The organism is Pseudomonas sp. 22490 (assembly GCF_052044465.1).
In the GTDB taxonomy this organism is placed as follows: Bacteria; Pseudomonadota; Gammaproteobacteria; order Pseudomonadales; family Pseudomonadaceae; genus Pseudomonas; species Pseudomonas aeruginosa.
Genome location: NZ_JBQENS010000049.1, coordinates 1 through 42,680, shown reverse-complemented (window position 1 = coordinate 42,680; position 42,680 = coordinate 1). Strand labels below are relative to the sequence as shown.

The 42,680-nt window shown below is 59.5% G+C and carries 35 protein-coding genes, 2 tRNA genes, 2 rRNA genes and 3 pseudogenes; 19 read left to right on the top strand and 23 right to left on the bottom strand.

The window, feature by feature from the left end:
- Positions 1–20 precede the first annotated feature (20 nt).
- The 11 genes from ACTJJX_RS32580 to ACTJJX_RS32530 form a co-directional block, all read right to left on the bottom strand.
- Positions 21–2,911: ribosomal RNA gene (locus tag ACTJJX_RS32580) — 23S ribosomal RNA — on the bottom strand.
- 226 nt (positions 2,912–3,137) lie between these two features.
- A tRNA-Ala gene (locus ACTJJX_RS32575) sits at positions 3,138–3,213 on the bottom strand.
- Positions 3,214–3,241: 28 nt separating this feature from the next.
- Positions 3,242–3,318, bottom strand: a tRNA-Ile gene (locus ACTJJX_RS32570).
- Positions 3,319–3,382: 64 nt separating this feature from the next.
- Positions 3,383–4,918, bottom strand: a 16S ribosomal RNA gene (locus tag ACTJJX_RS32565).
- Together the 16S and 23S rRNA genes with 2 tRNA genes alongside form the textbook arrangement of a ribosomal RNA operon.
- A 542-nt stretch (positions 4,919–5,460) precedes the next feature.
- A complete protein-coding gene (msrQ, locus tag ACTJJX_RS32560) occupies positions 5,461–6,069 on the bottom strand; it encodes a protein-methionine-sulfoxide reductase heme-binding subunit MsrQ (protein WP_016852158.1) in 609 nt (202 codons plus the stop codon).
- Entirely contained in the window at positions 6,069–7,082 is a 1,014-nt protein-coding gene (gene msrP / locus ACTJJX_RS32555; RefSeq protein ID WP_016562371.1) for a protein-methionine-sulfoxide reductase catalytic subunit MsrP, read from the bottom strand. Before msrP ends, msrQ begins: the two co-directional genes overlap by 1 nt.
- A gap of 60 nt (positions 7,083–7,142) precedes the next feature.
- Complete coding sequence (pssA, locus tag ACTJJX_RS32550; protein WP_003095061.1) at positions 7,143–7,958, bottom strand: CDP-diacylglycerol--serine O-phosphatidyltransferase; 816 nt, start codon at positions 7,956–7,958, stop codon at positions 7,143–7,145.
- 154 nt (positions 7,959–8,112) lie between these two features.
- Positions 8,113–9,129: a ketol-acid reductoisomerase gene (gene ilvC, locus ACTJJX_RS32545; protein WP_003095066.1), complete on the bottom strand. Its 1,017-nt coding sequence runs from the start codon at positions 9,127–9,129 to the stop codon at positions 8,113–8,115.
- A 42-nt stretch (positions 9,130–9,171) separates the two neighbouring features.
- The gene (gene ilvN, locus ACTJJX_RS32540; protein ID WP_003095069.1) at positions 9,172–9,663 is read right to left on the bottom strand and encodes an acetolactate synthase small subunit; all 492 of its coding nucleotides are present in this window, start codon (positions 9,661–9,663) and stop codon (positions 9,172–9,174) included.
- Between the two features lie 2 nt (positions 9,664–9,665).
- Positions 9,666–11,390 carry an acetolactate synthase 3 large subunit gene (locus tag ACTJJX_RS32535; RefSeq protein WP_003095071.1) on the bottom strand — a complete coding sequence of 575 codons (1,725 nt, stop codon included), beginning with the start codon at positions 11,388–11,390 and terminating at the stop codon, positions 9,666–9,668.
- Positions 11,391–11,638: 248 nt separating this feature from the next.
- Positions 11,639–11,950 carry a hypothetical protein gene (locus ACTJJX_RS32530; RefSeq protein WP_153274550.1) on the bottom strand — a complete coding sequence of 104 codons (312 nt, stop codon included), beginning with the start codon at positions 11,948–11,950 and terminating at the stop codon, positions 11,639–11,641.
- Between ACTJJX_RS32530 and ACTJJX_RS32525 the strand changes: the two genes are divergently transcribed.
- Positions 11,940–12,392 (top strand): DUF4124 domain-containing protein, encoded by a 453-nt coding sequence (locus tag ACTJJX_RS32525; protein ID WP_003095076.1) that lies wholly within the window; start codon positions 11,940–11,942, stop codon positions 12,390–12,392. The genes ACTJJX_RS32530 and ACTJJX_RS32525 overlap by 11 nt on opposite strands.
- A 107-nt stretch (positions 12,393–12,499) precedes the next feature.
- On the opposite strand, the gene ACTJJX_RS32520 is transcribed toward ACTJJX_RS32525, so the two are convergent.
- The 3 genes from ACTJJX_RS32520 to mrcB are packed head-to-tail and all read right to left on the bottom strand — an operon-like array spanning position 12,500 to position 15,949.
- Positions 12,500–12,829 (bottom strand): YqcC family protein, encoded by a 330-nt coding sequence (locus tag ACTJJX_RS32520; protein ID WP_003123490.1) that lies wholly within the window; start codon positions 12,827–12,829, stop codon positions 12,500–12,502.
- Positions 12,829–13,608, bottom strand: a complete 780-nt coding sequence (gene lpoP / locus ACTJJX_RS32515) for a penicillin-binding protein activator LpoP (protein ID WP_016852159.1) — start codon at positions 13,606–13,608, stop codon at positions 12,829–12,831. Before lpoP ends, ACTJJX_RS32520 begins: the two co-directional genes overlap by 1 nt.
- A 16-nt stretch (positions 13,609–13,624) precedes the next feature.
- Entirely contained in the window at positions 13,625–15,949 is a 2,325-nt protein-coding gene (mrcB, locus tag ACTJJX_RS32510) for a penicillin-binding protein 1B (protein WP_004352653.1), read from the bottom strand.
- Positions 15,950–16,161: 212 nt separating this feature from the next.
- Here mrcB and ACTJJX_RS32505 point away from each other — a divergent pair, with 212 nt between their 5' ends.
- From ACTJJX_RS32505 to ACTJJX_RS32470, 8 genes are all read left to right on the top strand, one after another.
- Positions 16,162–17,724: a bifunctional aminoglycoside phosphotransferase/ATP-binding protein gene (locus ACTJJX_RS32505; RefSeq protein ID WP_003095088.1), complete on the top strand. Its 1,563-nt coding sequence runs from the start codon at positions 16,162–16,164 to the stop codon at positions 17,722–17,724.
- A 91-nt stretch (positions 17,725–17,815) separates the two neighbouring features.
- Complete coding sequence (locus ACTJJX_RS32500) at positions 17,816–18,163, top strand: pentapeptide repeat-containing protein (protein WP_003095090.1); 348 nt, start codon at positions 17,816–17,818, stop codon at positions 18,161–18,163.
- Between the two features lie 225 nt (positions 18,164–18,388).
- Positions 18,389–18,661 (top strand): TfoX/Sxy family protein, encoded by a 273-nt coding sequence (locus ACTJJX_RS32495; protein ID WP_003095094.1) that lies wholly within the window; start codon positions 18,389–18,391, stop codon positions 18,659–18,661.
- 104 nt (positions 18,662–18,765) lie between these two features.
- The gene (gene cbpA, locus ACTJJX_RS32490; protein WP_003095096.1) at positions 18,766–19,563 is read left to right on the top strand and encodes a cAMP-binding protein CbpA; all 798 of its coding nucleotides are present in this window, start codon (positions 18,766–18,768) and stop codon (positions 19,561–19,563) included.
- A 346-nt stretch (positions 19,564–19,909) separates the two neighbouring features.
- A complete protein-coding gene (locus ACTJJX_RS32485) occupies positions 19,910–21,100 on the top strand; it encodes a tyrosine-type recombinase/integrase (RefSeq protein WP_023442562.1) in 1,191 nt (396 codons plus the stop codon).
- Between the two features lie 6 nt (positions 21,101–21,106).
- Positions 21,107–21,580, top strand: a complete 474-nt coding sequence (locus ACTJJX_RS32480; RefSeq protein WP_003148665.1) for a helix-turn-helix domain-containing protein — start codon at positions 21,107–21,109, stop codon at positions 21,578–21,580.
- The gene (locus ACTJJX_RS32475; RefSeq protein ID WP_145991811.1) at positions 21,555–22,889 is read left to right on the top strand and encodes a hypothetical protein; all 1,335 of its coding nucleotides are present in this window, start codon (positions 21,555–21,557) and stop codon (positions 22,887–22,889) included. Before ACTJJX_RS32480 ends, ACTJJX_RS32475 begins: the two co-directional genes overlap by 26 nt.
- The gene (locus ACTJJX_RS32470; protein ID WP_071567699.1) at positions 22,882–23,187 is read left to right on the top strand and encodes a GIY-YIG nuclease family protein; all 306 of its coding nucleotides are present in this window, start codon (positions 22,882–22,884) and stop codon (positions 23,185–23,187) included. The genes ACTJJX_RS32475 and ACTJJX_RS32470 overlap by 8 nt, the downstream gene beginning before the upstream one ends.
- Here ACTJJX_RS32470 and ACTJJX_RS32465 read toward each other — a convergent pair.
- The 7 genes from ACTJJX_RS32465 to ACTJJX_RS32435 form a co-directional block, all read right to left on the bottom strand.
- The gene (locus ACTJJX_RS32465; protein ID WP_042855636.1) at positions 23,134–23,925 is read right to left on the bottom strand and encodes a hypothetical protein; all 792 of its coding nucleotides are present in this window, start codon (positions 23,923–23,925) and stop codon (positions 23,134–23,136) included. The genes ACTJJX_RS32470 and ACTJJX_RS32465 overlap by 54 nt on opposite strands.
- Positions 23,926–23,930: 5 nt before the next feature.
- Complete coding sequence (locus tag ACTJJX_RS32460) at positions 23,931–27,047, bottom strand: type I restriction endonuclease subunit R (protein WP_395549475.1); 3,117 nt, start codon at positions 27,045–27,047, stop codon at positions 23,931–23,933.
- 95 nt (positions 27,048–27,142) lie between these two features.
- Positions 27,143–28,078, bottom strand: coding sequence for a hypothetical protein (locus ACTJJX_RS32455; RefSeq protein WP_003148682.1), 936 nt, complete (start codon positions 28,076–28,078; stop codon positions 27,143–27,145).
- Positions 28,071–29,408 (bottom strand): restriction endonuclease subunit S, encoded by a 1,338-nt coding sequence (locus ACTJJX_RS32450; RefSeq protein ID WP_395549474.1) that lies wholly within the window; start codon positions 29,406–29,408, stop codon positions 28,071–28,073. Before ACTJJX_RS32450 ends, ACTJJX_RS32455 begins: the two co-directional genes overlap by 8 nt.
- Entirely contained in the window at positions 29,398–30,999 is a 1,602-nt protein-coding gene (locus ACTJJX_RS32445) for a type I restriction-modification system subunit M (protein ID WP_003148685.1), read from the bottom strand. Before ACTJJX_RS32445 ends, ACTJJX_RS32450 begins: the two co-directional genes overlap by 11 nt.
- A complete protein-coding gene (locus ACTJJX_RS32440) occupies positions 30,989–31,630 on the bottom strand; it encodes a recombinase family protein (RefSeq protein WP_003148687.1) in 642 nt (213 codons plus the stop codon). Before ACTJJX_RS32440 ends, ACTJJX_RS32445 begins: the two co-directional genes overlap by 11 nt.
- 230 nt (positions 31,631–31,860) lie before the next feature.
- On the bottom strand, positions 31,861–32,748 hold the full coding sequence (locus ACTJJX_RS32435; RefSeq protein WP_232776335.1) for an MBL fold metallo-hydrolase: 888 nt from the start codon (positions 32,746–32,748) through the stop codon (positions 31,861–31,863).
- Between the two features lie 115 nt (positions 32,749–32,863).
- On the opposite strand from ACTJJX_RS32435, the gene ACTJJX_RS32430 reads away from it, so the two are divergent.
- Positions 32,864–33,820, top strand: a complete 957-nt coding sequence (locus tag ACTJJX_RS32430) for a GlxA family transcriptional regulator (protein ID WP_034367474.1) — start codon at positions 32,864–32,866, stop codon at positions 33,818–33,820.
- A gap of 216 nt (positions 33,821–34,036) precedes the next feature.
- Here the strand turns inward: ACTJJX_RS32430 and ACTJJX_RS32425 are convergent, their stop codons facing one another.
- Complete coding sequence (locus ACTJJX_RS32425) at positions 34,037–34,879, bottom strand: helix-turn-helix transcriptional regulator (protein ID WP_003830784.1); 843 nt, start codon at positions 34,877–34,879, stop codon at positions 34,037–34,039.
- Positions 34,880–34,954: 75 nt separating this feature from the next.
- Between ACTJJX_RS32425 and ACTJJX_RS32420 the strand changes: the two genes are divergently transcribed.
- The 4 genes and pseudogenes from ACTJJX_RS32420 (at position 34,955) to ACTJJX_RS32405 (ending at position 36,647) form a co-directional block, all read left to right on the top strand.
- Positions 34,955–35,530, top strand: a complete 576-nt coding sequence (locus ACTJJX_RS32420) for a carboxymuconolactone decarboxylase family protein (protein ID WP_023596203.1) — start codon at positions 34,955–34,957, stop codon at positions 35,528–35,530.
- Between the two features lie 116 nt (positions 35,531–35,646).
- Positions 35,647–35,973: pseudogene (locus ACTJJX_RS32415) on the top strand (cytochrome P460 family protein); the annotation flags it as partial.
- 28 nt (positions 35,974–36,001) lie between these two features.
- Positions 36,002–36,322 (top strand): annotated as a pseudogene (locus ACTJJX_RS32410) (uracil-DNA glycosylase family protein); the annotation flags it as partial.
- Between the two features lie 61 nt (positions 36,323–36,383).
- Positions 36,384–36,647 (top strand): uracil-DNA glycosylase family protein, encoded by a 264-nt coding sequence (locus ACTJJX_RS32405; RefSeq protein ID WP_003830781.1) that lies wholly within the window; start codon positions 36,384–36,386, stop codon positions 36,645–36,647.
- Positions 36,648–36,830: 183 nt separating this feature from the next.
- Here ACTJJX_RS32405 and ACTJJX_RS32400 read toward each other — a convergent pair whose 3' ends face one another.
- Positions 36,831–37,715, bottom strand: coding sequence for a LysR family transcriptional regulator (locus tag ACTJJX_RS32400; RefSeq protein WP_003465017.1), 885 nt, complete (start codon positions 37,713–37,715; stop codon positions 36,831–36,833).
- A 114-nt stretch (positions 37,716–37,829) separates the two neighbouring features.
- On the opposite strand from ACTJJX_RS32400, the gene argC reads away from it, so the two are divergent.
- The 5 genes and pseudogenes from argC to ACTJJX_RS32375 all read left to right on the top strand — a co-directional run bounded on the left by argC (position 37,830) and on the right by ACTJJX_RS32375 (position 42,490).
- Positions 37,830–38,759 (top strand): N-acetyl-gamma-glutamyl-phosphate reductase, encoded by a 930-nt coding sequence (gene argC, locus ACTJJX_RS32395; protein WP_003465021.1) that lies wholly within the window; start codon positions 37,830–37,832, stop codon positions 38,757–38,759.
- 413 nt (positions 38,760–39,172) lie between these two features.
- Positions 39,173–39,328: pseudogene (locus tag ACTJJX_RS32390) on the top strand (OmpA family protein); the annotation flags it as partial.
- Between the two features lie 414 nt (positions 39,329–39,742).
- Positions 39,743–40,369 carry a DNA methyltransferase gene (locus ACTJJX_RS32385; protein WP_003465024.1) on the top strand — a complete coding sequence of 209 codons (627 nt, stop codon included), beginning with the start codon at positions 39,743–39,745 and terminating at the stop codon, positions 40,367–40,369.
- Positions 40,370–40,393: 24 nt separating this feature from the next.
- A complete protein-coding gene (locus tag ACTJJX_RS32380) occupies positions 40,394–41,422 on the top strand; it encodes an IS30 family transposase (RefSeq protein WP_043157031.1) in 1,029 nt (342 codons plus the stop codon).
- A gap of 36 nt (positions 41,423–41,458) precedes the next feature.
- Positions 41,459–42,490 (top strand): methyl-accepting chemotaxis protein, encoded by a 1,032-nt coding sequence (locus ACTJJX_RS32375; RefSeq protein WP_074183340.1) that lies wholly within the window; start codon positions 41,459–41,461, stop codon positions 42,488–42,490.
- Positions 42,491–42,680: the final 190 nt, after the last annotated feature.

Here is a 42,680-nt window from a genome sequence, read left to right as displayed (position 1 = left end):
TCAGATTGTTTGGGTGTTATATGGTCAAGCCTCACGGGCAATTAGTACTGGTTAGCTCAACGCCTCACAACGCTTACACACCCAGCCTATCAACGTCGTAGTCTTCGACGGCCCTTCAGGGGAATCAAGTTCCCAGTGAGATCTCATCTTGAGGCAAGTTTCCCGCTTAGATGCTTTCAGCGGTTATCTTTTCCGAACATAGCTACCCGGCAATGCCACTGGCGTGACAACCGGAACACCAGAGGTTCGTCCACTCCGGTCCTCTCGTACTAGGAGCAGCCCCTCTCAAATCTCAAACGTCCACGGCAGATAGGGACCGAACTGTCTCACGACGTTCTAAACCCAGCTCGCGTACCACTTTAAATGGCGAACAGCCATACCCTTGGGACCGGCTTCAGCCCCAGGATGTGATGAGCCGACATCGAGGTGCCAAACACCGCCGTCGATATGAACTCTTGGGCGGTATCAGCCTGTTATCCCCGGAGTACCTTTTATCCGTTGAGCGATGGCCCTTCCATACAGAACCACCGGATCACTAAGACCTACTTTCGTACCTGCTCGACGTGTCTGTCTCGCAGTCAAGCGCGCTTTTGCCTTTATACTCTGCGACCGATTTCCGACCGGTCTGAGCGCACCTTCGTACTCCTCCGTTACTCTTTAGGAGGAGACCGCCCCAGTCAAACTGCCCACCATACACTGTCCTCGATCCGGATCACGGACCAGAGTTAGAACCTCAAGCATGCCAGGGTGGTATTTCAAGGATGGCTCCACGCGAACTGGCGTCCACGCTTCAAAGCCTCCCACCTATCCTACACAAGCAGGCTCAAAGTCCAGTGCAAAGCTACAGTAAAGGTTCACGGGGTCTTTCCGTCTAGCCGCGGATACACTGCATCTTCACAGCGATTTCAATTTCACTGAGTCTCGGGTGGAGACAGCGCCGCCATCGTTACGCCATTCGTGCAGGTCGGAACTTACCCGACAAGGAATTTCGCTACCTTAGGACCGTTATAGTTACGGCCGCCGTTTACCGGGGCTTCGATCAAGAGCTTCGCTTGCGCTAACCCCATCAATTAACCTTCCGGCACCGGGCAGGCGTCACACCCTATACGTCCACTTTCGTGTTTGCAGAGTGCTGTGTTTTTAATAAACAGTCGCAGCGGCCTGGTATCTTCGACCAGCCAGAGCTTACGGAGTAAATCCTTCACCCTAGCCGGCGCACCTTCTCCCGAAGTTACGGTGCCATTTTGCCTAGTTCCTTCACCCGAGTTCTCTCAAGCGCCTTGGTATTCTCTACCCGACCACCTGTGTCGGTTTGGGGTACGGTTCCTGGTTACCTGAAGCTTAGAAGCTTTTCTTGGAAGCATGGCATCAACCACTTCGTCATCTAAAAGACGACTCGTCATCAGCTCTCGGCCTTGAAACCCCGGATTTACCTAAGATTTCAGCCTACCACCTTAAACTTGGACAACCAACGCCAAGCTGGCCTAGCCTTCTCCGTCCCTCCATCGCAGTAACCAGAAGTACAGGAATATTAACCTGTTTCCCATCGACTACGCTTTTCAGCCTCGCCTTAGGAACCGACTAACCCTGCGTCGATTAACGTTGCGCAGGAACCCTTGGTCTTTCGGCGTGGGTGTTTTTCACACCCATTGTCGTTACTCATGTCAGCATTCGCACTTCTGATACCTCCAGCAAGCTTCTCAACTCACCTTCACAGGCTTACAGAACGCTCCTCTACCGCGTCACTTGCGTGACACCCGCAGCTTCGGTGTGTGGTTTGAGCCCCGTTACATCTTCCGCGCAGGCCGACTCGACTAGTGAGCTATTACGCTTTCTTTAAAGGATGGCTGCTTCTAAGCCAACCTCCTAGCTGTCTAAGCCTTCCCACATCGTTTACCACTTAACCACAACTTTGGGACCTTAGCTGGCGGTCTGGGTTGTTTCCCTTTTCACGACGGACGTTAGCACCCGCCGTGTGTCTCCCATGCTCGGCACTTCTGGGTATTCGGAGTTTGCATCGGTTTGGTAAGTCGGGATGACCCCCTAGCCGAAACAGTGCTCTACCCCCCAGAGTGATACATGAGGCGCTACCTAAATAGCTTTCGAGGAGAACCAGCTATCTCCGAGCTTGATTAGCCTTTCACTCCGATCCACAAGTCATCCCCTACCTTTTCAACGGGAGTGGGTTCGGTCCTCCAGTCAGTGTTACCTAACCTTCAACCTGCTCATGGATAGATCGCCCGGTTTCGGGTCTATACCCAGCGACTAAACGCCCTATTAAGACTCGCTTTCGCTACGCCTACCCTATACGGTTAAGCTTGCCACTGAATATAAGTCGCTGACCCATTATACAAAAGGTACGCAGTCACCTAACAAGTAGGCTCCCACTGCTTGTACGCATACGGTTTCAGGTTCTATTTCACTCCCCTCTCCGGGGTTCTTTTCGCCTTTCCCTCACGGTACTGGTTCACTATCGGTCAGTCAGTAGTATTTAGCCTTGGAGGATGGTCCCCCCATGTTCAGACAAAGTTTCTCGTGCTCCGTCCTACTCGATTTCACTTCAAAGATCCTTTCGCGTACGGGGCTATCACCCACTATGGCCGCACTTTCCAGAGCGTTCCGCTAAAATCAATGAAGCTTAAGGGCTAATCCCCGTTCGCTCGCCACTACTAAGGGAATCTCGGTTGATTTCTTTTCCTCAGGGTACTTAGATGTTTCAGTTCCCCTGGTTCGCCTCTTGCACCTATGGATTCAGTACAAGATACCTAGGTTATCCTAGGTGGGTTCCCCCATTCAGAGATCTCCGGATCAAAGTCTGTTTGCCGACTCCCCGAAGCTTTTCGCAGGCTACCACGTCTTTCATCGCCTCTGACTGCCAAGGCATCCACCGTATGCGCTTCTTCACTTGACCATATAACCCCAAGCAATCTGGTTATACTGTGAAGACGACATTCGCCGAAAATTCGCGCTTGAACTCGCAAATTTTACCTTGACTTGAATGATCACCAGTGAAAGAGATCATTCAGTCTTACTTCTATCACATACCCGAATTTTTAAAGAACAGTTCTGGTGCAAAGACCAGAAATCAATGTTCATTCACGAACATTCATTTCTGAGCTTTCGACGATTGTTTTAGATGGTGGAGCCAAGGAGGATCGAACTCCTGACCTCCTGCGTGCAAAGCAGGCGCTCTCCCAGCTGAGCTATGGCCCCGTATCGGATCACGCAGCACACCAACAATTGGTGGGTCTGGGCAGATTCGAACTGCCGACCTCACCCTTATCAGGGGTGCGCTCTAACCAACTGAGCTACAGACCCAATCGTCTAACCAGTGAATCAAGCAATTCGTGTGGGAGCTTATGAAGAAGCTGAGATCTTCGATTAAGGAGGTGATCCAGCCGCAGGTTCCCCTACGGCTACCTTGTTACGACTTCACCCCAGTCATGAATCACTCCGTGGTAACCGTCCCCCTTGCGGTTAGACTAGCTACTTCTGGAGCAACCCACTCCCATGGTGTGACGGGCGGTGTGTACAAGGCCCGGGAACGTATTCACCGTGACATTCTGATTCACGATTACTAGCGATTCCGACTTCACGCAGTCGAGTTGCAGACTGCGATCCGGACTACGATCGGTTTTATGGGATTAGCTCCACCTCGCGGCTTGGCAACCCTTTGTACCGACCATTGTAGCACGTGTGTAGCCCTGGCCGTAAGGGCCATGATGACTTGACGTCATCCCCACCTTCCTCCGGTTTGTCACCGGCAGTCTCCTTAGAGTGCCCACCCGAGGTGCTGGTAACTAAGGACAAGGGTTGCGCTCGTTACGGGACTTAACCCAACATCTCACGACACGAGCTGACGACAGCCATGCAGCACCTGTGTCTGAGTTCCCGAAGGCACCAATCCATCTCTGGAAAGTTCTCAGCATGTCAAGGCCAGGTAAGGTTCTTCGCGTTGCTTCGAATTAAACCACATGCTCCACCGCTTGTGCGGGCCCCCGTCAATTCATTTGAGTTTTAACCTTGCGGCCGTACTCCCCAGGCGGTCGACTTATCGCGTTAGCTGCGCCACTAAGATCTCAAGGATCCCAACGGCTAGTCGACATCGTTTACGGCGTGGACTACCAGGGTATCTAATCCTGTTTGCTCCCCACGCTTTCGCACCTCAGTGTCAGTATCAGTCCAGGTGGTCGCCTTCGCCACTGGTGTTCCTTCCTATATCTACGCATTTCACCGCTACACAGGAAATTCCACCACCCTCTACCGTACTCTAGCTCAGTAGTTTTGGATGCAGTTCCCAGGTTGAGCCCGGGGATTTCACATCCAACTTGCTGAACCACCTACGCGCGCTTTACGCCCAGTAATTCCGATTAACGCTTGCACCCTTCGTATTACCGCGGCTGCTGGCACGAAGTTAGCCGGTGCTTATTCTGTTGGTAACGTCAAAACAGCAAGGTATTAACTTACTGCCCTTCCTCCCAACTTAAAGTGCTTTACAATCCGAAGACCTTCTTCACACACGCGGCATGGCTGGATCAGGCTTTCGCCCATTGTCCAATATTCCCCACTGCTGCCTCCCGTAGGAGTCTGGACCGTGTCTCAGTTCCAGTGTGACTGATCATCCTCTCAGACCAGTTACGGATCGTCGCCTTGGTAGGCCTTTACCCCACCAACTAGCTAATCCGACCTAGGCTCATCTGATAGCGTGAGGTCCGAAGATCCCCCACTTTCTCCCTCAGGACGTATGCGGTATTAGCGCCCGTTTCCGGACGTTATCCCCCACTACCAGGCAGATTCCTAGGCATTACTCACCCGTCCGCCGCTGAATCCAGGAGCAAGCTCCCTTCATCCGCTCGACTTGCATGTGTTAGGCCTGCCGCCAGCGTTCAATCTGAGCCATGATCAAACTCTTCAGTTCAATACTGCTTGGGTTTTGAGAAAACCCTAAACTTGGCTCAGCAATCGCATTCTCTTAAAAAGAGATAAAACTCTCGAATTCACGAGTGTTACTTGCGTTGCTGATAATCTTGCGATCACCAGTCTTACATCACAAGCACCCACACGAATTGCTTGATTCGACTTGTTAAAGAGCAGTTGGTCAAGGCTTTCGTCTCAACCGAGGCCGCGCATTCTACAGCAACCTCTCGTTCCGTCAAGCGTTATTTTCGAAAATTTTCTTTTCTACTCAACCGCTTGCGCCGACCTTCAAACCATCTTCCGATCAGCGGGAGGCGCATTCTACAGCGTTCAAATTCGCTGTCAAGCACCTCGGTGAAGCTTCGTTTCGAACCCCTTTCGGGACCGAACCGCTGCGGCGGACAACCTGCCGGAGCGCTTCACCACCCCTGGGAGAGAATCCGTAAATCCTTGATTTTCAAGCATTTACTCTTCGTCGTCGCCGGGAGTGGTGCGCATTATAGGGAGATAGAAACTGGCGTCAACACTTATTTGAAACTTTTATTACGAAACACCGTGACGAGTTCGAAGCCTGGGCAGGCGGCGAGCGATCGAGGGTAGCCGCAGCAGCATGAGCGACGCACCAGCCACAGCGTACAGGGTCCACTCCTCCAGGTCTGCCCGCACTACCCAGAGCATGTGCAACAAGCCGAGCCCAAGGATCAGGTAGACCAGGCGATGCAGCTTCTTCCAGCGGCTACCGAGCTTGCGCATGGCGAAGCGGTTGGAAGTGATCGCCAACAGGAACAGGCAGACGAATCCAAGCATTCCCACGATGATGTAGGGACGCTTGCTCAACTCGATGCCCAACTGCCCCCAGTCCAACCCCAGGATGAACACGCAGTAAGCGCTCAGGTGCAGCAGCACATAGGTGAAGCACCACAACCCCAACTGGCGGCGCACGGCGATCCAGCCCGGCCAGCCGCTCAGCTTCTGCAGTGGCGTCATCGCCAGGGTGAGTAGCAGCAATACCAAGGCGCCCAGCCCCAGTCGATCGACCAGGGTCTTGCCCGGGTCGGGTCCGAGGGCAAAGATCCAGGCTTGGTACAACCACCAGGCCGGTACTGCCAGCGCCCCCAGGAATACCGCAAGGCGCAGATACCAGTAGCGCATCAGTAGTACTTCCTCAGATCCATGCCGCTATAAAGGGAAGCGACCTCACTCCCGTAGCCATTGAACATCTGCGTATCCCGCACATTGGGACTGAACAACCCACTGGGCAGGCGCCGCTCGCGGGCCTGGGACCACCGCGGGTGGTCGACCTGCGGATTGACGTTGGCATAGAACCCGTACTCGTTGGCGGCAATGCTTTCCCAGGTGGTCTTCGGCTGCTCGCGGACCAGACTGATACGCACGATAGACTTGATGCTCTTGAAGCCATACTTCCACGGCACCACCAGGCGCAACGGCGCGCCATTCTGGTTGGGCAACAGCCGCCCGTACATGCCCACCGCCAGAATTGCCAGGGGATGCATCGCCTCGTCCATGCGCAAGCCTTCCATATAAGGCCAGTCGATCACCGAGAAACCGGAGCGTTGGCCGACCATCTGTTCCGGACGCTGCAGGGTTTCGAAACGGACGAACTTCGCCTGCCCATTGGGTTCGACCCGCTTGAGCAGGTCCGCCAGGGGAAAGCCCAGCCAAGGGATCACCATCGACCAGGCTTCCACGCAGCGCAGCCGATAGATGCGCTCTTCCAGTTGGTAGGGTTTGACGAAATCCTCGAGGGCATAGGTACCCGGCTTGCCGACCTCGCCGTCGATCACCACCGACCAGGGCTCGGTCTTCAGGGCCGAGGCGTTTTCCGCCGGGTCGCCCTTGTTCGGCCCGAACTCGTAAAAATTGTTGTAGTGGGTGGCGTCCTTGAATGGCGTGATCGCCTCCCTCTGGACATTCACCGCCTGCCAGCGGGTCTGCGGTAGCTTTTCGGCGAACCAGCCCGGCGCCGGTACCGACTCGACGCCGGCATAGCGCTGTTCGTCGGCAAAGCCCAGGCGCGGCAGGCCGCTGGCCAGCGCCAATCCGGCGAAGGAAGCACCGAGCAGACGCCGACGGGACAGGTAGAGGGTTTCGGACGTGACTTCCGACTCGGAACAGTCGGAACGGGAGGGAATCTTGATCAGCATGACGGGCTCCGCAATGACCAGCTTTGTGCCAGTAGACTACGGAGCCCGTTGGAAATTACATCAGCTCGGCTGCTTCCGGCGACGCAGTTGCAGCAGGTATTGCACAGGACCGGAGGCCGCGTAGGCAAGGAACAGCAACAGGAGGATGCGCGGCGGGTCGGTAAAGACCACGGCGAAGGCCAGCACCACGATAAGGATCGCCACGAACGGCACCCGGCCGCGCAGGTCGAGATCCTTGAAGCTGTGGTACTTGATGTTGCTGACCATCAGCACACCAGCGGCGGCGACCAGCAGGGCGACGAGGAAGGCAACCTTGGCGCCCTGGATCTCGAAATCGCTGAACGCCCATACCGTGCCCGCCACCAGCGCCGCGGCGGCCGGACTGGCCAGGCCGATGAAATAGCGCTTGTCGGCCTTGCCGACCTGGGTGTTGAAACGAGCCAGACGCAGGGCGGCGCCCGCAACGTAGATGAAGGCGACCATCCAGCCGACCTTGCCGAGGCTGCCAAGCGCCCATTCGAAGGCGACCAGCGCCGGCGCCACACCGAAGGCGACCATGTCCGACAGCGAGTCGTACTCGGCGCCGAAGGCGCTCTGGGTGTTGGTCAGGCGAGCCACGCGGCCGTCCAGTCCATCGAGGACCATGGCCACGAAGATAGCGATGGCGGCGTTGGCGAACTGGCCGCTCATGCCATTGATGATGGCGTAGAAGCCGGAAAACAGGGCCGCCGTGGTGAACAGGTTGGGTAGCAGGTAGATACCGCGGTGACGAACCTTCCGCCCTTCGGCGTCGTGCCCTTCTTCTATATGTTCGTCGATGGGCAGCAGGCTTTCTTCGTCGGAGGCCTTGTTCGGCTCCTCGGGACGTTCACTCATGGACAATTCCTTGGGAACTGATGGGGTACGAATATGCCGACAGCACTTCTGACTAGGAAGACAACTCCGCCGGCCCAGGCTTTATACCAGATCGCCAGGCAAGAACGAAAAAACGCGGCCGGGGCCGCGTTTCTTCGTCTGTCGCCGGAGCCGCTTAGTTCTTGCTCTTGTCGACGATCTTGTTGGCTGCGATCCACGGCATCATCGCGCGCAGCTTCTCGCCGATCTGCTCGATCGGGTGAGCGGCGTTGTTGCGGCGGTAGGCAGTCATCGACGGGTAGTTGGCCGCACCTTCGGTAATGAACATCTTCGCGTACTCGCCGTCCTGGATGCGCTTCAGGGCGTTGCGCATGGCAGCACGGGACTCGGCGTTGATCACCTCCGGACCGGTTACGTACTCACCGTATTCGGCATTGTTGGAGATGGAGTAGTTCATGTTGGCGATGCCGCCTTCGTACATCAGGTCGACGATCAGCTTCAGCTCGTGCAGGCACTCGAAGTAGGCCATTTCCGGCGCGTAACCGGCTTCGACCAGGGTTTCGAAACCGGCCTTGACCAGCTCGACGCAACCACCGCAGAGAACGGCCTGCTCACCGAACAGGTCGGTTTCGGTCTCGTCCTTGAAGGTGGTTTCGATGATACCGGTACGACCGCCGCCGACGCCGCAGGCGTAGGACAGGGCGACGTTCTTGGCGTTGCCGGAAGCGTCCTGGTAGATGGCGATCAGGTCAGGGATGCCACCGCCCTTGACGAACTCGGAACGCACGGTGTGACCCGGGGCCTTCGGCGCGATCATGATCACGTCGAGGTCGGCGCGCGGGACGACCTGGTTGTAGTGGATGGAGAAGCCGTGAGCGAAGGCCAGGGTGGCGCCCTTCTTCAGGTTCGGCTCGATCTCTTCCTTGTACAGGCGGCCCTGGAACTCGTCCGGGGTGAGGATCATGACCACGTCGGCTGCGGCGACGGCGGTCTTCACGTCGGCAACCTTCAGACCGTGCGCTTCGGCCTTGGCCACGGTGGCGGAGCCGCTACGCAGGCCCACGGTGACGTCGACGCCGGAGTCCTTCAGGTTGCAGGCATGGGCGTGGCCCTGGGAGCCGTAGCCGATGATGGCAACTTTCTTGCCCTGGATGATCGAGAGGTCACAGTCTTTATCGTAGAAAACGCGCATGGGAATTCCCCTTCAGTAAGGCCTCGCGGGCCTGCTTTCAGTTCAGATGCTCAGAGTCTTGTCGCCACGGGCGATGCCGGTGACGCCACTGCGGACCACTTCCAGGATCGACGCAGTGCCGATGGCCTGGATGAAGCTGTCCAGTTTGTCGCTGGTACCCGCCAGTTGCACGGTATAGACGCTACTGGTGACGTCGACGATCTGCCCACGGAAGATATCGGTGGTGCGCTTGACCTCGGCGCGCTGGGCGCCCGTGGCCTTGACCTTCACCAGCATCAGCTCGCGCTCGATATGGGCGCTTTCCGACAGATCCACCAGCTTGACCACTTCGATCAGCTTGTTGAGGTTCTTGGTGATCTGCTCGATCACCTCATCGTGCCCCACGGTGGTCAGCGTCAGACGCGACAGGGTCGGGTCCTCGGTCGGCGCCACGGTAAGGCTTTCGATGTTGTAGTTGCGTTGGGAGAACAGGCCGACCACGCGGGACAATGCGCCTGGCTCGTTTTCCAGCAGCAGGGAAATGATGTGTCGCATGATCAGGTACGCTCCGTCTTGCTCAGCCACATGTCGCGCATCGCGCCGTCACGGATCTGCATCGGATAGACGTGTTCGCTGGCGTCCACCTGGATGTCGAGGAAGACCAGGCGATTCTTCATGGCGAACGCCTCCTCCATCTTCGGCTTCAGATCCTTCAGGTCGGTGATGCGCATGCCGACATGCCCGTAGGCTTCGGCAAGCTTGACGAAGTCCGGCAGGGATTCCATGTAGGAATGCGAATAACGGCTGTTGTACTGCATGTCCTGCCACTGGCGGACCATGCCCAGGGCACCATTGTTCAGGTTGACGATCTTCACCGGCAGGTCGTACTGCAGGCAGGTAGACAGTTCCTGGATATTCATCTGGATACTGCCCTCGCCGGTCACGCAGGCGACATCGTCGTCCGGGAAGTTGAGCTTGATGCCCATCGCCGCCGGGAAGCCGAAGCCCATGGTGCCGAGACCGCCGGAGTTGATCCAGCGATTGGGCTTGTTGAACTTGTAGTACTGCGAGGCGAACATCTGGTGCTGGCCGACATCGGAGGTGATGAAGGCATCGCCATGGGTAACCTCGTAGAGCGTCTCGATGACGGTCTGCGGCTTGATGATGCTGCCGTCGCCCTTGTCGTACGGGAACAACCCACGGTTACCACGCCACTCGTCGATCTGCTTCCACCAGGCAGCCTGGGCATCCTGGTTCGGGGTCTCGCCGATTTCCCTGACGATCGCGACCATTTCGGTGAGAACGCTGTCCACCGGGCCGACGATCGGGATGTCGGCCTTGATGGTCTTGGAAATCGACGCCGGATCGATGTCGATGTGGATGATCTTGGCGTTCGGGCAGAACTTCGCCGCACCGTTGATGACCCGGTCGTCGAAACGCGCGCCGACCGCGAGGATCACGTCGCTGTGATGCATCGCCAGGTTGGCGGTGAAGCTGCCATGCATCCCGAGCATGCCGAGGAACTGGCGGTCCGCGCCGGGATACCCGCCGAGGCCCATCAGGGTGTTGGTCACCGGCAGGTTGAGCATCTGCGCCAGCTCGGTCAGCGGCGCCGCGGCATTGCCCATGATCACGCCGCCGCCGGAATAGACCACCGGGCGCTTGGCGGCCAGGAGCATCTCGGCGGCCTTGCGGATCTGTCCCGAGTGACCGCGAACGGCCGGGCTGTACGAACGCAACTTGACCTTCTTCGGATAGGAATATTCGAACTTCTGCGTCGGGTCGCCCATGTCCTTCGGAATATCCACGACCACCGGCCCCGGACGACCGGACTGCGCCAGGTAGAAGGCCTTCTTGATCACCTCGGGAATTTCCGAGGGATGCTTGATGATGAAGCTGTGCTTCACGATCGGCCGGGAGATCCCGACCATGTCGGTTTCCTGGAACGCATCGGTACCGACCATGTTGCTCGGCACCTGGCCCGACAGGATCACCATCGGGATGGAGTCCATGTATGCGGTGGCGATACCGGTGATGGCGTTGGTCGCGCCCGGGCCGGAAGTCACCAGCACGACACCGGGCTTGCCGGTGGCGCGGGCGTAGCCGTCGGCCATATGGGTAGCCGCCTGTTCGTGGCGCACCAGGATGTGGGTCACGTCGTGCTCCTTGAAGAGCGCGTCGTAGATATGCAGGAGGGCACCACCCGGGTACCCGTAGATGTACTTAACGCCTTCGTCGCGCAACGAGCGGACGACCATTTCAGCGCCAGATAAAAGCTCCACGTTTTCACCTCTAGAACGCTATACGGCCACCCAGGGGCGGGCGACCGAAATTCGGTTGGCTGCCCGGCAGAGCATGGGTGACGGTAGTCACCGGCTACGTCAACTGCCGATTGAGCAAACTTGGAAGGGCGCCTGGTGTTACGGAGCTCTTCCACCCAGCGCGAGGTAACGCGAAGCAGGGTGTAACTTTCGGCGCGGGTAGGCACCTCATGGTCTGCCGGAGAGGGGACTGGGTTGCAGACGGCCCGCTACAGCGAGCTTGGATTCTTCGCATTCGTCGAACGCAAGTCAAGCTTTATTCTGAAAATTATCAAAAAAATTCCAAGGAAGCTGCCATACCCTTCCATAAAAAAGCTGATCAATGACCAAAAACAGATTTTATGGCTAGAAAATTCCGATTTAGAGCAAACTTTTCCAAAATGCCCATGATTCCCGCGAGGACTTGCCACGGCGAGGCCGTCTCCGGCGGCGGTTGTGATGCCGTGCAGCATGCCGCGCTGGCGGATTTGGTTATAGTTAGCCGCAGTTAGCGCATTCCAAGGACTCCGCATGCGACGCATGATCCTCCCGGCCAGCTTGTTGCTCGCCCTCTCCTCTTTCGCCATGGCCGCCCCGATCTACAAATGGGTCGACGCCGAGGGCGTCACCCACTTCGGCGCACAACCGCCGCAAGGTGCGCAAGCGACCACGGTGAATACCCAGACCGCCCCGCCGCCGGACAACTTCCCCCTGCCCCCCTCGACCCCGGCACCGACCATCCAGCAGAAACCGGCCGATCCCGAGCAGAAGGCGATCGACGACAAGGTGAAGCAGCAAGTGGCGAAGGAAGAGGCCGAGCGCAAGCAGTTCTGCGAAGAGACCCGCAACAACCTCGCGCAACTGAAGAACAACCCGCGCGTAAGGGTCGACGAAGGCAAGGGCGAACTCCGTCGCCTCGGCGAGGAAGAACGCCAGGAGCGAATCGCCAAGGCCGAAAAGGCGATCCAGGAGAATTGCCGCTGAGGCGAACACAGCCCCGTCCCGCAGCATGGGGCTGACCCGGCTCTCCGCCTTGCTTGAAGCAAAGAAAAACCCGGCCTGTAGCCGGGTTTTTCTTTACTGCCGAAGCTTCATGACGGCCCGCCGATCAGCCGGTCGAACTCGCCAAGCGCCGCCAGCAGACCGGCGACTTCCTCGCCACGCTGCGCATAGGCCACCTCGGCCATGGCCAGGATACCCGAGGCCTGCGGCAAAGCGCTGTCGCTTTCGAGAATCAGCTTCATCCGCGGCAGGAAGATCCATTGCAGCCATTGCTCGAGCGCCAGCGTATCCACGCAGAACGGCTCGGGGCTGGCCAGCGCTTCCGGGGCGGGGCGGCTTTCGCTCCACCAGCCGAGGGCACGCAACTCACGCTCGATCAGCAACAACTGGTCGGCCAGCGCATAGACCCGTCGATCCATCAGGAGCTGACCTTTGCCTTCTGCCGGGCCAGCGCAGCGCCGGCGGAGTCTCCCTGCTTCTCCCGCGCCTGGGCGATCAGTTCCCAGAGCCCGGCCTGCAAGGTCGGCCGGCCATTGGCGTAGCTCAAGCCACGGCGCGCGACCTGCTCGGCCTGAGCCGCATCGCCCTGGGCCAGGCGCACCTGGGCCAGGCGATAGAGCACCTGAGGCTCGCGCGGAGCGATGCGCTGGGCTCGCTCGAGGCTGGCGGCGGCACTGTTCAGGTCGCCGCTGCCCTGCTGTTGCTGGGCGGTTGTGAGCATCGCCAGGACCGGCCCGTCCAACTGCTCGTCGGCTGCCAGGCCGCCGGCCGAGCCGGAGGCCGGAATGCCGGTGGGCGCGGAACGACTGGCGCCGCTGGGCGGCATGTTGTAGCTGTCGCCCAGCGGTGGCGTGGAGGCGCTGCTGGGCGGAGCCTGGTACTGGGTGCCGGTGCCGAGCGGAGCGCTGCTGATCGGCGCGGCGCCGGACTGCGCCGGGAAAGTCTGGATCGGTGCGGAATTGGCGCCCTGCGGCACCATCACCACCACACCGGAGTCGCCGCCCTGGGGAATGCCCTGGGTGGCGGCGCCTTGCTGGGTACGCGGTACCTGGGTACGGGTGATGCGGAAACCGCCGCTTTCCTGGTTGGACACCGGAGTACCGGAATCCACCACCGGGATCGCCCCGTGCTGCGGGCTGGCGCAGCCCGCGAGCACGGCACTGCCGGCAAGCGCGGCGAATACGAAAATCTTCTTCACGTCAGGTCCTCTCGGATCAATTCAGCCAGCCACGTACCCAGTCCATCACCTCGCCGGCGGGGTTCTGGCTCCCGCAGCCTGGGCCCTGGGCGGGCTCGCTGCCACGAATATAGGGCATCTGTACGGCATTCGGGCAATCCGCCGCCGAGCCCTGCCCGGTCTGCGCGTCGACCCAGGCCATCACCACGTTCTCCGGCATCGGCATTTCCAGCGATTGCGGATGCGCCTTGCGCATGAAGCTGGCCCACACCTGCAAGGCACCGGTGGCGCCGGTAAGCGGCGTCTTGCCGTTGTCGTCGCGACCGAGCCAGACCACAGCCTGGAGGTCGCCGCCGAAACCGGAGAACCAGCTATCGCGCGAGTCGTTGCTGGTGCCGGTCTTGCCGGCGAGGGTCAGCGACGACGGCAATTGACTGTACACCGAACGCCCGGTGCCTTCGCGCATGACCCGCTGCATGGCGTTCTGCACCAGGTAGACGGCGCCCGAGTCGAAGCGCTGTTCGACCTGGAACGGATAGCGCTTGAGCGGCTGGCCGTCGGCAGTGAGGACGCTGCGGATCCCCCGCAACGGCGTGTTGAAGCCGCCGCTGGCGATGGTCTGGTACATGGTGGCGACCTCCATCGGACTGAGCGAACCGGCGCCCAGCAGCATCGACGGATAGGCCGGCCAGTCACGGTTGATACCCAGCCGGGCGACGGTCTGCAGCACGTTGGGCACACCGACGTCGAGGCCGAGCTTGGCGGTGGACAGGTTGTAGGAGTTTGCCAGGCCCTGGTACAGGAAGATCGTGCCATGCGAGCGCCGGTCGTAGTTCTGCGGTCGCCAGACCTGGCCGTCCTGGCCTTTCACCGCGAAGGGCTCGTCCTGCACCCAGGTGGTCAGGGTGTACTTGCTCGGCCGCTCGAGAGCGGTCAGGTAGACCGCCGGCTTGATCAGCGAACCGATCGGCCGCACCGCGTCCAGGGCCCGGTTGAAGCCGGCGAAGCGCGGGTCGCGACTGCCGATCAGGGCCTGGATCTCGCCGGTTTCCGGATTGGTCACGACCATCGCCGCCTCGACCTGGTCGACTCCCTTGCGCCCACTGAGGCGCTTGAGCGTTTCGTTGACGGAGGTCTCGGCCTTCTCCTGCAGGATCGGATCGAAGCTGGTGAAGATGCGCAGCCCTTCCTCGGTCAGGTCCTCGTCGCGGTAGTCCTGGCGCAACTGGCGCTTGACCAGGTCGAGGAAGGCCGGATAGGAGCTGTCGGCCATGCTGCCCTGCCGGGTAACGCCGAGCGGGCGCTGCTTGGCGGCGTCGACTTCCTGCTGGGTCGCCACGCCCTGCTCGGCGAGCACGTCGAGCACCAGGTTGCGCCGCGCCAGCGCACGATCCGGGTAACGCCGCGGGTTGAAGTAGGACGGTCCCTTGACCATGCCGACCAGCAGCGCCACCTGGTCCAGCTTGAGCTCAGCCAGCGGCTGGCTGAAGAAATACTGGCTGGCCAGGCCGAAGCCATGGATCGCTCGTTGCCCATCCTGGCCGAGGAACACCTCGTTGAGATAGGACTCGAGGATGTCGCGCTTGTCGTAGTGCAGTTCCAGCAGCACCGCCATCATCGCTTCGTTGATCTTGCGGCTCAGGCTGCGCTCATTGCTCAGGAAGAAGTTCTTCACCAACTGCTGGGTCAGGGTGCTGCCGCCCTGGCGCAACTGGCCGGCCGTGGTGTTGACCCACACCGCCCGCGCCACGGACTTCAGCGACACACCATGGTGGTTCCAGAAGTCGCGATCCTCGACCGCGACCAGGGTGTCGATCAGGTAGGTCGGCACCTGGTCGAGCTTGACCAGGATGCGATCCTCATGGTGCGCCGGATACAAGCCGCCGATCAGCAGCGGCTCAAGGCGCGCCACCGCCAGTTCCTTGCCGTTGGCCTGGCTCAGCCCGCTGACGTAGTTGCCGTTGAAGCGCACGCGCACGCGCTGGGCCGGTTCCGCGCCTTCGTAGAACTGGAAGCCACGGGTATTGAGTTCGACCGCGCTGGCCGCCACCGATACGGTTCCAGGGCCGCTCACGCTGGGCTCGCGACGGTAGCCGAGGGCGTCGAGTTCGCGCAGGAAGTCTTCCCTGCTCAGCTTCAGGCCGTTGAACAGCTCCAGCGGGCGGGCATAGACCTTCGCCGGGATGGTCCAGCGCCGGCCGGAGAATTTCTCCTGCACCACGGCATCGAGATAGATGGCGAAGCCGGCGAGGAGCACCAGGCCGACGAGGCCGAGCTTGAGAGCCCAGCTGAGCCATTTGTTCAGGCCGGGTGCCGGGCGTGCTTTGCTGTTACGGGAACGGGGGGATCGGGGACGCGTCATGGCGGCGCATTATACGTACTTTATCCACAGCGGACAGACACCGCATCGGCGGCATCCACGGTCTGCGCGGCCCCGGTGGATAGACGCGGCGGCAGCGCGGCGCATTCGACCGGCGATCCGGCAAATGGTTGCTATCCGCCAGCGAGGTTTGCACTGTCACCCCTTCCCGCCATAATGCGGGTTTTCGCATATTTCAGAGGCAAGGATATCCCGTGAGCCAGACCCTGATCGCCGCCCTGCAGAACCCGGCCCTCTACCCCCACCCGGTGGAGCGCTTCGAGGTCATCGAGACGCACATCTCCTGGGTCCTGTTGACCGGTCCCTACGCCTACAAGATCAAGAAGCCGATGGATTTCGGCTTTCTCGATTTCACCAGCCTGGACAAGCGCCGCTTCTATTGCAACGAAGAGCTGCGCCTGAACCAGCGCCTCACCGACGATCTCTACCTGGAGGTCCTGCCGATCACCGGCAGCGAAGAGGCGCCGCGGATCGGCGGCGACGGCGAGGCAATCGAATACCTGCTGAAGATGCGCCAGTTCCCGCAGGACAACCTGCTGGCGGCAATCCAGGGCCGCGGCGAACTGTCCAACCAGCATATTGACGAACTGGCCGAGCAGATCGCGCACTTCCACCAGAACACTCCGAAGGTGCCGCTGGAGCACCCGCTGGGCACCGCCGAGTCCTGCATGGCGCCGGTGCGGCAGAATTTCGAGCAGGTTCGCCCGCTGCTCAAGGACAAGGCCGACCTGCAACAGCTGGATGCCCTCGAAGCCTGGGCGGAAAGCAGCTTCGAACGCCTGCTGCCGGTGCTCCAGGAGCGCAAGGCGAAGGGCTTCATCCGCGAATGCCACGGCGACATCCACCTGGGCAACGCCGCGCTGATCGACGGCAGGGTAGTGCTGTTCGACTGCATCGAATTCAACGAACCGTTCCGCTTCACCGATGTCTGCGCCGACTTCGCCTTCCTCGCGATGGACCTGGAAGATCGCGGCCTGAAGTGCCACGCTCGACGCTTCGTCAGCCTCTATCTGGAACACACCGGCGACTACCAGGCCCTGGAACTGCTGAACTTCTACAAGGCCTACCGCGCCATGGTCCGCGCCAAGGTCGCGCTGTTCAGCCTCGGCTACCAGACCGATGCCGTGCAGCGCGCCGCGACCCTGCGCCAGTACCGCAACTACGCCAACCTGGCGGAAAGCTACAGCGCCATTCCCTCGCGCTTCCTGGCGGTCACCCATGGTGTCTCCGCGGTCGGCAAGAGCCAGGTGGCCATGCGTCTGGTGGAGGCTCTGGGCGCCGTGCGCCTGCGCTCGGATATCGAACGCAAGCGTCTGTTCGGCGAGCAGCCGGAACACGACAGGGGCCAGTTCGCCGCCGGCATCTATAGCAGCCAGGCCAGCGAAGCGACCTATGCGCACCTTCACCAGTTGGCCGCGAAGATCCTCCAGGCCGGCTATCCGGTGGTGATCGATGCCGCCTACCTGAAGCAGAATCAGCGCCAGGCCGCTTGCCACATCGCGGAAGAAACCGGCGTGCCGTTCCTGATCCTCGACTGCCAGGCGCCCGAAGCGGTGATCGCCGGCTGGCTTGCGCAACGCCAGGCGGAAGGCAAGGATCCGTCCGACGCGACTCTCGACGTGATCCGCACCCAGCAGGCTACCCGCGAGCCGCTGACAGCGGCGGAGACGGTCCAGAGCAAGCGCGTAGACACCCACGACGCGGCCAGCCTCGACGGGCTGGTCGACGGCATTCGCCAGCGCCTGCCCGGTCTCTGAACGAACTGCCATGGCGCCCGCCCCTCCAGGGCGGGCGCCGTGCCGCTGCTCTTCTATACTCACGGCGAGCCATCTGCACAGGACGCCGCCCATGAACTCGCCCCGTCAGCTCGACTCGCCGCTCTACCAACTGCTCCACGCCGAAGACATCGAAGGCTTCAACCGACAGAAGCCGGCCGACGGCTGGATCGACCTGGCCGGCGGCGACTTCCGCGGCCTCGACCTGCGTCTGCTGGATGCCGCCCGCGTCGACTTCAGCGATGCCTATTTCCGCGGCGCCGACCTGCGCGGCGTGGATCTGCGCGAGGCGCGCCTGGAGGGCGCCAGCCTGGCCCATGCGCAGATATCCGGTACGTATTTCCCGTTGCGCCTGGCGCCGGACGAGATCCGCATGTCGGTGAACTTCGGCACCCGCCTGCGCTACCTGCCGGAGCCCTGAGAAGCGGAAGGACCACGCCAGGCCACGTTTTGCCGGGAGGCCGCTACACTTCTGGCAGGTACCCGGCCGGCTGAGGATCGGTCCCGGACCGCCTACGCCGGATCGTAAGGGCGAAGGCCGCTCACGTCGGCCATCTCGCTCCATCGCGCCGGCCCTGTCGGCTCCGGACCGGTTCCAGGCAGTTCCGCGCCATCACGCTTCTGAGCGGCATCGCAAGGACCGACGATGAACGACGAACTGCTGAACCTGAAAAACCTCGGGAAAACCTCGACCCAATGGTTGCATGCCGTGGGTATCCACAGCGCCACCGATCTGCGTCGGCTCGGCTCGGTGGGAGCCTATCGCGCGGTCCGCGCGCGCGGCTTCCGAGCCTCGAAAGTCCTGCTCTATGCCATCGAAGGCGCACTCCTCGACGTTCACTGGAACGAGCTGTCCCCAGACCACAAGGCCGCACTGCTCGGCGAGCTGGAGACTTTCCCCGTGCGAAACAAGAGCTAGCTCACACCTGCCACGGGAAGATATTTACTCCCCCCGGGCGCCCACCTATCGTCTCGTGGACGTTCGTACCTCCTCTCCCGACCAGGCAGCTCAAGGAAATGGCCATGTATCTACTCGGCGAGCAACCGGCTTATGCCGACCAATTGATCAATCGCCTGCAGGGAATCCCTCACCGCTTGCTCGAAGGCCTGGCACCCAGCGGCCCCGCCCTGGAACTGGAACGTAGCGACGACCTGGAACGCGAGCTGCCCGCCGACCAGGTATTCCTGGTGGAAAGCGGCCTGCTGCATGCGCTGGTCGACGAACGCCCACTGTTCTACCTCCAGGAAGGCGACCTCCTCGGCCTTCGACGCGGACTCGAGCTCCCCGCCTGCCGGCATGCCAACGAAGAACCGATCCGCCTGCTGCCCTATTCGCGCGATGCGCTGCTCCAGCACATCCATGCTGACCAGGAACGTCAGGAACTGCTATTGCAGTACCTGATCGGACAGACTGCCCTGCTCGGCGATGCGCTGGCGCACCTGAAGCAGCCGGAAGTCCGCCCGGCCACCGGCTTCCGCCACTTTGCCGCGGGCGAGGCGCTGATCCGCCAGGGCGACGATGCGGATCATGTGTTCATCATCATCGAGGGGCATGCCGAAGCGCTGGTGGACGGCCAGAAAGTCGGCGATGTGCAGAAGGACGAGATCTTCGGCGCCATGGCCGTGTTCACTCGCGAGAAACGCAGCGCCACGGTGGTCGCCAGCGAACCCTGCACGGTGATGGTGATTCCCAAGGAGCAGTTCCTCGGCCTTATGCAGAACAACCCGCGAATCGCCCATAGCCTGATCGAAGGCATGGCCCGGCGGATAGACCTGCTTAACCGGGAAGTGACCCAGCTGCGCCTGCGCCGCAGCGCCTGAGGCCCATTCCAGAGGGCTCGCGACTAGCTAGCAGAAAAGTTTGGCGAAAGCGTTTGACATGGAAATGAGAATCATTATTATGTCACTCAACTGGTCGCGAGATCAGCCGGTAAGCTGAGAGACCCACGCAGTCGGACTCTTCAGATTATCTCCTCATCAGGCTAATCACGGTTTTTGACCCGGCACTTTGCCGGGTCTTTTTTTATATTTACTATCATTACTATTATCGTGCAGGATTTGCACGCTCAGGAGGTTTTTCCCAGAATCTATGCGATGAGTCGAGCTGGGCTAAAATTTATGCGTGCAAATATTGCACGAACGAACCATTTGAGCTACGTTTGTGCACATGAAGAACGTAGCGAACCTGGACCGCACAGCCAATAGTTCAGCCACTAAGCAAAGTGGCCGGACAACCGGCAACGCCCGTAGCCTGAGCTTCTTGGGCGGCGAAGCACTGGTTTACGCTACCAACCTGATCCGTGACTGGGAGGCCCAGCTCCTCCACTTGGACGGGCTGAAGAAAAAAAGCGTCGAGTGCCACTCCTCCAATCTTTTCCGCTTGCTGAACCACGCTCACGTAGCCCCTTGGGAACTCAAGCCCGTCCACGTCACTCGCTTCTTCGAGTCGCGCATGAGCAAGGACGGCCAGCAACTGGCTCCCTCCACGGTGGCCGTCTACTGTGCTGGTTGGCGTTCCTTCCAGGCCTATATGCTCGACATGGAGCGGATCAACGAAATCCAGGCAACCTTCAAGGTTCGCCCGATCAAGTTCGTCACTGAGGAAAACGGCATCGCCGTCAAGCGGCACAAATCGAATGCCGCCCGGCCCAAGGCCTGGGCTCTGACACCCGTTGAAATTGATGCTATCGATCAACAATTTATCTTCGACATAAAGGCTGCACATGCGGCCCGTAGCAAGTCGCTACTACCGCTGCAGCGTGACCGTGTGATGTTTCACCTCGCAATCCATTTTGCTCTGCGCGTATCCGAACTGGTCACTATTCAGCTGCATGACTTCAAGGCCAGCCACGACCCCAGAATGAAGGCCTTCCAGAACTTTGGAACGCTCACCATCACCGGGAAAAATGACGCTACAGGCACTATCCCCATGCGTGAGCCTGAGATCTATGAACTGCTCATGTGGTATCTGGCGAACATACGGCAAAAAATCCTCCTCCGCCGGAAGGGCTCTGGAAACGGACTTTGCCACTACGACGACAAAGAGTATGCGACTGCCAACCTCCTATTCCCAAGCGAGCGTGGTGGCGTCATCGACCCCAACGCTTTCCGCAACCGCCTGAACAGCTTGGCAGTCAAGGCAGGTCTCACGCACCACAAACTGACGCCACACATTCTCAGACATACCGGCTGCACGAACATGGTCGGCGTATTCTCCGCAGAAGTAGCGCAAAAATACATGAGACACAAAAATCTCTATACAACACTGGGGTACTACCACCCAGCGCCGCTGGATGCCGCTAACGAGGCGAATGCCCCGCTTACGTTGTTTAGCAGCTTTTTTGATGACGAGGATTGATAAGAAATGAAGATCAAGCTGGGTAATCGCCTGGAAGTCCTGATGAAAGACTCAGGCATAAACACCTTCGAGGAAATGGCTCAGCGGCTCACTGAAAACCAAGGATGGCCAATCACCAGAACCGCTCTCAGCCGAAAGTTCCGATCCGACGATGTATCGCTGAGCCTTTCGATGATAGAAGCGATCTGCAATGAGTTGCAGTGCCTTCCTGGAGATCTGTTTGAAACCAATGTCACCGAGGCCTCGGAGGATTTTGTTGAAGAGCTTAGAAGCCGCCTGCAACCGTTCAGATACGGCGTCATTCGACTCCAAAGGCTAGGCAGCGACACCACGGAGGAGAGACCCGCCGATACAGCCATCTCCACATCGAAGGAAGGCAAGCGCACCAAGTCAATCCGTGGGAAACAGCCCGAAAATCTAGAAGACATTGTAGGCCCGAAGGTATCGCACCTCCATGCAGGAAAAATCAAGAACGACTAAGCGTCCGCCGCTTATCGTGGACTGCAAGCTTTGCGCTGGTCGCTTTCAGCGAGCGGCGTGGCACGGCCCTGCCCCTGACCACTGCATGCGCTCCAATGTAGAACGCCCAAGCGAATGCTGGGGTAATCAACCTGACGGCAGCCTGCTGAAATTGTGTGTAGAGTCTCTGCGCTCCCGGAAACACTCGGGGCATGAAATGATGCACTTCATCAGCCTACTGGCCGGTCTTGGCCACGCACAGGATCAGTCTGAAACCAAAGTTCAAGACTATCTTGCCTCGCTGCTCCCCGAAGAGCGGCACATCTTGATCAACCGAGCATCAACAGAGCTGTCGGTATATCTGGCAAAGCAGATTTCCCTCTTGCCACCCACAGAAATAAGAGCCCCACTTAGGGACAGATCAATTTCTGAAGAGCTTCCCGAAGGGCTCCGAGGAAAACTTAACGCCTACAAAAAAAACCTCGAAAGACGCTATAAAATTCTCACAGAGAAAGGCCACTCTCGTTCTGAAAAGTATGCAGCCAGAGCCTTGGGAGGACCGATACGCCTCGCACATTACCTTCATTCCAATGGCGTCACCGATTGGGATGCGGTCAAAAAACGAGACATCGTGGTATTTTTTGAAAAATGCTCCAAAGAAGAAATCAGACCGATACTACGATTCTATCGATTCATTGACACCCGACAAAAGTTCCAAGATGGCCGAGGCAGGAAAAAGTCAAAGCCTTCCACCAAGCCACCTTACAACTTTCAGCTGATGATGCCCGAAGAGCTTTCTCGATTTCTCGCAGAGATCCGCTCACGTACAACGGACGCCGAGTACCTTGCTGCATGGCTTGTGTGTCGAATGGGAATGACAGCTACCGCAGCCTTGAAGCTCAACCTTGACTGCGTTGAAATGCACGACGATGGCCACGTCGTGATCAAGCCTGCTCAGGCTTGGCTTTCCGTCCCCAAGAGCATCGAAAAGATACTCCTTGGAGTCCTTTCTGAAATAAAGCCAGACTGGGCAGAAACCCCATCCAAAGAGCGCTCACTGATAAAGCTGTTTGCCAGACACATTCCGGCACAAGCAAATTTCATTGACAGGACGTTCCAAGGAAAAACACGAATCCTGCGTAACTCAGCCATTTTCTCGGCAATGATGCGTGGACACCTTGATCGCATAACACTGCACCACGCCATGGGCGTTTCGATGCCGCACATCGTGCAACTGGAAAAGCTGCTGTCCACCGACATTCATTGCCGCCTTGACCCTGAGTTCATCAAGAAGCGTAACAAGCACATCCTGGGCACAGCCGATGACTGACGCAACATGGTTCGTCTACATGCTGGAATGTCGTAGCAAGCGGATCTATACAGGGGTCACCCCCTGCCTGGATCAGCGCATCCTGGCCCACCAGAAGGGTCAGGGCGCGCTGTTCACAAAGCTCGACTCACCGCAAGGGCTCATCGCCGCCAAGCCCTTTCCCAGCCAGCGAGAGGCGCGTCAGGTGGAACTACAGGTCAAACGTCTCCCCGCAGCTTACAAGCGGACCTTGGCCCGCCTCTGGTCAGAGCAGTACCCGATCGACGAGATCGCCCAGAAGCTTTTTCCGCCGCAGTAGCACTTCATAGGTGGCGAACTGCTCATGCAGCATCACGTTGCCTACGGTGTCGTCATAGGTCGTTGCAGATAGGATCGCCCAGTCCGGCATGGACATGATCCGCTCGACCATCGCACCGCAGTAACGGGCGTTGACCAGCTTCTGGAATGGATGGAAAGTCGGCTGATCGTCGCGCTCCAGGCAGACGAGAGACTCGTCAATTCCTCGGCGACACGCCAGCAGAGACGATCCCTGATCCAGTGCGAAAATGACTCCACGGTCCTGATTGGACAGCTCGGCCTTGAAGTTGAGCGCTCGATCTTCATTGCCGATCCAGAGGTCGAACACGGCAATCTGTGCAGTCTCCAACGGGTACTTCTCGCATAGGCTCTTGATGGCGTAGGCATGCCCAGACTGGGTGTGCATGCCCTCAGGTAAAACCACCTCGGCATACTCGTCCGCATCCGGGTCAGCGTGATCGTCATCGGTGAAGTCGTACACGTTCAGGCTGGCTTCCGCTGCGCGCAAGGCAGCAAAGCGCAGGCGCTCATCCGTGGCAGCACGCGCAGGCACGCCAACAACCACAGGAATGCCAAGAAACATCGCCAGGCGATTCGCCACAAGCTCAGAGTAGACCTGCGCGGTGGCTGCTTCGTGATCAACCTTGAGAACTGCGGAGAGCTGGCCGTCCTCGGCCCCAGTTGTACTGCGCGGGTTCGGGGATGCCGAACCCGTGATTTCATAGCAAAGGATTGGCATGGCAGTCAGGGATGCTCGAATGCCCAGGCATCGGCCAACAGCTCAGCCTGCGCAATCACTTTCTCGGTCGCCTCAAGCGCCTTGTCCGGCGGGTAGCGATGCTTGGCCAGCAGTACCTTGACCATCGCCAGCATTCTCGCTCGTGCCGACTGGCGGTTCTGCCAGTTGATCGTGGCCGACTTCCGCAGCTTGTCGGTTAGCTCCAGGGCCAGTGCTTTCAACACCGGATGCCCCAGCTCGCGAACCGCCGACTCGTTCTCGGAAAGCGCCTGGTAGAACGCGAACTCTTCCTCGCTCAGGCCCTCCGGGGGCTTGGCCGAGTTGATCTCTTGGGCGAGCTTGATCAGCTCCTCGATGACTTCGGCGGTCGTCAGACCACGGGTCTGGTAGCGGTTGATCGCCTCTTCCAGGCGCTTGGTGAACTGCTTCGCCTGGGTAGCGTTCTTCTGCCCCCGCGCCTTGACCTGATCGGCCACCAAGCGGCTCAGCAGCTCAGCGGCCAAGTTCTTGGTTGGCATTTTCCGAATCTGCGCTAGGAAATCCTCGTCCAACAGCGAGATGTCAGGTTTGCTCATGCCCAGCGTGGCGAAGATGTCCTTGACCCCATCGACCAGCACCCCTTTGGCCACGAGCTGACGCAGAGCAGCCTCCTTTTCCAGTTGGGAGCGGGTCTCACCGGAGCGGGTCAGCTTCATCAGGCAAACACGCACAGCCTGGAAGAAGGCGATCTCTTCGCGTACCGCCATCGCCTGCGCCGATGTGCCAGCCAGGGCCTGCGCCTTGGTGAGCTTGACGACCTGATCCAGATAGGCCCGCACGCCCTTGTTGCGGCCCTTCTCGTCAGCTTCCGGGTTGAGCTTGATCAGATGCTCCATTGCGCCGCCAAGCAGCGCCAGGGCCTTCAGAGGGTCCTCAAAGCCGCTGTAGTCGAACTTGGCGAAGAACTCGCGGCGGATCACGTCCAGGGTGTCGAGCAGGATTTTGAGGGCCTGGCCGCTGATATCGACAGGCTCGCGGTCATCGCCAGTAGCCTTGGTGTAACGCCTGATGGCCTCGCGCAGCTCATGCCCGATGCCGATGTAGTCCACCACCAAGCCACCCGGCTTGTCCTTCCAGATACGGTTGGTACGAGCGATGGCCTGCATCAGTCCATGTCCCTGCATCGGCTTGTCAACGTACAGCGTGTGGACGGGCGGAGCATCGAAGCCGGTCAGCCACATGTCGCGGACAATGACGATTTCCAAGGGGTCATTCTCGTCCTTGAAGCGCTTTTCCAGCTGCTTTCGCTGAGCTTTGTTCGTCCGGTGCTTCTGGTACTCCTCGGGATCAGCAGAGGAGCCAGTCATGATGATCTTGATCCGCCCGGAGTTGAGGTCATTGCCCTCCCACTCGGGACGCAGCTCCACGATTTCCTCGAACAGGCGAACGGCCGCCTCACGCGAGATGGCAACCACCATGGCCTTGCCGGCAATGGCCTCCTTGCGAGCCTCCCAGTGCGCGACGAAATCCTCAGCCAAGGTTGTGAGCCGGCCATCGGCCATGGCCAGTGCTTCCAGCCGTGTCAGGCGGCTGGCCGTCTTGTTCTGCTCGCTCTCGTCCTCTGTCTCGGTCGCCTCCAGGAATTCCTCCAAGAGATCCTGCTTTTCGGCCTCGTTGAAGCGCAGCTCGATGATCCGCGACTCGTAGCTGACCGGAACGACGGCCTCGTCTTCCTGGGCAGCGATCATGTCGTAGATATCAACGCAGCTACCGAACACCTCTTCGGTGTCGCGGTCATCGTCGCTGACGGGGGTGCCGGTCATGCCCAGGTAAATGGCCTTGGGCAGCGCATCGCGCATGTACTTGGCCAGGCCGTACTTGGTGGTGCCGCTCTTGGTATCCAGCGAGGCCTTGAAGCCGTACTGGGTACGGTGCGCCTCGTCAGCGATCACGATCACGTTGGAGCGTCCGCACAGCTCGGGAACGCTGGTCTGACCGCGCTCCGGGGCAAACTTGTTGATCGTGGTGAAGAAGACGCCACCAGCCTCGACAGACGAAAGCATATCGCGCAGCTCGTCGCGGCTATCGGCCTGCTTGGGCGTAGCTCGCAGAGACCACCTACAGTCAGCGAAGGTCTCGAAGAGTTGCCCATCCAGGTCGTTACGGTCGGTTACCAGCACGACTGTGGGGTTCTTGAACTCCGGCCTGTCGCGCAGCGCCATCACATAGAACAGTGCCAGCAGCGACTTACCGGAGCCCTGGGTAAACCAGATCACACCGCCCTTGCCATCATGGCGCTCCAGCAGCGCGCCGACTGCACGCTCTACGGCCTTGAGTACACCGCTGTACTGGTGCCACTGGGCAATGATCTTGAAGGACGCGCCACCATCGGTGCCACCATAGGCGACGAAGCCCCGGAAGAAGGTCATCAGCGTCTCGGCGTTGAGCAGGCCCCGCACCATCACTTCCAGCTCCAGAAGCGACTTGGGCGCGACTTCATCACCGAGCAGCCGCCAGCGCGAGAAGCGGTTGAAATCAGCCGTGAGCGAGCCGTAACGGGCCACAACACCATCGGAAATGATGTTGAGCAGGTTGAAGTAGAACAGCTGCGGGATGTCGGTCTTGTAGGTCTGAATCTGATTGAAGGCCGACAGGATATCGGCGTTCGGATCGGCCGGATTCTTCAGCTCGATCACCACCAGCGGCAGGCCATTCACGAACAGAACGATGTCCGGCCGCCTGACCTGCTGGCCATGCACAGTGAACTGCTGAACGGCCAGCAGATCGTTCGGGCCGGCGAAATCGATCACCCGCACCAGTGGAAAGGTTCGTGTCCCATCACTCTCAATGCGCTCTACTGGCACGCCATTGCGTATCCAGTCGTAGACCTGCTTGTTGCCATCGACCAACGACTGCGCGGCGTAGAGGGCCAACCTGGATACCGCAGCATCAGCTTCCGCACTGCTGACCCCAGGGTTCAACCTTTCGATGGCATCGCGCAGGCGGTTTTGCAGCACCACCTCGGAATACTTCTCGCGCCCGCCTTCCGTGCCGCCAGGGGAGACCACTTCTCCTTTCAGGCTGGAGAACCCCAGGCTCTCCAGCCACCCCAGGCACGCTTGCTCCAGATGGTTTTCGTTCATTCCCGCACATCGTCCTTCGGCAGATAGCGCCCCCTGCGGCCAAAGGCTCTACAGCGGGCGCCGAATGGCAAAGTGCTGATGGTTGCAGGATCAACCTAGGAAAACAATTCGCCTTGCCCAGAGGCCCGCAGAGCCCCCTGGCCGGCAGCTTCATGGAGAACGCCCTCAACCAGATCGCTCAGCAGCCGTTCGGTATCCAGGCACGGCTCAAGGAGCTGGATGTACTCCGGCGTGCTTAGGTTACCGATACGGTCATGCAGCCAGTCATCGCAGTCCTGTTTGGTCAGCAGGAGCGCCAAGCGCTCTTCTGCGCTTAGCTCCGCAAGTGCTTCTTCGACCTTTGCCCACACATCGGCAGCGACCTGCTCTGCGAACATGAAGCCCGCGTCGAGCGAACAGATTTCCACCCAGTAGGAATCACAGCCGTCTACGAAGCCAAAGGGCGGCATTCCGCTCAACTTCTGAATCGAGGCCTCGATGACTTTGCGATCCAGCGTGGGCAGCAGCAGCCCGGCAAAGGCATTGCCCATATCGAGCAGCAGCTTGACGGCTGTTTTGTGCTCATCCAGGTCAGCCTCCAGTTCATCCGCTGCGCTATAAGCCTCCAGCAGCGGCAAGGCCGACTCATCGACCAGTCGCAACGACATGGCCACGGAAGGCTCCAGGCAGGCCTGCACGGCCCATTCGAGCATGACGGGGCTGAGGCCTGGGGCTGGGTCAATGGCCTCTCTCACGCTGCGCGGCACCGTCACCGCCTCGAAGAGGTTCAGGGCTGTGCGCTGTACAGGCCGCATGCTTGCGAACGGTGGTTCGCCGCCACACTCGCTGAGATCCAGCTCAGTGCTCAGCACCCTGACCAGGCCATCGTCGGCAATGCTGATCGAGGTGATATCTGGCTTGAGCAGGCCGGCAAGCCGGCCCTTGAGCAGCGGCAGGATCTCGACGCCTGGCCGGCGAGCCAGCTCCACGAGCAGATCGCCCTCGTGGAGCAGCACGTCCGTTTCCACAGCATGGAGAGGGTAGTCATGCATTCACAGCACTCCTGACAATGGATTCGGCTTCGGGAAGACGAATCTCGCCGGAAATCAGCTTGGGCAGCAGGGTGTCGCGGATCTCTGCCAGCAAATTAATCTGACGATCATTTGCCGCAATGCTTTCAAAAATCGGACTTACTCTCTTGGTAAACTCTGCCAGAACTTCTACGGAAGGCAGCATGGCAGGAAGCGGACGGAATGCTTTCTTGCTTATCTCCATAAATGTTGACCCGTTTGCATGGCTTTTGATTAATTCCATGTTTTGTCTGCACCAGTGCAGCAGGTAGAGTGGCGATAGCTTGCCGCCGGGTGGAATTGCTATGTACCCCTGATTTACTGCAAAAGCAATAGATGAAATAGCAAGATATCCAATCGGCGCCCTAGATGACATAAGCAGCGTCCCGGCCGGAAGAAGTCCAGAGCTGATTTTTAGAACACCTTTCGAGGAAACCATCTTCTCCGTCTTGTGAAGAATAGGTGACTGCAAACCTGATAAGTCCTTAGGGGTGGTCCAGGCAAACTCTGCAGGCTCCCAGAACTCACTATTCTTTGTGCTAGGAGTTGCTCCTCCAACACACTTGACCAATTCCCCAATAGGAAAAACACTCCATCCCGCTGGCACATCTCCAAGTTCAGAGTCCTCGAAGCTATCTGGGAAAAGCGCTGCCGTAGCTCCGTCCATACGCTCGGGCTGGCGACCTTCAGCCTTTGCACGCACTGGGTCAAAATCGACGAACCACGACTTGAAGATGGCTTGGGCCATGGCCTCTAGGGTGGCGTTGGTTTCGTGCAGGATAGCTATGCAGTCGTCAAGAGAGCCTAAAACTTCGGCTATTTCTCTTTGAACAGCAAGTGGAGGAAGCCTGAGTGGCGTCTTTCTCAGAAGCCCCAGGTTGGTATGCGGAACCCCGGTCTGGATTGCAGTATTCTTTATATGGTCAAGCTGTTCTTGGGAGCAAAACACATAGTAAATGAATTTTACATCAGCCCTCGCAGGGTTGAGCGTAATCTTCATCTGGCTCTGCGATACGATATATTCTGGGAAAGCTCCGCTCGGAACAATAGCCACTTGGCCCAGTGTGCCTCGCTGAGTAAAGACCAGATCACCAGGCCGAGCCTTATTGGCACTGAGGGACTCTGCCTTATCCGGAGAAACAAAAGCAAATGGCCCTGCAATCCACCGCCGCCCCATATTTTGCCCGCGAATTACCGGAACGCCACTTTCGGCATAATCTTTGGAGACAAGATTTGAGCCAAACGGGCCGCCAACTATTGCATTTTTGATAGGGGCTGCAAGATCTTCTAAATGGACAAGCTCAAAACTCATAGCCCATCCCCTTCAACTTCTGGAGAATGTCTTGCTCAATCGAATTGCGCTCAGCGATCAACGATACGAGCTGATCTGTCAGACGATCCATCTTCTCGCCGAAAGGCTCGTCATCATCTTCCACTTCCTCGGCACCAACATAACGGCCCGGCGTCAGCACGAAGCCATGCTTCTGCACATCCTCATAGCTGGCCGAGTAGCAGAAGCCCGGTACATCCTCGTAGGACTCACCATCGCTGAACACGGTATTCCGCCAGCGGTGGTAGGTCTGCGCGATGCGCGCCATGTCAGCGTCAGTGAACTCGACCTGGGTGCGCGAAATACGGCTGGAGGCTGACTTGCGGGCGTCGATGAAGAGAATCTGGTTGCTGCGATCCGCCTTGCCGTTCGGGCCGACACGCTTGTCCCTGGAGAGGAACCATAGGCACGCGGGAATCTGGGTGTTGGAGAACAGCTGCCCTGGCAGGGCGACCATGCACTCCACTACATCCTTGATGACCATGTTCTGGCGAATCTCGCCCTCGCCGGACTGCTGCGAAGACATCGAGCCATTCGCCAGCACGACGCCCGCACGACCGCGACTGGAGAGACGGGCCAGCATGTGCTGCAACCAGGCGTAGTTGGCATTGCCCTTGGGCGGAATGCCATGCACCCAGCGCGGGTCGTCTTGCAGCTTCTCGGCCTCCCAATCTGAGATGTTGAACGGCGGGTTGGCCAGGATGTAGTCGGCACGCAGCGTCTTGTGCTGGTCGTTGGTGAAGGTCGAGCCGTAAGTCTGGCCAATGTTGCCTTCCAGGCCATGCACAGCCAGGTTCATCAGGCACAGGCGGCGGGTTTCGGCCATCTTCTCCTGACCATAGATCGGCAGATCACCCGAAGAGCCAAGCTGCTTGGCGTGGGCATCCTTGAACTTGGCCGACTGCACGAACATCCCACCTGAGCCACAGGCCGGGTCGTAGATGGTGCCCTTGAACGGCGCGAGGATTTCCACCAGCAGGGTGACCAGGCTCTTGGGCGTGTAGAACTCGCCGGCACGGGCACCCTCGTTCAACGCGAACTGGCCAAGGAAGTATTCGTAGACCTCGCCGAACACATCCCGGCTGCCGTGCTGCTTGGGGTCGAACTTCAGCTTGGCGATCAGCTGGAACAGCTCGCCGAGCTTGCCAGGCTCCAGCTCCAGCCGTGAGAACTCGCGGTACAGCACGCCTTTAAGGCTGGGGTTCTCCGCCTCGATCAGCGCCATGGCCTTGTCGAGTTGCTGCGCGAAATCGGCTGCCGCCGCTTTCTCCAGCAGCTTGCTGAACTTGGCCTCCGCCGGCACCCAGAACACGTTGTCCTGAGTGAAGAAGGTCTTGTCCTCGATGAAGACGGCAGCGCTCTCGGCGCGCAGCTCCTCGTCCTCGATGTACAGCTCCGATGACGGGTCGGCCAGGCGCTCCCGGATCACCCCAGCCTGAGCGTCGTACAGGTCGGACACATACTTGAGGAATACCAAGCCCAGCACGGGGTACTTGTATTCAGCCGCCGACACCGAGCCGCGCAGCTTGTTGGCTGTATCCCACAGCGTCTTCTTGAACTCTTCACTGGTCATCAGCTTGATCCTTTGCCTTGCTTCTGCGTTTCGTGGTTTTCCCTGCTGCGCCGCTGTCGGTGCCAGGAAGTCCGCTGTAGCCATCACGGGCCAGGGCGGCATTGAGGGTGACGCGAGAGACGCCAAAGTGGCTGGCAACCTCGGTCTTGGTAATCAACGGGTCTGCCAGCATGGCAGCGGCCTTGCGGACATCGGTCGGGGAGAGGGACGGCTTTCTGCCTCCCTTGCGTCCCCTGGCTCGGGCTGCTGCCAGTCCGGCCTTGGTGCGCTCCTGAATCAGCGCATGCTCGAACTCGGCCAGAGCGCCGAACAGGTGGAATACCAGCCGGCCGCCTGCGCTCGTCGTGTCTATCGACTCGGTGAGAGAGCGGAAGCCGATCTCGCGCTTGTCGAGGTCATGGATGATCTCGACCAAATCCTTGAGCGACCGGGCTAGCCGGTCGAGCTTCCAGACCACCAGGGTGTCGCCCTTGCGCATGGATCGCAGACAGGCGGTCAGCTCGACACGCTCGCGCAGCTTGCCGGTGGCCTTCTCATGGAACACCTGCTCACAGCCGGCCACTCCGAGCGCATCCAGCTGGAGCTGCGGATTCTGGTCTTGAGTGCTGACTCGTGCGTAGCCAATGATCATAAAACGTACCTTATGTGTACGTTGATTGTTTTACGTCATTTCTTACGCTTGAGCAAGCCGATCCGGGTGTCGTTTTGTCGTTTTCAGAAGACGGCTGCACTGAACGTCAGAAGCCGACTGCACTATAGCAGCGGAGGGGTTGGATCCATCAGGCAACGACGGGCTGCTGCCGGCCAAAAGCGGTCTCTGGTCCCCCGTGTCCGGTCTTGACGACGAGGCACCGTAGTAGTTTAGAACCGGAGGGTTTCGCCATCCTCGGGAATCAGCACCCGTTGCTCAATTTTATGGTCTTGCACAAACTCACGCAGGGCCTTGCGGGTGAGTGACATGTGGTTCACCGCATCCATGTGCACGGCCACGATGGCCGCATGGGGCGCTGCCTTGGTGGCCTGGAGTGTGTCCTGCTTGCCCATGATGATGGGATGCTCCTCAAAGCCACTCACGAGCGCGCTCCCTGTGTTGAGGATCACCACGTCGGGCTTGTGCAGCTTCAGTGCCTGATCCACTTCCGGACGCCACACCGTGTCCCCCGCCACGTAGACCGTCTTTGCCTGCGGCGCCGCAAACACGACCCCCATGACCGGGCCCATGAACGCCGCACGCGCGGGGTCGGCAAACCACAAATCCGTGCCGTGCTGACCGCCGGTCCTGCTCAGCTTCACACCCTTGAAGGTGGTGGAGCCGGTGAGCACGCGGACGTCCTGGAAGCCTTGGCTGCGAATGAGCTTGGCATCCGCTTCGTTCTGCGTGAAGACCGGCAGGCTCTTGGGGATCGCCTTTTGAGCGGCCTCATCCCAATGGTCTGTATGGGTGTGGGTCACGACCACTGCTTCCACGCTGTCCAGCACATCCTTCACTGAAAAGGGCAGCGCGACCAAGGGGTTTCTCAGTTCGCTGCGGTAAGTGCCCGGGAAGCCGGGGAACGCCCCTTGGTCCGACAGCATCGGGTCGACCAGGAAGGTCGTGCCAGCAAAGTCGATCTTCACCGTGGCGTTACGGATCTGCTGCACTTTGACCGAGGTGCCGGTGACGGTTGCCGGTGCAGACCAGGCGGTTGCCGCAAAGGCGCCCAGCGACAGCGAGACCAGCAGGGGAGTGAAAGCTTTCATCGAGAACATGGGGGACACCCGCGTTGAGTTGAAGAGGCCTCCATGGTCGTGTCTCTCGCCCCTTTGTAGAATTGACCCAAGCGTCAATATTCGAAAGAATTGGGCCACTTCACCCAGGAGCTTCATGTCAAAGCGACTTCCCCTCGTGGCCCTCGTGAGCTACCCGCACTTCAGCCCGTTTCACTTTGGCGTGCCGTTCTTGATCTTCAGTGCGCAGTTGCCCGAGCAGGCGCTGTTCGATCTGAAGATCGTCACGCCAGGCGGCACCGCGCTGGCGGCCGAGCGGGCCTTGTTCGTCCAACCCGATGGCGGGCTGGAGTTGCTGGCCAAGGCTGACATCGTCGTGATCCCCGGTTGGCATGATCTGGCCGAGCGTCCTGAGCCCGAGCTGATAGCCGCCTTGCGCCAGGCCCGCCAGCGGGGTGCCCATGTGGTGGGGCTGTGCTACGGCGCGTATGTCCTCGCCTATGCGGGCTTGCTGGATGGCAAACGCGCATCCACACACTGGATGGCGGAGCAGGATTTCAAGCTGCGCTTTCCGCAAGTGCAACTGGACATGAATGCGCTGTATGTCGATGACGATGGCCTGATCACATCGGCGGGAACAGGGGCGGGCCTGGACTGCTGCCTCTACATCGTGCGCAAGTTCTACGGCCAGAAAACGGCCAACAAAGTCGCCCGGATGATGGTGGTGCCGCCTCACCGCGAAGGAGGACAGGCTCAGTTCATTGAACAGCCGCTTGCCCCTTCCACGCAAGATGCCAGGATCAATCAGTTGCTGGACCATTTGCGCCAGCACCTGAACCAGGTCCACTCGGTCGATGCGCTGGCCCAACGCGCCGCCATGAGCCGGCGCACGTTCACGCGCCACTTCAGCAAGGCGACCGGCATGTCGTTGGGAGACTGGCTCATCAACGAACGCCTGCAGCGGACCCGAGAGCTGCTGGAAAGCACCACCTTGCCGGTGGAAGCCATCTCTGACCTGGTCGGATTTCAGAACCCGACCTCGCTGCGTCAGCACTTCAAGCGCAGAAACCAGGTCAGTCCCAGTGAATGGCGAAGAACCTTTGGGCGCGCGTGAGCTTTGTCTGCTCCGGGCGGGACAGCGTCATCCAGCTACCTGCGCCACTGACTCAGCCTTGTCCAGCCGGCCGCGCCGCACGAACAGACTGACCAGCCGTTGACGGATCGCCACCTGGAGTTCCGCCAGTTGTTCCGGCGTGATGCGAATTTCACCCGCTCGACGAGCGCAACACCGGCGCCGCCTACGCCAAGAACCGGCGAATCGAACTCAAACTCACGAACCGCTGAGCGCCGCGTCACCGCGCTGCTGCGCCAGCCAGTCGCGCGGGGCGCAGCCCATGCGCACGCGGAAGGCGCGCGCCAGAGCGTTCGGGCTGCCGTAGCCGACGCGGTCGGCCACCACCGCCACCGGCCGCCCCTGCTTGAGCAGGGTGCAACTGACGTTCATCCGCCAGTCGGCCAGATAGTCGCCCGGCGTGACGCCCACCGCGTCCTTGAACGCGGCGGCGAAGCGCGCGCGTGACATGCCCGCCTTCGCCGCCAGCGCCTCGAGCGACCACGCGGTCTGCGGCGCATCGTGCATGGCGGTTATGGCGCGCGCGAGTTTCGGGTCGGCCAGGCCCGCCAGCAGTCCGGTGGCGCCAAGCCGCCCATCCATCAGATAACGCAGCAACTGGATCAGTAGCAACTCGCACAAGCGGTCGATGGCGGCCTGCCGACCGCACTGGTCGCGCTCGGCTTCGGCAAACAGCAACTCTAGCGTCGGCCCGAGGCCGGGCAAGTCCGCCAACGGAATCAGCAGCATCGACGGCAAGGCCATGGCCAACGGATTGCCCGTCGAAGCGCCCAGGTCGACCTCCGCACACAACTGCTCAGCGGTATCGCCGGGGGCGGCGACAAAACGATGCGACGCCACGCGCGGATAAAACAGCAGGCTCGGCTCGGTAACCAGCAGATCTTCATGCACGGGCGAACGCGCCGTAATCGGGCCGCGCCGCACCAGATGGATATAGCCATGCGGCGCCGCGTAATGATGCTGCCCACAGAAGGCGCCGCTGTGAAAAACGCGCGCCGAAAGCGAGTAGTGCCGGAGCAAGCCGGCCAGTCGATCCGCCATTCCACTCTCCATATAAGACGATAGGTTACGTATTTGATACTTTACGTGCCATATCGTACCAAACAAAGGGCGATCATGCCCACGTGCTCTTGCACCTCACCCACTACGGAGATAGACATGACCCAAATCGCCCCCCTGACCATCGACACCGCTGACGCCGCTACCGCTGCCACACTCAAGGCCGTCAAAGCCAAGCTTGGCATGGTGCCGAACCTGTTCGCCACGCTGGCCCACGCGCCGGCGGCGCTCAATGGCTACCTCGGCTTGTCCGAAACGCTGGGCACCGGCCGCCTGAATGCCTCCCAGCGCGAGATCGTTGCGCTCGCTGCCGCTCAAGCCAATCGCTGCCAGTATTGCCTGAGCGCACACACCCTGATCGGCAAAGGTGCCGGACTGTCGGCAGAGGCCATCGCCGCGGCCCGCACCGGCCAGGCGGCCAACGCACTTGACGATGCAATCGCCGGCTTTGCCCGCGCGCTGGTCGAGCAACGCGGCGTGGTGTCGGCCGACGCCATGGCCAACTACCGCCGCGCGGGGCTCGACGACGGCCTGATACTGGAAGTGATCGCCAACGTCGCGCTGAACACGCTCACCAACTACACCAACCACATCGCCGACCCCACGGTGGATTTCCCCGTGGTCGCCGTCTGATCTCCATAGGCATATAAGGAGAACACGATGAAAATCGCACTCACCGGCGCTCTGCTCGCCAGCGCCCTCGTCCTGCCACTGGCCGTCACGGCCGGCGACTAAAGGCCTCGGCCGAGCACTACCGCAAGACCGGCAAGTTCTTGGACGGCGCCACGCTGGTGAAAGAGATCCGCAAGCTCGAAACCAGCGCCATGACCACTGGCAACCCTGTGGTCTGGGGTTCCGATGCGGCCGTGTGGTTCGTGATGGTCAAGGACGCCAAAGGCCGTTTCGCCAGCAACCCCTTGTGGGGCGACGGCTGGGGCTGGGCGCTGTTCAAGGCCGACGCCCCCGCCAAGAATGTCGCCGTCAGCTACGAAGCCGACTGCATGGGCTGCCATGTGCCGGCGGCCAAGACCGACCGCGTATTCATCCAGGGCTATCCGACACTGACCCAGCACTGACTTGCTGCCGGGTTACGCTTCGCGCAGGATGGCACCTCCGTCCTGCGCGAGCCACCCTTTCCGGAAGCGCGCCATGCCGACACTCGACGCCTTTCTGACCGACGTCCGCGCCTGCACGCGCTGCGCACCGCATCTGCCACACGGCGTGCAGCCGGTCTTCCAGTTTCACCCGAGTGCGCCCATCCTCATCGCCGGCCAAGCACCGGGGGCCCGGGTCCATGCCTCAGGCGTGCCCTTCGACGACGCCAGCGGCGCGCGTCTGCGCGCCTGGCTGGGCGTGGACCGCGACACCTTCTACGACCCTACCCGCATCGCCATTCTGCCCATGGGCTTCTGTTATCCGGGCACCGGCAAAAGCGGTGACCTGCCGCTACGCCCGGAGTGCGCCCCCCGCCTGGCGCGAAGCCTTCATGCAGCGTTTCGAGCGCCTGTCGCTGGTCATCGTGCTGGGCAGCTACGCCATGGACTACCACCTCGGTACTGGCAAGACGCCGCTCACCCGGGTGGTCGAAGCCTGGCGCGAGCACTGGCCGCAAGCGTTCCCCCTGCCTCACCCTAGCCCGCGCAACAATCGCTGGCTGGTGCGCAACCCCTGGTTCCAACAAGACGTGCTGCCCGCGCTGCAAGCACGCGTCCAGGCAGTCCTCACCGCCAACCCCAAGGAAACCCCATGACCGACGACACCGCCGCCATTACCGAGCTGCTGCACAAGTACTACGACACCCTGGCCTGGGCGAACGGAGACAGGCACCGGCTTTGGAGCGATGAACGACGGCTTCAGGTGCGGTAGCTGACGCCTGGGACCTCAATCACCGTATGACCGGGTCGAAAGCGGTCCTTTCTCTGACAACATCGCCCTAGCCCGCACTCAACCCCCACAACACATCCAGCACATGTTGCGTAGGCCGCTCGACGTCCCCACCACGGTGGGCAATACCAAGTTGACGCCACAATAAGGGCTGTAATGGCCGCATGACGATCCTGGTATCGGGCAATGGCGTGGAGGCTTCATGCGGCAACAACGTCGCACCATAACCGGCCGCCACTAGGCTTTTGATCGCATCGTTGTAGTTCAGTTGAATACGCGGCGTGGGCTGCCGTCCATCACTGGCGAACCACTCCGAGGTCAAGCGCGAAAGCCGAGTAGTTTTGTCATTCAGAATTAATGGCTGGGCGGCCAGCCAACCGGGGGTCACAACATCCGGGCATTCCCAGCGAGCCGGCAAGAAGGCCATGACCGGGTCCCGCCGCCATGGCTCGATCCGCAATTCCTTCACCGGGGTCTGTGGCAGCGCGACCAGACCGATCTCCAAAGAGCCCTCGGCAAGCTTCTTCAAAGTTTCCTGCGACGTGAGCACCGCGACCTGCACATCGATAGCGGGATGGCGTTGGCCCAACGTCTCCAAAGCTTGCGGCATCAACTGTGCGATGGCCCCTGTGGAGGCACCCAGCCGCACACGCCCGGCCAAGCCCTGCACCTGACGCTCCACGTCCTCAAGCGCCTGCTCCGCATCCGCCAACAGGCGCCGCGCGCGCTCCACCAGCGTTTCTCCAATCGCCGAAGGCTGAATGCGCCCACGTGTGCGCGACAACAGCTTTCCGCCAACCCGCGACTCCAGGTCGGCAATATGCAAACTGACCGTGGGTGGCGCGAGGTGCAGCACACGGGCCGCCTCGGCAAACGAACCCAGGTCGGCAATGGCCACCAACGTGCGCAGACGGTCCAGGCTGATTTCGCGCATGAGTCACTCCTTGTTCAGAAAAGCTGAATTTCATCGTTTAGAAATTCAACTTTTCCTATCTTAGCCCCTCACTGAAGATTGGAACTCCTGATTTCCTATGTCCGAGAGCATTCCATGGCAAGTCCTCTTATATTCATCGACGGCGACCAAGGCACCACCGGGTTGCAAATCCATCAACGTCTACGCGACCGGACCGATCTGCGGCTTATCACGCTCAGCCCCGAACATCGCAAGGATCCGCAACGTCGCGCCGAAATCATCAACGCCTGCGACATCGCGATTCTCTGCTTGCCCGACCAAGCCGCACGCGACGCTGTAGCGAGCATCGAAAACCCCGCCGTTCGGGTGATCGATGCGAGTTCGGCGCACCGCACCCATCCAGACTGGACCTATGGTTTCGCGGAGATGAACTCGCAGCAGGCCCAACGCATCGCCACGGCACGGCGGGTCAGCAATCCCGGTTGCTATCCCACGGGGGCGATAGGGCTGCTGCGCCCATTGCTGGAGGCCGGGTTGCTGCCCAGGGACTATCCGACGAACATTCATGCTGTGTCGGGCTATTCCGGAAAAGGGCGCGTTGGCGTGCAAGAGCATGAGGGAGAGGGCGCATCACAGGCGCCCGCGTTTCAGGTTTATGGTCTGGGGCTGGCACACAAACATATTCCGGAGATTCAGCAGCAAAGCGGTCTGATGGAGCGGCCGATGTTTGTGCCGGCTTATGGGGCTTTTCGGCAGGGGATCGTGCTGACCATACCGTTGCAACTTCGCTTGTTGGCGCCGGGCGTGGATGCGGTGCGGTTGCATGCGTGTCTTATGCAGCACTACGTCGATGCGGACCATGTACAGGTGATGTCGATGCAGGAGGCCAAAGGGTTGACGTGCCTTGATCCTCAGGCGCTTAACGGGACTGATAGTTTGCGATTGGTGGTGTGTGAAAATGATGAGACGGGGCAGGTTTTGTTGGCTGCGGTGTTTGACAATCTTGGGAAGGGAGCCGCTGGAGCGGCGGTGCAGAATCTGGATTTGATGGTTGCAGGAACATGACTCCGACTACCCACTGGCTCTAGAGTCTATGGCTCGAATTTTCGAGCGGTTGTTTCCTCTCTGTTTATGGCCTGGCATCGACGGCATTAAACGAGTCGAAAACAGAATCTACGCGTGTCAGCAGTTTGCAATCCAGTCAGGCTTTGAAGTTAAACGGTCGTCCACGACAGGCAGCAATCGGCCAACAGCGGCCGTTTTAGAGTAGGGAAAATAAATCCCCTTTTCTGCTGTCTACGCTTCGCAGCGCCGGTTACCCGGTCACCACGCAAGACTCGCTTCCGGTCGGTGGCTAACCTTTACCGGGCGGGGGTCATACCCGCTGGGTTTCTTACGCCATTTCGTGACGGCTTGCGCCGTCATTCCCAGGCGACCAAGCTTTGCCTGGCGCACATAAATCAGTCCCCTTTTTCTCTTTGCGCAGCAATGGCGTCGATCCTTCGCGCCTGCAAACCTTTGGTGCAGGCTCCAGCTCGCCCATTGCCCCCAACGACACCGCCGAGGGTCGCGCCCAAAATCGCCGCGTTGAAATCAAACTGGTGCCCCGTAGCGGCGCTGTAGCTCAAGGGTAATGGTGCCTTGGTGCTCTTTTCGTCGGATGCCCAGCTATCTTTTAATGGGTTACGGGCGATTTGCAGTGGGCTCCAAAACCTGGCCTCAGGAGGTGCAAGCTCCCGTGGCACCGGCTTTGGACTGGGCAGACCAATACGCCGGCCCATAAGCCCATAAGGATCCCGGCCTCGGCCGGGTTCTTTATGCCCGCTTCGCGGGCTTGAGCCCAGAAGGGAGCGGCGTGCGCCGGATTCGCATCTGCCAGCCAGTACGCAGCCCGTTTGGAACTCAGTTGATCCGTCTTTTTCAACGGTTTAACAGCCAAATCAATACGTTCACAAGTACACTCGCCACCCTAGGGATGGTGAAGCATCCACGAGCGGTACTAGAATTTTCAGCTTTTCGGTGCCGCCGCACGAATTCAAGGGGCAAGCATGGATTACGAACAACTGCCGAGGGCCGCCTTGGTCCGTATGCTGCAGGAGCATGATGCGGCGCTTGCCGATGCTGGCAAGAATGGCATCGTTATGAGTTACACCGGGCGGGCTGCTCCCTGGCAGATCATCCGCCAGGTCAAGCCGAAGCTGCATCGTATTATCAAGAAAGTATCCTTTGGAGAGGAAACCGCCCAGTCAGAGAATGAGATCTGGGACGGTGAAAACCTTTCTGCGATGGTCACGCTCTATAAATATCGTGGTCAAGTTGATCTTGTAGTAACAGACCCGCCGTACAACACCGGCGAGGACTTCCGCTATAACGACAAGTGGGACAAGGATCCAAACGATCCAGATCTCGGCGATGTAGTTCCTAAAGATGATGGGTCCAAGCACAGCAAATGGTTGCGCTTCATGACACCCAGAATCTGGATGATGCGTGAGATGCTAACCCCAGGCGGGGTTATGGCTATCTGTATTGATCATAGGGAACTATTTAGACTTGGCATGCTCATGGACGAAATCTTCGGCGAAGAGAATCGCATTGGCATAATCAATTGGCAGAAAAGCTATTCACCTCGCAGTGATAATAAGGGGGCGGCGGCGAAAACTGAGTGCAACACCTGACCTTTCCGGTACGGTGCTGTCCCTATGTCTTATTCCGAACTCAGCGTTGAAGAGCGCGCCACCATTCAAATCGGTCATGCCCAAGGTTTCAGCCTGCGCGGGATTGCCTGCTTGATCAACCGATCCCCTTCGACCATCAGCCGGGAGCTGCGCCGCAATCGAGATGCCTGTGGCGGCTACTCGGCCCGCGTGGCCCAGCAGCAGATGCAGGCCCGCCGTCAGGTGTGTCGACCGAAGCAAAAGCTGTTGCCGGGTAGCGAGCGCTTCGAATTGGAGGCGCATATGCTGCGTGAGCGTTTGTCTCCCGAGCAGATTGCCGGCAAGCTGCGCAGCATGAATATTCCCAGCCTCAGAGATGCCTACGTCTGTCGCGAGACGATCTATAACGCGATCTATGCCTTGCCAGTCGGCGAGCTGCGTAAAGAGCTGATCATCTGCCTGCGCCAAAGCAAGACGATGCGCAGGCCGCGCTCTGGCGGCGTGGATCGGCGCGGTCAGATCCCTGAGAGGGTCAGTATTCATGTACGTCCGCCGGAGATCGAAGACCGACTGATGCCAGGGCATTGGGAAGGCGACCTGATCAAGGGCAAGGCCAACGCCTCGTCTGTAGGTACGCTGGTGGAGCGCACCAGTGGCTACCTGATGCTGGTGAAGATGAACGACGCGACGGCGACCTCGGCGATGGAAGGCTTCAGTGCAGCGCTCAATGGCATGCCGCTGGCGATGCGCAAGAGCATGACCTACGACCAGGGCCGAGAAATGGCGCGGCATGCTGAAATCACCCAGCAGACCGGGGTGGCGATTTACTTCTGCGACCCGCACAGCCCTTGGCAGCGCGGCAGTAACGAAAACATCAATGGCCTGATCCGCCAGTACCTGCCCAAAGGCACGGACTTGTCGGTGCATAGCCAGGAGGAACTGGATGCCATCGCACTGCAACTGAACATGCGCCCCCGTAAGCGCTTCGACTTCAAGTGTCCGATCGAGGTTATGGACGAGGTGATGCAGGAAGCTATGGCTATGCGGCATGATGCTCCAGCTTCAATTCAATAACCGTGTTGCACTCAGCTCCTGTAACCGCCCACTTTAATGTCAGGAAGCTTAAGCTCTGTTAGTGTTTTGGCTATTCTCTCTCCTCTTGGAAGACTGGTTGAAAGAGCCAGGAATATTTCCAATAACCCATTAAGTCAATCCCTCTACACTGGGCGCACCGATGAGTTTGGCCAAATAGAGTTTGCTTTACGAATGATGCAAGCTGAAACAGGCGCCATAGTAGGTCGCATAGGTGATGCATCAAATCGGCTTAGCGAACACACCCGAGGCCTACTAAAGGATATTGAGTCAAGCAATGTACTTACAGTTGAGCAGCAGGCAGAGACAGATCAAATAGCAACGGCAGTAAACCAAATGGCGGCAAGCATTCAAGAGGTTGCGAGCAATGCACAGCATGCTGCAGATGCGGCCGGAAGAGCAGACACTGAGACGGCATCTGGCCAGCGTCTGGTAGCCCACACAAGCCAGTCAATCACTGCCCCTGAAGGTGAAATTAGGCAAGCCGCTCAGGTTATTCATGAGCTTGAAGGTCAAAGTAACGAGATATCAAAAGTTCTTGACGTTATACGAGGGATCGCCGAGCAAACGAATTTGTTGGCACTCAACGCAGCAATTGAGGCCGCGCGTGCTGGTGAGCAGGGGCGTGGTTTTGCTGTTGTCGCCGATGAGGTTCGCAGTCTTGCTGCTCGCACACAGCAATCGACAACGGATATTCAAAGCATGATCAGCGCTCTACAAGAGCGAGCGCAATCCGCTGTTACAGTCATGGAGCAAAGTAGTCGGCAAGCGCACACGAGTGTAGCTCACGCAGAGGAAGCAGCTACAGCTCTTGATGGAATTGGCCAACGCGTTAACGAAATTACCGACATGAACGCGCAAATAGCGACTGCGGTCGAGCAGCAGGGAGCAGTAAGTGAAGACATAAACCGCAGTATTATCAATATACGCGATGCTGCTGATACCAATGTACAGACCGGGCAGAATAATTTGCAAAGTGCGAAATCTGTCGCTCAGTTAACTAGCGCTCTGAGCGAACTGGCAAAACAGTTTTGGGAAAAACGAGGATAACGCTTTTCAGTATCTCGACAGGGATAACTTACTTTACCATCGGTTATCCCTTTTAGCCGCACAAATTTTAGCCATGGCTTTTCAGGAAGTCAGGGCTATCAGAATGGCCTTAGAAAGCCTAGTCAAAGAGCTGTCACGAGAACACCGTTAGCTTAGCGTACGATTTTTTCCGAATTCTGCGGTTCCCCCT

What these genes read in the sequence shown, in the direction of transcription:
- ilvC (WP_003095066.1), bottom strand. Translation starts at nt 9,129, where the DNA reads ATGCGCGTTTTCTACGATAAAGACTGTGACCTCTCGATCATCCAGGGC.
- ACTJJX_RS32380 (WP_043157031.1), top strand. Translation starts at nt 40,394, where the DNA reads ATGTCTTATTCCGAACTCAGCGTTGAAGAGCGCGCCACCATTCAAATC.
- msrQ (WP_016852158.1), bottom strand. Translation starts at nt 6,069, where the DNA reads ATGCGCTACTGGTATCTGCGCCTTGCGGTATTCCTGGGGGCGCTGGCA.
- ACTJJX_RS32530 (WP_153274550.1), bottom strand. Translation starts at nt 11,950, where the DNA reads ATGCGTCGCATGCGGAGTCCTTGGAATGCGCTAACTGCGGCTAACTAT.
- ACTJJX_RS32470 (WP_071567699.1), top strand. Translation starts at nt 22,882, where the DNA reads ATGACTGACGCAACATGGTTCGTCTACATGCTGGAATGTCGTAGCAAG.
- ACTJJX_RS32495 (WP_003095094.1), top strand. Translation starts at nt 18,389, where the DNA reads ATGAACGACGAACTGCTGAACCTGAAAAACCTCGGGAAAACCTCGACC.
- ACTJJX_RS32440 (WP_003148687.1), bottom strand. Translation starts at nt 31,630, where the DNA reads ATGATCATTGGCTACGCACGAGTCAGCACTCAAGACCAGAATCCGCAG.
- ACTJJX_RS32385 (WP_003465024.1), top strand. Translation starts at nt 39,743, where the DNA reads ATGGATTACGAACAACTGCCGAGGGCCGCCTTGGTCCGTATGCTGCAG.
- mrcB (WP_004352653.1), bottom strand. Translation starts at nt 15,949, where the DNA reads ATGACGCGTCCCCGATCCCCCCGTTCCCGTAACAGCAAAGCACGCCCG.
- argC (WP_003465021.1), top strand. Translation starts at nt 37,830, where the DNA reads ATGGCAAGTCCTCTTATATTCATCGACGGCGACCAAGGCACCACCGGG.
- ACTJJX_RS32375 (WP_074183340.1), top strand. Translation starts at nt 41,459, where the DNA reads ATGTCAGGAAGCTTAAGCTCTGTTAGTGTTTTGGCTATTCTCTCTCCT.
- msrP (WP_016562371.1), bottom strand. Translation starts at nt 7,082, where the DNA reads ATGCTGATCAAGATTCCCTCCCGTTCCGACTGTTCCGAGTCGGAAGTC.
- ACTJJX_RS32450 (WP_395549474.1), bottom strand. Translation starts at nt 29,408, where the DNA reads ATGAGTTTTGAGCTTGTCCATTTAGAAGATCTTGCAGCCCCTATCAAA.
- ACTJJX_RS32420 (WP_023596203.1), top strand. Translation starts at nt 34,955, where the DNA reads ATGCCCACGTGCTCTTGCACCTCACCCACTACGGAGATAGACATGACC.
- ACTJJX_RS32520 (WP_003123490.1), bottom strand. Translation starts at nt 12,829, where the DNA reads ATGGATCGACGGGTCTATGCGCTGGCCGACCAGTTGTTGCTGATCGAG.
- ilvN (WP_003095069.1), bottom strand. Translation starts at nt 9,663, where the DNA reads ATGCGACACATCATTTCCCTGCTGCTGGAAAACGAGCCAGGCGCATTG.
- ACTJJX_RS32405 (WP_003830781.1), top strand. Translation starts at nt 36,384, where the DNA reads ATGCAGCGTTTCGAGCGCCTGTCGCTGGTCATCGTGCTGGGCAGCTAC.
- ACTJJX_RS32460 (WP_395549475.1), bottom strand. Translation starts at nt 27,047, where the DNA reads ATGAACGAAAACCATCTGGAGCAAGCGTGCCTGGGGTGGCTGGAGAGC.
- ACTJJX_RS32455 (WP_003148682.1), bottom strand. Translation starts at nt 28,078, where the DNA reads ATGCATGACTACCCTCTCCATGCTGTGGAAACGGACGTGCTGCTCCAC.
- ACTJJX_RS32480 (WP_003148665.1), top strand. Translation starts at nt 21,107, where the DNA reads ATGAAGATCAAGCTGGGTAATCGCCTGGAAGTCCTGATGAAAGACTCA.
- ACTJJX_RS32430 (WP_034367474.1), top strand. Translation starts at nt 32,864, where the DNA reads ATGTCAAAGCGACTTCCCCTCGTGGCCCTCGTGAGCTACCCGCACTTC.
- ACTJJX_RS32465 (WP_042855636.1), bottom strand. Translation starts at nt 23,925, where the DNA reads ATGCCAATCCTTTGCTATGAAATCACGGGTTCGGCATCCCCGAACCCG.
- cbpA (WP_003095096.1), top strand. Translation starts at nt 18,766, where the DNA reads ATGTATCTACTCGGCGAGCAACCGGCTTATGCCGACCAATTGATCAAT.
- ACTJJX_RS32445 (WP_003148685.1), bottom strand. Translation starts at nt 30,999, where the DNA reads ATGACCAGTGAAGAGTTCAAGAAGACGCTGTGGGATACAGCCAACAAG.
- pssA (WP_003095061.1), bottom strand. Translation starts at nt 7,958, where the DNA reads ATGAGTGAACGTCCCGAGGAGCCGAACAAGGCCTCCGACGAAGAAAGC.
- ACTJJX_RS32525 (WP_003095076.1), top strand. Translation starts at nt 11,940, where the DNA reads ATGCGACGCATGATCCTCCCGGCCAGCTTGTTGCTCGCCCTCTCCTCT.
- ACTJJX_RS32475 (WP_145991811.1), top strand. Translation starts at nt 21,555, where the DNA reads ATGCAGGAAAAATCAAGAACGACTAAGCGTCCGCCGCTTATCGTGGAC.
- ACTJJX_RS32485 (WP_023442562.1), top strand. Translation starts at nt 19,910, where the DNA reads ATGAAGAACGTAGCGAACCTGGACCGCACAGCCAATAGTTCAGCCACT.
- ACTJJX_RS32425 (WP_003830784.1), bottom strand. Translation starts at nt 34,879, where the DNA reads ATGGCGGATCGACTGGCCGGCTTGCTCCGGCACTACTCGCTTTCGGCG.
- ACTJJX_RS32400 (WP_003465017.1), bottom strand. Translation starts at nt 37,715, where the DNA reads ATGCGCGAAATCAGCCTGGACCGTCTGCGCACGTTGGTGGCCATTGCC.
- ACTJJX_RS32500 (WP_003095090.1), top strand. Translation starts at nt 17,816, where the DNA reads ATGAACTCGCCCCGTCAGCTCGACTCGCCGCTCTACCAACTGCTCCAC.
- ACTJJX_RS32435 (WP_232776335.1), bottom strand. Translation starts at nt 32,748, where the DNA reads ATGTTCTCGATGAAAGCTTTCACTCCCCTGCTGGTCTCGCTGTCGCTG.